The organism is Actinobaculum suis (genome assembly GCF_900102025.1).
Classification (GTDB): Bacteria; Actinomycetota; Actinomycetes; order Actinomycetales; family Actinomycetaceae; genus Actinobaculum; species Actinobaculum suis.
Genome location: NZ_FNAU01000001.1, coordinates 230686 through 288356, shown reverse-complemented (window position 1 = coordinate 288356; position 57671 = coordinate 230686). Strand labels below are relative to the sequence as shown.

Annotated in this window: 39 protein-coding genes and 5 tRNA genes (2 of these 44 only partly in view); 28 read left to right on the top strand and 16 right to left on the bottom strand. The window is 57.0% G+C overall.

The window, feature by feature from the left end:
- Positions 1-158: the beginning of a threonine/serine exporter family protein gene (locus BLT47_RS01130; protein WP_074660811.1), read on the bottom strand. The gene continues 1360 nt to the left of window position 1, outside the view; only the first 158 of its 1518 coding nucleotides appear in the window; it begins with the start codon at positions 156-158; its stop codon lies off the left edge, out of view.
- 358 nt (positions 159-516) lie between these two features.
- Between BLT47_RS01130 and BLT47_RS01125 the strand changes: the two genes are divergently transcribed.
- From BLT47_RS01125 to BLT47_RS01110, 4 genes are all read left to right on the top strand, one after another.
- On the top strand, positions 517-2343 hold the full coding sequence (locus BLT47_RS01125) for an acetolactate synthase large subunit (protein ID WP_074660808.1): 1827 nt from the start codon (positions 517-519) through the stop codon (positions 2341-2343).
- A gap of 14 nt (positions 2344-2357) precedes the next feature.
- Entirely contained in the window at positions 2358-2885 is a 528-nt protein-coding gene (ilvN, locus tag BLT47_RS01120) for an acetolactate synthase small subunit (RefSeq protein ID WP_049619867.1), read from the top strand.
- Between the two features lie 142 nt (positions 2886-3027).
- On the top strand, positions 3028-4059 hold the full coding sequence (gene ilvC, locus BLT47_RS01115) for a ketol-acid reductoisomerase (protein WP_074660805.1): 1032 nt from the start codon (positions 3028-3030) through the stop codon (positions 4057-4059).
- A gap of 227 nt (positions 4060-4286) precedes the next feature.
- Positions 4287-5126, top strand: a complete 840-nt coding sequence (locus BLT47_RS01110) for a DsbA family protein (protein WP_074660803.1) — start codon at positions 4287-4289, stop codon at positions 5124-5126.
- A 145-nt stretch (positions 5127-5271) separates the two neighbouring features.
- Here BLT47_RS01110 and BLT47_RS01105 read toward each other — a convergent pair whose 3' ends face one another.
- Positions 5272-6456 (bottom strand): thiolase family protein, encoded by a 1185-nt coding sequence (locus tag BLT47_RS01105; protein WP_074660801.1) that lies wholly within the window; start codon positions 6454-6456, stop codon positions 5272-5274.
- Between the two features lie 146 nt (positions 6457-6602).
- On the opposite strand from BLT47_RS01105, the gene BLT47_RS01100 reads away from it, so the two are divergent.
- Positions 6603-7673, top strand: a complete 1071-nt coding sequence (locus BLT47_RS01100; RefSeq protein WP_074660798.1) for a 3-isopropylmalate dehydrogenase — start codon at positions 6603-6605, stop codon at positions 7671-7673.
- A 131-nt stretch (positions 7674-7804) separates the two neighbouring features.
- Entirely contained in the window at positions 7805-8944 is a 1140-nt protein-coding gene (locus tag BLT47_RS01095) for a branched-chain amino acid aminotransferase (protein ID WP_074660796.1), read from the top strand.
- A 361-nt stretch (positions 8945-9305) separates the two neighbouring features.
- Here BLT47_RS01095 and BLT47_RS09400 read toward each other — a convergent pair whose 3' ends face one another.
- The 3 genes from BLT47_RS09400 to BLT47_RS01080 form a co-directional block, all read right to left on the bottom strand.
- Positions 9306-10187 (bottom strand): NINE protein, encoded by an 882-nt coding sequence (locus BLT47_RS09400; RefSeq protein WP_074660793.1) that lies wholly within the window; start codon positions 10185-10187, stop codon positions 9306-9308.
- Positions 10188-10369: 182 nt separating this feature from the next.
- Positions 10370-11266: a YggS family pyridoxal phosphate-dependent enzyme gene (locus tag BLT47_RS01085; protein ID WP_083329963.1), complete on the bottom strand. Its 897-nt coding sequence runs from the start codon at positions 11264-11266 to the stop codon at positions 10370-10372.
- A 65-nt stretch (positions 11267-11331) separates the two neighbouring features.
- Complete coding sequence (locus BLT47_RS01080) at positions 11332-14007, bottom strand: DEAD/DEAH box helicase (RefSeq protein ID WP_074660791.1); 2676 nt, start codon at positions 14005-14007, stop codon at positions 11332-11334.
- Between the two features lie 178 nt (positions 14008-14185).
- Between BLT47_RS01080 and BLT47_RS01075 the strand changes: the two genes are divergently transcribed.
- The 3 genes from BLT47_RS01075 (at position 14186) to BLT47_RS01065 (ending at position 16457) form a co-directional block, all read left to right on the top strand.
- Positions 14186-14257, top strand: a tRNA-Lys gene (locus BLT47_RS01075).
- A gap of 411 nt (positions 14258-14668) precedes the next feature.
- Positions 14669-15685 (top strand): FMN-binding negative transcriptional regulator, encoded by a 1017-nt coding sequence (locus BLT47_RS01070; protein ID WP_176764464.1) that lies wholly within the window; start codon positions 14669-14671, stop codon positions 15683-15685.
- 349 nt (positions 15686-16034) lie between these two features.
- Complete coding sequence (locus BLT47_RS01065) at positions 16035-16457, top strand: Hsp20/alpha crystallin family protein (protein WP_049619878.1); 423 nt, start codon at positions 16035-16037, stop codon at positions 16455-16457.
- Positions 16458-16591: 134 nt separating this feature from the next.
- Here the strand turns inward: BLT47_RS01065 and BLT47_RS01060 are convergent, their stop codons facing one another.
- Positions 16592-18160, bottom strand: a complete 1569-nt coding sequence (locus tag BLT47_RS01060) for an aspartate:alanine exchanger family transporter (RefSeq protein ID WP_074660785.1) — start codon at positions 18158-18160, stop codon at positions 16592-16594.
- A 292-nt stretch (positions 18161-18452) separates the two neighbouring features.
- Between BLT47_RS01060 and BLT47_RS01055 the strand changes: the two genes are divergently transcribed.
- From BLT47_RS01055 to BLT47_RS01020, 8 genes are all read left to right on the top strand, one after another.
- The gene (locus BLT47_RS01055; protein WP_065414863.1) at positions 18453-19376 is read left to right on the top strand and encodes an ATP-grasp domain-containing protein; all 924 of its coding nucleotides are present in this window, start codon (positions 18453-18455) and stop codon (positions 19374-19376) included.
- Between the two features lie 97 nt (positions 19377-19473).
- A tRNA-His gene (locus BLT47_RS01050) sits at positions 19474-19549 on the top strand.
- A 563-nt stretch (positions 19550-20112) separates the two neighbouring features.
- A complete protein-coding gene (gene mvk / locus BLT47_RS01045; protein WP_083078590.1) occupies positions 20113-21096 on the top strand; it encodes a mevalonate kinase in 984 nt (327 codons plus the stop codon).
- On the top strand, positions 21093-22103 hold the full coding sequence (mvaD, locus tag BLT47_RS01040) for a diphosphomevalonate decarboxylase (protein ID WP_074660783.1): 1011 nt from the start codon (positions 21093-21095) through the stop codon (positions 22101-22103). Before mvk ends, mvaD begins: the two co-directional genes overlap by 4 nt.
- A complete protein-coding gene (locus BLT47_RS01035; protein WP_074660780.1) occupies positions 22096-23166 on the top strand; it encodes a phosphomevalonate kinase in 1071 nt (356 codons plus the stop codon). Before mvaD ends, BLT47_RS01035 begins: the two co-directional genes overlap by 8 nt.
- 15 nt (positions 23167-23181) lie before the next feature.
- On the top strand, positions 23182-24318 hold the full coding sequence (fni, locus tag BLT47_RS01030) for a type 2 isopentenyl-diphosphate Delta-isomerase (protein WP_256332489.1): 1137 nt from the start codon (positions 23182-23184) through the stop codon (positions 24316-24318).
- 330 nt (positions 24319-24648) lie between these two features.
- Positions 24649-25755, top strand: coding sequence for a hydroxymethylglutaryl-CoA reductase (locus BLT47_RS01025; RefSeq protein ID WP_065414865.1), 1107 nt, complete (start codon positions 24649-24651; stop codon positions 25753-25755).
- 373 nt (positions 25756-26128) lie between these two features.
- The gene (locus tag BLT47_RS01020) at positions 26129-27442 is read left to right on the top strand and encodes a hydroxymethylglutaryl-CoA synthase family protein (protein ID WP_256332488.1); all 1314 of its coding nucleotides are present in this window, start codon (positions 26129-26131) and stop codon (positions 27440-27442) included.
- Positions 27443-27789: 347 nt separating this feature from the next.
- Here BLT47_RS01020 and orn read toward each other — a convergent pair whose 3' ends face one another.
- Positions 27790-28545: an oligoribonuclease gene (gene orn / locus BLT47_RS01015; RefSeq protein ID WP_143021730.1), complete on the bottom strand. Its 756-nt coding sequence runs from the start codon at positions 28543-28545 to the stop codon at positions 27790-27792.
- 35 nt (positions 28546-28580) lie between these two features.
- A tRNA-Arg gene (locus tag BLT47_RS01010) sits at positions 28581-28656 on the bottom strand.
- Between the two features lie 387 nt (positions 28657-29043).
- Between BLT47_RS01010 and BLT47_RS01005 the strand changes: the two genes are divergently transcribed.
- The 4 genes from BLT47_RS01005 (at position 29044) to ettA (ending at position 35686) form a co-directional block, all read left to right on the top strand.
- Positions 29044-30588, top strand: a complete 1545-nt coding sequence (locus BLT47_RS01005; RefSeq protein WP_176764463.1) for a GTPase — start codon at positions 29044-29046, stop codon at positions 30586-30588.
- 312 nt (positions 30589-30900) lie between these two features.
- Positions 30901-32361 carry a GTPase gene (locus tag BLT47_RS01000; RefSeq protein ID WP_074660770.1) on the top strand — a complete coding sequence of 487 codons (1461 nt, stop codon included), beginning with the start codon at positions 30901-30903 and terminating at the stop codon, positions 32359-32361.
- A gap of 668 nt (positions 32362-33029) precedes the next feature.
- Entirely contained in the window at positions 33030-33614 is a 585-nt protein-coding gene (locus BLT47_RS00995; protein WP_074660768.1) for a single-stranded DNA-binding protein, read from the top strand.
- A 392-nt stretch (positions 33615-34006) separates the two neighbouring features.
- The gene (gene ettA, locus BLT47_RS00990; protein WP_049619889.1) at positions 34007-35686 is read left to right on the top strand and encodes an energy-dependent translational throttle protein EttA; all 1680 of its coding nucleotides are present in this window, start codon (positions 34007-34009) and stop codon (positions 35684-35686) included.
- 597 nt (positions 35687-36283) lie between these two features.
- Here the strand turns inward: ettA and BLT47_RS00985 are convergent.
- Positions 36284-37219, bottom strand: a complete 936-nt coding sequence (locus tag BLT47_RS00985; RefSeq protein WP_074660765.1) for an acyl-CoA thioesterase — start codon at positions 37217-37219, stop codon at positions 36284-36286.
- A 493-nt stretch (positions 37220-37712) separates the two neighbouring features.
- On the opposite strand from BLT47_RS00985, the gene malQ reads away from it, so the two are divergent.
- A complete protein-coding gene (gene malQ / locus BLT47_RS00980) occupies positions 37713-39860 on the top strand; it encodes a 4-alpha-glucanotransferase (RefSeq protein ID WP_074660762.1) in 2148 nt (715 codons plus the stop codon).
- Between the two features lie 359 nt (positions 39861-40219).
- On the opposite strand, the gene pepN is transcribed toward malQ, so the two are convergent.
- Positions 40220-42781: an aminopeptidase N gene (gene pepN, locus BLT47_RS00975; protein ID WP_074660760.1), complete on the bottom strand. Its 2562-nt coding sequence runs from the start codon at positions 42779-42781 to the stop codon at positions 40220-40222.
- Positions 42782-43165: 384 nt separating this feature from the next.
- Between pepN and BLT47_RS00970 the strand changes: the two genes are divergently transcribed.
- Entirely contained in the window at positions 43166-43765 is a 600-nt protein-coding gene (locus tag BLT47_RS00970) for a mycothiol-dependent nitroreductase Rv2466c family protein (protein WP_049619893.1), read from the top strand.
- Positions 43766-44007: 242 nt separating this feature from the next.
- Here the strand turns inward: BLT47_RS00970 and BLT47_RS00965 are convergent, their stop codons facing one another.
- Entirely contained in the window at positions 44008-45996 is a 1989-nt protein-coding gene (locus BLT47_RS00965) for a M13 family metallopeptidase (RefSeq protein WP_074660757.1), read from the bottom strand.
- Positions 45997-46323: 327 nt separating this feature from the next.
- Positions 46324-47556, bottom strand: a complete 1233-nt coding sequence (locus BLT47_RS00955; RefSeq protein WP_143021729.1) for a type IV toxin-antitoxin system AbiEi family antitoxin domain-containing protein — start codon at positions 47554-47556, stop codon at positions 46324-46326.
- 445 nt (positions 47557-48001) lie between these two features.
- Here BLT47_RS00955 and BLT47_RS00945 point away from each other — a divergent pair, with 445 nt between their 5' ends.
- Positions 48002-48454 carry a ribose-5-phosphate isomerase gene (locus BLT47_RS00945; protein WP_074660747.1) on the top strand — a complete coding sequence of 151 codons (453 nt, stop codon included), beginning with the start codon at positions 48002-48004 and terminating at the stop codon, positions 48452-48454.
- 768 nt (positions 48455-49222) lie between these two features.
- Here the strand turns inward: BLT47_RS00945 and epsC are convergent.
- From epsC to BLT47_RS00930, 3 genes are all read right to left on the bottom strand, one after another.
- Positions 49223-49777, bottom strand: coding sequence for a serine O-acetyltransferase EpsC (gene epsC / locus BLT47_RS00940; protein ID WP_074660872.1), 555 nt, complete (start codon positions 49775-49777; stop codon positions 49223-49225).
- A 362-nt stretch (positions 49778-50139) separates the two neighbouring features.
- The gene (gene cysK, locus BLT47_RS00935; protein ID WP_074660744.1) at positions 50140-51075 is read right to left on the bottom strand and encodes a cysteine synthase A; all 936 of its coding nucleotides are present in this window, start codon (positions 51073-51075) and stop codon (positions 50140-50142) included.
- Between the two features lie 695 nt (positions 51076-51770).
- The gene (locus tag BLT47_RS00930) at positions 51771-52415 is read right to left on the bottom strand and encodes an IMPACT family protein (RefSeq protein WP_074660741.1); all 645 of its coding nucleotides are present in this window, start codon (positions 52413-52415) and stop codon (positions 51771-51773) included.
- A 353-nt stretch (positions 52416-52768) separates the two neighbouring features.
- Here BLT47_RS00930 and rpmF point away from each other — a divergent pair, with 353 nt between their 5' ends.
- On the top strand, positions 52769-52933 hold the full coding sequence (gene rpmF / locus BLT47_RS00925) for a 50S ribosomal protein L32 (protein ID WP_074660738.1): 165 nt from the start codon (positions 52769-52771) through the stop codon (positions 52931-52933).
- 355 nt (positions 52934-53288) lie between these two features.
- Here the strand turns inward: rpmF and BLT47_RS00920 are convergent.
- Positions 53289-53362 (bottom strand) — tRNA-Pro (locus BLT47_RS00920).
- Positions 53363-53851: 489 nt separating this feature from the next.
- Between BLT47_RS00920 and BLT47_RS00915 the strand changes: the two genes are divergently transcribed.
- The 3 genes from BLT47_RS00915 to BLT47_RS00905 form a co-directional block, all read left to right on the top strand.
- Positions 53852-53925: transfer RNA gene (locus BLT47_RS00915), tRNA-Gly, on the top strand.
- A gap of 2004 nt (positions 53926-55929) precedes the next feature.
- Positions 55930-56814, top strand: a complete 885-nt coding sequence (locus tag BLT47_RS00910) for a LysR family transcriptional regulator (RefSeq protein ID WP_074660735.1) — start codon at positions 55930-55932, stop codon at positions 56812-56814.
- Positions 56815-57321: 507 nt separating this feature from the next.
- A protein-coding gene (locus tag BLT47_RS00905) for a GNAT family N-acetyltransferase (RefSeq protein WP_049618793.1) crosses the window boundary here: on the top strand, positions 57322-57671 show its 5' portion. 292 nt of this gene lie beyond the right edge of the window; only the first 350 of its 642 coding nucleotides appear in the window; it begins with the start codon at positions 57322-57324; the stop codon falls past the right edge of the window.

The window sequence follows — 57671 nt, the reverse complement described above, 5'->3', positions numbered from 1 at the left end:
TGCTGCATCGCGTGCTTCACCCGATAAGCAGAAGCCCCGGCCGCCAAAAGCAACATGCCAAGCCGTAAAACCGCCCGGGACTGATGAGCCAGCCGGGCGCTACGGACCACATGATGGGCGGTAGGGTAGCTCCCATTCGTATTTTCAGGTTCCGGCATTGTTTCCACGCTAACCATGGTAGACCTGCCAGCACGGCGGATGGAGCAGTCAAATAAGCCCGTGGTCAATTCCGCGCGGCCCAGCCGTGGCCAAATAGTGAGACGAAAACGCATTTTGGTTGCGCGGGCGGGCCCCTGAGGTATTCTCAAGCCATGGCGAATATTTTCGTACTCGTAATTAGCTAGCGCGTAGGCACCGTTTCCGGCACCCTGCGCGCTCCCCTCACATGTGAGGGGATTTTTTGTGTAACGGGAACCGGAATATTCGAAACGGCGGCCGCCTAGCGTTAGGAGCGCGTGCGAATAGAGGATGACGCTACGGCGTCGCACCTCATAACCAAGCTCTGAAGGAGGAGGAATGGCCAAACACACCCCGGCCGATGCCGCGCACGCAACGGCACGCGAGAAAAGCAGTGAGAATGCGCGCGAAAAAATGACGGGAGCGCAGGCGATCGTACGCTCGCTCGAAAAACTCGATGTGGATGTCATTTTTGGTCTTCCCGGTGGCGCAATCTTGCCCACCTACGACCCCCTATATGACACCAAAAAAATGCGGCACATCCTAGTGCGGCACGAACAAGGAGGCGGGCACGCAGCCGAAGGATACGCCCTCGCCACTGGAAGAGTCGGAGTGGTAATGGCCACTTCCGGGCCCGGTGCTACAAACCTAGTAACCACGCTCCTGGACGCCATGCTCGATTCGGTACCCCTCGTGGCGATTACCGGGCAGGTAGGAGCCGGCGCAATCGGCACCGATGCCTTCCAGGAAGCCGATATCGTTGGGGCTTCCATGCCGATGGTCAAACACTCCTACTTGATCACGGATGCCAATGATATTCCCCGGGCGCTCGCGGAAGCCTTCTACATTGCTTCCACCGGCCGGCCCGGCCCGGTGCTCGTAGACGTCACCAAGTCTGCACAAACCCAAGAAATTGAATTCGAATGGCCACCCACTTTCGATCTTCCCGGCTACCGCCCGGTTACCACGCCGAATGCGCGGCAGGTTCGCGCCGCTGCCAAACTCATGACGGAAGCTACCAAGCCCGTGCTTTATGTGGGCGGGGGAACGATCCGTGCCGATGTTTCTGACGACGTCGTCGAACTTTCGGAACTACTTAACGCACCTGTGGTTACCACGCTTCCAGCCCGCGGCGCAGTACCCGATTCGCACCCGAATAACCTGGGGATGCCGGGTATGCACGGCACCGTGCCAGCGGTAGCAGCCATGCAAAAAGCGGATCTGCTCATTACCCTGGGCGCCCGTTTTGATGATCGCGTTACCGGCGCGCTGGACGGTTTTGCTCCGGAAGCGAAGATTATTCATGTAGATATAGATCCGGCAGAGATCTCTAAGAACCGTTTCGCGGACGTGCCGATCGTGGGCAGTTTGGAAGAAACCGTGCCCGCCCTCGTGGCCGAATGCAAGAAGGAAATTGCGAAGCACGGGCAGGCAGACCGCGCCGAATGGTGGCAGTATCTCAACAAGATTCGCGAAACCTATCCCACCGGTTACGAAAAGACTGCGGACGGGTTGATCAACCCGCAGTACGTAATCGAACGGCTGGGGCAGGTTGTGGGTAGCGATGACGTTATCTGGGTAACCGGCGTGGGCCAGCACCAAATGTGGGCCGCGCAATTCCTGCAGTTTGAGCATCCCCACCAGTGGCTCTCTTCGTGCGGGGCCGGCACTATGGGATACGGCATTCCGGCGGGAATGGGCGCGAAGGTTGGCCAACCCGAAAAAACTGTGTGGGTGATCGACGGCGATGGTTCCTTCCAAATGACCAATCAAGAGCTGGCCACCTGCCGGCTGGAAGGGATCAATATCAAGGTCGCGCTGATCAACAATTCTTCGCTCGGTATGGTGCGCCAGTGGCAAACCCTCTTCTACGAGGAACGCTATTCGCACACCGACCTACACACCGGAGACGGCACCGTCCACATCCCCGATTTCGTGAAACTCTCCGAGGCCTATGATTGCGCCAGCTGGCGAGTAGAAAAGGCCGAAGACGTAGACGCCGCGATTACCAAGGCCATGGAAATCAACGACCGCCCGGTGGTGATCGATTTCGTGACCTCTCCGGATGCCCAAGTGTGGCCGATGGTCGCAGCCGGGGTTTCCAATGACGAGATTATGTACGCACATGATCTGCGCCCGCAGCTCGATGAAGATACGCAAGCCTGAAAGGAGCGAAAATAATGTCATCTCGCCATACTCTTTCAGTCCTCGTGGAAAATAAGCCTGGTGTGCTCACCCGCGTGAGCGGGCTCTTTTCCCGCCGGGGCTTCAATATTGCATCGCTTGCGGTAGGAGTGACGGAAAACCCCGCCATTTCCCGCATTACACTGGTTGTGGACGGGGATGAAGCCCCCCTCGAACAACTCACCAAACAGCTCAACAAGCTGATCAACGTGATCAAAATTGTGGAACTCGAATCGGAAACCTCGGTAGAGCGCAAACTCATGCTCGTCAAGGTGGCCGCTACCGACGCCAACCGCACCAACGTGTTGCAGGTAGTCGAACTCTTCCGGGTGCATGTGGTGGATATGGTGCCCGACGCCGTTACCATCGAGGCCACCGGATCAGATTCGAAACTCGAAGCTCTACTCATTGCTCTCGAGCCCTACGGGATCAAAGAAATTGTGCAGTCGGGCACGGTAGGCCTACAACGCGGAGCCCGTTCGCTTTCCGAACGCGTGACTCACGAACTGCAACTGGGTAAATAAAAAGGAACTCGGCCCGTGCCAGCGCTCGCGCCGCGGGCCGAGCAGATAACAATATGCGCTGGTTCATTCGGTGAACAACTATCTTGTGTCGAAGCAAAACCGCGTAATCTTAGAGACGTAGCCGAACGTAGTAAAGGAGACTATTGTGGCAGAAATTTTTCATGACGACGATGCTAACCTCGCGCTCATCCAGGGCAAGAAGGTAGCGATCATTGGGTACGGCTCCCAGGGGCACGCCCATGCGCTCAACCTGCGCGATTCCGGGGTTGAAGTAGTAGTAGGCCTGCGCGATGGTTCCAAGTCCATTGCCCGTGCTACCGAGCAGGGTCTCACCGTAAAGCCGGTAGGCGAGGCGGTAAAGGATGCCGACGTCGTGATGATTCTGACCCCGGACCAGTCACAACGCAAGGTCTGGGCAGAAGAAATCGAGCCGAATATTAAGAGCGATGCTGCAGTCTTCTTCGCGCACGGCTTCAATATCCACTACGGGTATATCAAACCGGATGCCCAGCACGACATCATCATGGTGGCTCCGAAGGGCCCGGGCCACACCGTGCGCCGCGAATACGAAGCGGGCCGGGGCGTACCGGTACTCGTCTGCGTAGAACAAGATGCTTCCGGCCAGGCGTGGGATCTCGGCCTTTCCTACGCGAAGGCGATTGGTGGTACCCGTGCAGGTGCGATCAAGACCAGCTTCCGGGAAGAAACCGAAACCGATCTCTTCGGTGAACAGGCCGTACTGTGCGGCGGTTTGACCGCCCTGATTTCGGCCGGTTTCAAGACCCTCGTGGAAGCTGGCTACCAGCCGGAAATGGCCTACTTTGAGGTTTGCCACGAAATGAAGCTCATCGTGGATCTGATCTACGAAGGCGGGCTGTCGAAGATGCGCTGGTCTATTTCGGACACCGCCGAATACGGCGATTACGTTTCCGGGCCGCGCGTAATCGGCGCGGAAGCCGAAGCGGGCATGAAGGCGATCCTCGAAGATATCCAGAACGGTGCTTTCGCCAAGCGCTTCATTGATGACCAAGATGCGGGCGCACCGGAATTCAAGGAAATGCGTGCCGAGCACGAACAAGCGCCGATTGAAAAGACCGGCCAGCAAATCCGTTCTCTCTTCGCCTGGAACACCCAGGTAGATGAGGACTACCAGGAAGGCCATGTAGGCCGCTAAAACTGGTAGCCGGCAGGTCTGCGCTGCCAAACAGGCGCGCACGCAGCCGGGGCGCTAGCTGGAGGGTTACCAACCGCGCAAGTGGCAATTTGCGGCCGGGAAGGTAACACTAAAACCGAGCGGGGCAATGCGGACACCAACCGCATTGCCCCGCTTCGCACTCCTTTTCAGCTTTTCCCGCTATGATCCCGGTGAGAAATGCCGATTGGCGAAAAGAGGATAAGCTCGTGAGAAAGACTAAGATCACCGCTTTGGCGACTATTGCAGGCCTAAGTTTGAGCCTCACCGGATGCGCGGATACCACGCGTGCCGGCCTGCAAGAAGCAAGCCCGGCCGCTAGTGCCACGGCCGCGGCAACGCCGGCGGCTGGAGAAACACAAACGCCTGCCAGTACCGAACCGGTGCTCATACCGAAAGAAAGAACGGCTTTGGCCGGCGTCGAAATGCCTGCCAATATGGACGAATACGGGGGCATTTCCTTCGGTAAAGATCTGGTGGCGGGCACCAAGAATGAAGGCAAGCCGGTAGTAACCATTTATTCGGATCCGTGGTGCCCGTACTGCGTACTCCTGCTCGACAAGTACGGGGAACGGCTCACGGAAATGACGAAGGCCGAGCAAATCACCCTGGTGGTGCAGCCAAATCTGCGTTTTGCCGAATACCAGTTCTCGCCGGTGGCAGAGCAAGCCGAACTGTGGATGGCCGCCAATCAGCCCGATAAGTATTTCGATTACCACACCCGTTTGTACCACGACGTAAGCATGCCGTTCGCGGTGCACGATGGCGAACCAATTCCGCGCGATAAGCGCGACGAACCGGCGGTATCCCGCGTCTACGAACTGGCCAGCACGGTAGGGGTAAGCGATGCGGATATAGAAAAAATGAAGTCCGACCTAGCTTCCAATCCGTACCGCTCGCTCCTCGAACAGTTGCGGCAACGTTTCCTCGACGACGGTTTCAAATACGTGCCGACCATCCTCGTGGACGGCCTGCACCTCGAAAACTATAAGGACGGAAAGTTCGATACCGTACTCGATGAAATTGCCGCCGGCACCTGGAAGAAATAGTCTCCAGCAGAGACAGTGGATAGCTAAGTGCCTGGTAGCGCGGCTCGGTAGCGCGGCCGCCACCGAACGCGTGCCCCGGCGCGGGAGAAAAAAACCCGCGCCGGGGCACGCGCCGCGTAGAAAATTTCGCGCCACGCAGCAGGTGTTAGAGCGCGCGGAAGATGGCGGCCACGGCTTGGCCGCCGCCAATGCACAAAGTGACGAGCGAATGTTCGATCCCGCGTTCCTGCTGATTTTTTAGAGCGCGCAGGGAAATGATCGCGCCGGATGCTCCTACCGGGTGACCGAGCGAAATCGCCCCGCCCAGCGGGTTAGTCAGTTCGGGGTCCAGGCCGGCGTCGCGAATCACGGCCACTGCCTGGGCCGCGAAAGCCTCATTGAGCTCAATCCAGCCAATTTCGGCCAGCGTGAGCCCAGCGCGCCGCAACACCTTTTCGATCGCATAGCGCGGCGCGTAACCCATAAGTTCAGGGGAGTTCCCCACGGCACTAAAGGCCACGAGTTCACCCAGCGGGTGCAGGCCGCGCGCCCGCGCTTCGGAAGCTCGCATCAGAACGAGCATGGCCGCGCCGTCGTTAATTCCGGAAGAATTCCCGGCCGTCACCGTCCCGTTTTCTTGAAAAACCGGGCGCAGCTTCGCAAGTTTTTCAACAGTAACGCCGGCGCGCGGTTGTTCTTCGGTCCGCAAAGTTTCGGTGCCGTGGCGAGTTTCCTTCGTGAAGGGCACACGTTCCTTATCAAAAGCACCCGCGGCCAGGGCGGCCTGCGTACGCGTCTGGGACTGGCACGCGAATTCATCTTGCGCGGCGCGGCTAATGCCATACTTTTCGGCCACGCGTTCGGCGGTCACGCCCATCGCTTGCCCGCTAAACGGGTCGCTAATCAGCGCTTGCGTACCATTGACTAGCCGCCGATCAGCAAGGGAACGGGCGGTCGCGCCCCCAAAGTCCATATACGGTTGCCGGGTCATATTTTCAGAACCACCGGCGACTACGACGTCCGCCTGGCCGAGCCGGATTTCGGCCGCGGCCGTCCAAATGGCCTGCAGGCCCGAACCGCACACCCGATTGACGGTCTGCGCCGTCGTCGTTACCGGGGCACCGGCACCCAAAGCGATAGCGCGGGAAATGTAAGCATCCGGGCCGGTCTGGCCCACGCATCCGACCACGAACTCGTCCACATCCGTGGCGCTCACGCCCGCGCGCCGTAAAGCCTCCCGCGCGGCAGCTGCGCCCATCTCGCTATTGGGGACATCTGCATAAAAGCCCCCAAAAGTTCCAGTGGGCACACGTGCCCCATCCACAATGACCACGCGGGAATCTTCGGCCATCCTCACTCCTTTGCAAACTAAGCGCTCATTCTAAACCTGCCCTCAGCCGCGCGGGGTGCCCTGACTCATAAACCGCGGAACTGGCGAATGGTCACATGCTGAGAGTCCGCGGGACCGATGGGCGGTTATGGCATAAAGTCAGAAATATGCGTACGTCGATTGATCTTGCGGTTATTCACGGTGATGGAATCGGGCCGGAAATTGTGCCGGAGGGGATAAAGGCTTTGCGGGCGGTGCTCGCGGGGTCGAATATTTCCTTGCAGACCACGCCTTATGAGCTCGGTGCGGATCATTACCGGAAAACCGGCCAAACTTTGGAACCAGAAACTTTAGCGCGGTTGCGGGATCATGATGCGATTTTGCTGGGGGCGATCGGGGATCCAGCGGTGCCCTCCGGAGTTTTGGAACGCGGAATTTTACTCAAACTCCGTTTCGCTTTCGACCATTATGTGAACTTGCGGCCCAACCGGTACTACCCGGGAGTGGAAACCCCGCTCGCTAATCCCGGAAATATTGATTTCTTGGTGGTGCGGGAAGGCACGGAAGGCCTGTACTCAGGTAATGGCGGGATTACGCATAAGGATTCTCCGTTGGAGGTGGCCACCGAAGTTTCGGTGAATACCGGGCAGGGCACAGAACGGCTAGTACGCTACGCTTTCGAGTTGGCGAACCAGCGCCCGCGCAAGCATCTCACCTGGGTGCATAAAGAGAATGTGCTTGTACATGCCGGCAATTTGTGGCGGCGCAAAGTTGAGCTCGTAGCCCCCGAATATCCCGAGGTCACCACGGAATATATGCATGCCGATGCGGCGACGATTTATTTGGTGAGCGATCCGGCACGTTTTGATGTGCTCGCTACTGATAATCTATTTGGCGATATTTTGACCGATGAAGCCGGTGCCGTAACCGGCGGAGTTGGCCTTGCCGCCTCAGGAAACATCAATCCTGAAGGCCAATACCCTTCGATGTTTGAGCCGATCCATGGTTCTGCACCGGATATTGCGGGGAAACAATTGGCTGATCCGACCGCCACCATCGCGTCGGTTTCCCTCTTGCTCCAGCATCTGGGGCTCAGCCAGTACGCGCAGCAAGTCGACGCCGCTATCGAGGCAGATATGGCCGCGCGCGCACAAGCAGTAACCGCCGGCACTCCACTGCGCCGGAGCACCGCCGAGATTGGGGATGCGATAGCGGAGCGGATTCTCGCCGCCGCCTAACAATGCGCGACGGCGCCGCAGCCCGCGAAGCGTTCCGCAGCGCTGCCACATGCGGCCGTGGCTACCTGTGGCTCGGGAACTGCGTAAAATTTTGACTTATTGGGAAAACGAACGAAGAAGTGAACATGAGTATGCCAACTAATCCGGAAGAATTGGAGCTAGCGGGAAGCGCTCCACAGCCGAGCGCTGATGCGGTAGCAGGACGATTTGCCCTGCACCCCAATCCGCAGGCGGCGAGCACGGCAGAAGTAAAAGAAATTCTTTCAAATCCCGGGTTCGGCGTACACTTCACCGATCACATGGCACGGGCTACATGGACTCAGGAAAAGGGATGGCACGATAAGCAGATCGTGCCTTACGGCCCGCTGTCTTTGGATCCGGCTGGTGCCGTACTCCACTACGGTCAAGAAGTTTTCGAAGGTTTGAAGGCCTATAAGCACGCTGATGGTTCGCTGTGGTCTTTCCGCCCGGCTTATAACGGTGCCCGTTTGAATTTCTCTAGCCACCGCTTGGCAATCCCGGCCTTACCGATGGAAGATTTCCTGGGTTCGGTAGTGGATTTGGTGCGGGAAGATGCCCGGTGGGTGCCTGAAGAAGAAGGTGCTTCGCTGTATTTGCGGCCCTATATTTTCGCTTCGGAAGCGTTCTTGGGGGTGCGGGCCGCTACCCGCTATGAGTACTTGTGTATTGCCAGCCCGGCCGGCCCCTACTTCGAGCATGGTTTCCAGCCCATCAACGTGTGGGTGGAACAGAAATATCATCGCGCTGGCCCGGGTGGCATGGGCGAGGTGAAGACCGGTGGTAACTATGCGGCCTCGCTATTGCCGAAGATGCATGCGGCGGAAGAGAACTATGACGAAGTGCTGTTCCTGGACGCGGCCACGAATAAGAATCTGGATGAGTTTGGCGGGATGAACGTGTTTGTTGTGTATGCCGATGGGCGCGTGCGCACGCCGCGGCTCACAGGCAATATTTTGCCTGGTAATACACGTTCTAGCATTATCCAGTTGTTGCAGCGCGACGGCGTTGACGTGGCAGAGGCAACTCTGCCTTTGGCTGATATTTTGGCTGGTATTGAATCCGGGGAGGTCACGGAAATGTTCGCCTGTGGGACGGCCGCGGTAGTTACCGCGGTGGGTTCGCTTACGGGCGAGGATTTCCAGGCGAAGTTACCCAGCCACGAAGTGGCGCAAAGTATCTACGATGAGCTAACCGGGATCCAGGCTGGAACTGCGGAAGATACTTTCGGATGGATGTACCGGATCGCCTAGCAACATAGCTTCTAGCGCCATAGCTTAAATATATGCAGGCCGCTGGGGAAGAACCTCAAAACCTTAGGTTCTTCCCCAGCGGCCTGCGGCGTCGTTAGTTGGGAACACGCGGGCACGGACTGTGATGCGCAGGTGTTAGCTGGAATGCTTGCCAAAACGGCTAGCCGTGCGATTGGCCAACCTTGCGGTTTCCGGGCCTGTGCAGTTGGCCAGCCTTCGCGCTTAGCTGGCTGGCCTGATTGGCTAGCTGGGGTTACTAGCTAGCTGGCCGGTGTGCTTGGCTGGTTGGGGTTACTAGCTAGCTGGCCGGAGTGCTTGACTGGTTACTTCCGGTGTGCGCATTAGCTGGCTGCCTTGTGGCTTACCTGAATTGGCCCGGGAAGGGGCCGAAGTTGCCCGGATTGCCATATCCAAAGGACTGGTTGAGTTTTGCTTGCATTTCTTCGTTGAGCTTGCGGCACCAGGAGGGGATGAGGAAGGCACTAACGATTAGCACGAGCCAGGCGACGATATACACCCAGATAGAAATAAGCGGGAGCACGCCGAAGTTACCGCTGCTACCTAGCTCGATATAGGTCGGTAAATCAAGTATGAGACCCGACTGGGCATATTTCGCAAACGTAAAGAATAGACAAACAAAGTAGAACACGCTCGAAAAGACATGGAAAATGCCAAGGCTTTTCCGGCGCAGGTAGAAGGCGTGACCACCCACTCCGCCCAGGAAGAACCACAACAGGTAGGAAACCGTCAAAGATTTCGGCCTGTAATTAGCCATGGCCTCTACCTGCTGTGCAGCTTGATACTGAGCTTGCCGGACGCGTTCCTCGTAGCTCGGTTCATAGGGTGTGGCATAGGCCTGCGGGCCGGATCCTGCGCCATAAGCGCTAGCATCATAGCCCGGCGTGCCGTAGTCCGGTGTGCCGTAGCCCGGTGTGCCGTGGGCGGACGTGCCGTGGCCGTAACCGGATGCGCTGTAACCGGGCGTGCTGTAATTAGACGCTCCGTAACCGGACGCGGCCGTTCCCGCATCCGCAGGTGCACCTGCACCGGAGGCAGTAGCTCCGGAGGCGGAAGCCGCAGTGTGGTCAGCCGTTTCGCTGGGAGGTGTGGCTCCTGAGTTGGCGGAGCCAGCGGTCGCGTCAGAAACCTGGTTCGTATCGAAAACAGAACCCGAATACGAGGTTTCGCCGCTTTCGGTACTTTTATCGCGACGATCGTCTTGGCCGCTAGGATTGGTAGTCATCTTTTCTCCGATTTGTTGTGTCGAATTGGCAGTGGGCTCAGCATATCCCGGGGCAGAAAACACTGGGACCCTAATCGCGAATTATTATCCCGCCCGATGTAAAAAAGCAGCCTTGGCGAACGTTTTATGCTACGCCGGGGCTCTAATTAGCGGGAATTAGCAGAAATTAGCGGGCCGCGTATTTATGGCCGCGGGCGCGGTCCGAAAACCGCGGTTCCCACGCGTACAATCGTCGAGCCTTCTTTTACGGCAATTTCCATGTCATGGGTCATCCCCATGGATAGTTCGGTGCAGGTGGGAATTTCGCTTTGCAGTTCATCGCGCAGTTCTCGTGTGCGGGCGAAGGAGGCAGCCACTTCGCCCACATCATCAGTGTGTGCCCCAATGGTCATCAGCCCACCCAGACGTAAATTAGGTAGTTCGCTAACGATGCCTGCCAGTTCGGCTACTTTTTCCGGAGCCACTCCGTACTGGGATTCGGAACCGGCCGAGTTCACCTGGATATATACCTCGAAAGGCTCCGTGGCTTCCCCGTTGGAAATTCGGGTTCCTTGCAACCGATCCAGGCGTCGGGCCAAGCGTTCCGAATCAAGAGATTCAATACAGTTCGCAAATTCGAGCGCTTTGCCGGCTTTATTCGACTGCACATGGCCAATTACGTGCGTCCAATGCGGTTGCACATCAGTAATCTGCGTTTCCACGGCTTCTAATTGCTGGATGAGGTTTTGCCCCAAGAAACGGCAACCATGTTCGAGGGCGGCACGGATTTTCTCAATCGGTTGGTATTTGACGGCCAACTGCAAACGAGTTTCGCCCATAGACCGGCCGGCCTGAACTTCGGCTTCGCGTAGCCGGTGCACCACCTGGTCGATCCGGCTCGGAATTTGCGCCAATTCCGTGGGTGCCGTTGGCGTGGCTGCCGTTGGCGTGGGTGCCGTTGACGTGTGCCCGGACCGGGCAGGTGCCGGCCTGCCAGGTGCCGGCGGGGCCGGTGCCGAGGCAGCACCTGTGGTATCTGCTGTTGCGGCTGGTGAACCCGCGGTAGTAGGTTCTGTAGATTCTTTGTTTTCCTTGCGCATTCGCAAGAAACCTCCCCTAAGTTCAAATGTATTGTTTGCGGCCCTGCTGTTGCTTTGGAATTGTCCTAGAGTTCGCCGACGCTGATAACGCGGAGCATAGCAGTGTTTTCTTTGTCAGATTCTGCGAGGTCAATTAGAGCCCAGAAGCCCCAGGCGTTGTCGTCTGCGCCGTCGTCGAAAGTTTGGCGGGCAAGCCACCAGTCACCGTTATCGAAACGTGCGGTTTCGGATTCCGGGACTCCCGCGGCTACCAGGGCAGCGGCGTCGGGAGCTTCATTTATGCTCACGAAACGGGAAGAGCGCGCATCCGCGCCGATGAGTATTTCTTCGTATTCATCGAAGAAGGGATCGGTCGCGTCCATCCACTCATCGCCTCCCCAGAACACTCCGCCTTCCCACAGTGGGGCGCGCCCGGTTTCGTCCAGCGCGTCCAGATCTTCGCGGGCTACTGCTTCCACGATGTGGAAAAGCGCGTTGCGAATCGACTTGCGGAAAGCATGTTTTGAGCGCGAAAGCCGTACGGTGCCATCGGCATCGGCGCCGTAGGCAAGTTCGCGGGCTCCGCCTTCCGGATCGCTTTCGATGCGCGTGAGCTCTGCCGAAGTAAGAGTGCCGTCTCGCAAAGCTTCCCATTCGTCCAAAAGTGAGGAATCAACCGAGCGGACCAGTTGGCCCAGCCAGTTAATCATTGATTCCAATTCTTCGGTACGTGCCTCCAAAGGCACACTTTGCCGCAAAGCTTTGTAGGTGTCTGTTAGATAGCGCAGCAGCACGCCTTCCGAACGTTCCGCATCGTAGCGGGAAACAAATTCGGAGAACGTTTGCGCGTTTTCGATCATTTCCCGCACGATCGACTTCGGCACGAGTTCGTAGTCTGCTACCCAAGGGTTAGTTTGCGCGTAGATATCCAGAGCAGCACGCAGTTCTTCGGCGAGGGGCTGCGGCCAAGTAATTTTATCGGCCTCCGCCATGCGTTCCTCATACGGGACGCCGGCCAGCTTCATGCGGTTGATCGCCTGGCCGCGAGCCACTTTCTCCTGTGCGTACAGAATCTGGCGCGGGCTTTCCTGTACCGCTTCGATTACCGAGATCACGTCTAGCGGATAATCCGCAGAGTCTGGATCGAGCAGGTCGAGAGCAGCAAGCGCGAAGGGGGCCAGCGGCGAATTCAAAGCGAAATCTTCCGGTACTTCCCGGGCGAAGCTTACCGCGGATTCTCCCGGGTGCTCGGCTTGCCACTGCGGGCTGCGATGCACTAGCACGCCAGCTCGATGCAAGGTTTGGTACACGCTAAGGGCTTGGCGCAAAAGCGGATTGGAAGCCTGTTGCGGTTCATGCGTGTGCGAAAGCGTGTAGCAAATCTGCGCCACCGCATCCCCGGAGCGTTGCAACATATTGAGAATGAAAGAGTGATTCACTCGCATTTGCGACTGCAGTTGTTCCGGACTTGCCGACTGCAGATAGTCGAAAGTGTTCTCCGACCACAAAACTGCGCCTTCCGGGGGCCGTTTCTTCTGGATCCGTTTGATCTTTTGCGGATCATCCCCGGCATTAGCTAAGGCCCGCGCGTTCTCGATCTCAAATTCGGGGGCTTGCGCGATCACATCGCCTTGCGTATCAAAACCGGCGCGGCCGGCCCGGCCCGCAATTTGGTGGAATTCTCGCGCGGAAAGACGCCGTTCCCGGCGTCCGTCGTACTTCACCAGACCCGTCATGAGTACGGTACGTATCGGCACATTAATGCCGACGCCGAGCGTATCCGTTCCGGAGATCACCGGCAGTAGCCCAGCTTGGGCGAGCCTTTCTACTAGCCGGCGATAGCGGGGGAGCAGACCGGCATGATGTACGCCAATACCTTGCCGTAGCAGACGAGAAAGGATTTTTCCGAACCCCGCGGAGAACTTGAAATCTCCGATGGCTTCCCGGATCTTTTCTTTCTGGGCCGGTGTCACTAACGATATGGACTGGAAACCGGTGGCCGTCTCAATTGCCTGGCGTTGGGAGAAATGCACGATATAGACCGGCGCTTGGCCTTTGGCGATCAGATCCTGCACTAGTTCATTGGTAGGCGTGTAGCTGTAGTGGAAATCGAGCGGGACCGGACGTTCTGCACCCGTAATAAGCGCCACGCGCCGCCCCGTGCGTTTTTCTAAGTCTTCTTCGATCCGGCTCGTATCGCCCAGCGTGGCCGAAAGCAGGATTTGCCGGGTTTGCGGCAGTTCGAGAAGCGGGACCTGCCATGCCCAACCTCGCTGCGGATCGCCGTAATAGTGGAATTCGTCCTGCACGAGCACGTCAATATCGGCGTCTTTACCTTCGCGTAGTGCAATATTGGCTACGATTTCCGCCGTCGCACAGATAATCGGGGCTTCCCGGTTAATCGTGGAATCGCCCGTCATCATGCCCACATTGTCTGCCCCAAAGGCGTCAATCAGTTCGAAGAATTTCTCTGATACCAGAGCTTTTAGGGGAGCGGTGTAGAAAGCTGTTTGCCCGTGTGCCAGGGCATTGAAGATAGCAATGAGCGCCACCATGGATTTACCGGAGCCGGTGGGCGTAGAAACAATGAGGTGGCTGCCTTCTAAGCAACCCAGCAAAGCTTCTTCCTGGTGTGGATAAAGCGGCCGCCCCGTTCCTTCCGCCCACTGCGTGAAGGCATCGTAGAGCGCATCATCGGGTGGATTTAGCCCGTACTCATCTTCAAGGCGGTCAAGCGCCACATTCAACTGCGGTAATGCCATGCTTCTAGGGTAGCCGCACCTTCCGACACAATTGGTGGTGCGCCAGAAATAGCTCGAAAACTGCGGTGTGCCGGGTATTACAAAAATTCAACTTGCGGCGATGGGTTGGTGGTACTAAGCTTATTTCTCGTCGCAAGGGAGTTGAAAGATTCCATCGGCTACATATATAATAATAGAAGCACCGCTAGCTCAATGGTAGAGCAACTGACTCTTAATCAGTGGGTTGTGGGTTCGAGTCCCTCGCGGTGTACGGCATGAAACGGTCTGGGAATTGCAGCAAATTCCGGGCCGTTTCACTGTTTTCGGACCTGGCGAGGCACGCCGCCACGCTGGCCCGGGGTGCACAGCAAACCTGTATAAGGCGCCGCAAAGATCTGCAAAACCGCGGCCGCGCCCAGCATTTGCGTAAGCTAGATCATCTTTTGCTCTAAGCGTAGAGCCACTGTGTGGGCGTAGCTGCTAGAGCCGTGTGGGCGTAGCTACTCAAGGCAGTTGCCATACCTAGACGTTCTGCGCCCACGGAATCCCTTCGGCGTTTGTTGTGAACGTGCGCTACCGCTTTACTGTCGCTAAATCAGCTTGCTGTTGCTGAACCGGCTTGCCGTCGCTAAGGCACCTTTCGGCCATGTTTTCCGCGCAGTTTCTTGATTACGCTGGTGTCATGTATATTGCGTCGAGATTTTGGGTGGAACCTGAGGAGGCACTGCGCCAGGCCGCGCGGATCGGCGTCGGCAACCTAATAACACACGGAGAACGTGGGCTTGACGCCACTTTGCTTCCCTTCAACCTCGCCACCGCGGCGGACGGCACCCCCGTTTTACACGCGCATTGCGGGAAAGTGAACCCGCAGTGGCAAGACGAAGGGGAGTGCCTCATGGTGGTTACCGGGCCAAACGCGTATATTTCCACGGCGGATATGCCTCCCGCTGCGCTCCACTCGCGGCTCGCGCGCGTACCCACATGGAATTACGTGACTGTCCACTTGCGCGGGCAACTTATTGCGCATCACGACGCCGAATGGAAACTTCGTACCTTGGGAGAGCTCCTCGCCGCCCACGAACCAAACTGGGAACCGGGCCGGGAGCTAATTCCGGGAGTGAACCTCGGGACGGTTCTGGAAGCAAGCCAGGAGCCGGGCAGGGAACAGAGTCAGGGGCCGAGCCGGGAAAAACTCCCGCCTATGTTGCGTGCGCTCGTCGGCCTGGAAATCCGAATTACCAGTGTGGAAGGTAAAGCCAAGCTTTCGCAGAATCTTGGCGCGGCGGAGATTCGCCACACCGCGCAGTCCCTGCGAGCGCGTAGCGCAGAAGGCGGGAAAGATGCGCCGAGTGCACCGAGTACACCGAGTGCGCCGAGTGCCGATAATGAACCGAGTACATCGAGTGCCGGTAGCGCACCGGGCGTGCCGGAAGACGCGGAAACAGTGCCCGGCCACGGTGACTATTATCCGGCCTACAGCGATCCGTGGGCGCGAGCCCAAGCCGGTTACGTGGCGGACTTGATGGAAAGAATCGCGGTACCGTGGGCAGAAAACCGGGAAGGGCGCGTGGAAGATGCCACGCAGAAGCACGCGGAACGCATGGCCGCGTGGCGGGAAAGTACCCCGTACGGGGGCGAAGATGGGCTTACGGCAAGGGACATTGCCGAGGCAATCCAGGCAGATTACGAACGCGAGTGAGGCGCTGAAAGCACCTTAAAGCTGCCAATGTCAGGCTCAATAAAACTTGAGTCATTGCAACTCAATGCGAGGTGATTTTATTCCCGTGTTACCGCGGTTTAGCCGAAAAGTTTACTGACCGAGAAAAATCGCAAATTCGCGGAACAAAAACCGGGATTTTAGCGCTGACTATAGCGAACGGGGAAACCGGAAGGCCGGATTCGAAAGTCTGAAACCTCGGGACTTCGAAACTCCGAGACCTCGGGACTATGAACCGGGAAAACGGGAGTTTCGAAGGGAGCTTCGAAGTCTGTGCGGTGAAGGTTTCTTCCAGTAGTTTGATCACAGGTTTAAGGAAGAGGTAGTTGTTATGGCTAATGATGTTGAGCGCACATTCTCGCGGATGTTGGATCCCTTTGAAGGTTTCTTTGCCGTGCCTACCCGCATTATGCGTCAGGGTACGGGCGATGCAGTTAGTTTCGGGGAACAGTATCGTTCCGTGCTGAAGAAGAATGAGGATGGGTACGAAGTAGTATTCGATGTGCCGGGCTTTGCGGAAGATGAGCTCGATCTGTCCGTCTATCCGGATCGCATCACTTTGCGGGCCGAACAAGAGGTAGAGACCGACGGCGGTAAGACCACGCGCAAGCTCACCCGTGATCTGGGCTTTGACAGCCCGGTAGATACTTCCACGGTCAAGGCAGAGTTGCAGAACGGCGTCCTGACTGTAACTGCGAAGACTTCGGAAGCTTCGCAAGGCCGCAAGATCCAGATCGGCGGCGCGGCTAACTAAGTCTTGAAGCGCGGTAGCGGTCGTGCTAACTAAGGAATTTGCATAAACGAAGGATTTGCATAAACGAAGGCGGCGTGCCGCGTACAAAACCCGCGGGCCTGGTACAAGAACTTTGTGCCAGGCCCGCGGCGTTTTTAAACCATAAGTACCACGGGGACGAGCGCAATTTTGATAATGATCGCGAAGGCAAAGAGGGCCGCATATGCGGCGTCGATCCGTTCGTCAGAGACCTTAGAAACCGCGGCCTCCAAGATCGCTGCCTGCCCGAGGAACCCGGCCATCGCCCCGGCGCTACGCGGCGCGGAAAGATTGAGCCAGTAGCGGCACAGTAACAAAATCGCGATGCAGCCAACTATGGTCACGATGATTGCGGTGAGCGCTGCCTTCCAGGCGAGGGGAGAAGTGAGGACGGTAGCGAAAGAAGGCCCGGCCGTGAGCCCCAAACCGGCCAAGAACAAAAGGAGGCCGAATTGCCGCAAGGTGAGATTAGCGGCGTCGGGCAACTGCCACACGAACGGCCCGGTACGCCGTAACGCCCCTAAAATCATGCCGGCGATAAGCGGACCGGCCGCGGTACCCAAAGAAAACGTGATCCCACCAGGTAAAGGTACCGCAACCAATCCCACCACGATTCCGATGGTGAGGCCGAGCGCCAAAGTAAGCGCATCAACTTCCGAAACCTTACGCTCTGAGTTACCAAAAATCGCTTCCACTTCTGCGTAATACTTTTCCGGGACGACCACGGCTACCCGATCTCCCGGCTGCAGCACCGAATTACCGTCGGCTAACATTTCGAGATCTCCGCGTTGCACTCGCGTGACCGTGGCCCCATAACGTGCCGGCAAAGAAAGTTCGGCAATCTTGCGGGAAAAAATATCCGGATTGGAAACCACAAAGCGCTCAAATTCCACATCGGAACGGTCATCTGCTAAATGGGTAGAGGCGAGCTGGCCGAGCTGCTTGGTCACCGCCGCAATCGGCTCCGGTAAGCCCACTGCGACCACGCGATCGCCACGTAACAAATCCTCGCCGGGCAGCACAACCCGCGTCTTTCCATCCCGCTGCAGATAAGAAAACTGGACTTTCCTTTCCCGCCACTGCGGAATATCACGCAGATTTACAGAGTTTTCCACCATGATCGTTACGGGGGTGAGGTGCGCGTCAGCAAGAGAAGGGGTGTCCTTCTTTCCCGGCCACTTTTTAGCGACGACGCCGGACACAATCACGATCCCAATAACTACGGCCAGAGGATACCCAAAGGCATAACCCACCGAAGGTTCGGCGCTACCGGAAATCGAATTAGCGGCAGCCATGGCCGGCGCGGAAGTCATCGCGCCCGTAAATAGACCGGCAAATAAATCATGCGGAATATCGAAGAGTTTGCCGCATAAGATCGAGACCACCGCGGCAATACCGGTAGCAATTATAGAAGCGCCCATTAGCCCCAGATTGGACCGGAGCTGCGAGAAAAACCCGGCGCCAGCAGCAATTCCGATCGTATACACGAAAAGTGCCAGACCCAAAGCCTGCACGAGTTCCATTCCTTCCCCTACCGAAGGTTCGATCGCGGAAAGCACCAACCCCACAAAGAGGGCTCCGGCCGCGCCGAAACGGATTTTTCCGAACGGAATCGCGCCAATAATAGAGCCGGCGGCAATAACCACAAATAAGGTAAGCAGGGGACTCGACGCCAAAAGATGCATGGAACGCCTCCTAAATTCTCAAGCGTTGGGCCGGCACAGCGGGGTGGGCCCGCAGTTTTGCCGGCATGTGCCGCAAGTTTGTGGCAGCGGATTTGCCGGGCTGCACTCCGGCAGGCGGTGCTGGCTATGACCGGGGATAGCCGTGCGCGGGCCTAACGGATTGCGTTTTCCCTTGGGGTACCTGTAAATTCTACCGGGGGAATAGAGCAAATAATTGGCCCGTAAGGCGCTACCTGTTACGTTTGTGAGATGGCAGGTTTTTCTTCGGCGCTCGCCGAGTAGGGTGGATAATGTGTCAAAACCGGTAGTATTTCTTGCAACTTCGGCAGACTTGCCGAATCTTTCAGCTGACGAACAAGGGCTACCTGATGCCCTGCGGGAAAAGGGGATCGAGCCGCGCATCGCGGTATGGTCCGATCCTAATGTAGACTGGGAGGCCGCCGATTTGGTGGTTGTGCGGTCCGTGCGCGATTACGCGAAGAATCGTGACAGTTTCATTTCCTGGGCACGCACCGTCCCGCGTCTGCTAAATACTCCAGACCTGCTTTCCTGGAATTCCGATAAGCACTATTTGCAGGATTTGGCCGCCGTCGGCCTCCCCACCATCGAGACCACGTGGTTGGAACCGGAAGAAAACCTGACGAAACACCAGGTGCACACGCGTTTCCCCGCCAGTGGGGATTTCGTGGTCAAGCCTGCCATTTCTTCGGCCGGGCGTGGAACAGGGCGGTACACGGCTAATAATGCGCCTTCGCGCGCGGAAGCCATCCTCCATGCGCAACATGAGCTGGCGCGCGGCCGCTCGGTCATGGTGCAAAGATATTTGGAAAATATTGATAAAACGGGTGAGATCTCGCTCGTCTTCCTCAACGGCATGCCGAGCTACCGGGTGGAAAAGGAACCAATGCTCCACCCGCGTTTCCGCAGTGGCGATTCTCCGATGGAAGAAGTGGTGCGTTCGGCTCCGGCCCATGCCCAAGAATGGCGGTGGGGCGATACCGTGCGTCAAGGCTTGCACAAAGTGCTACGGCAAAAGTTTGGCCGCGACCACCTCTTGCTATTCAACCGGGTGGATCTGGTGCCCGCCCCGGAAGATGATCCGAACGAGTTTTACATTATGGAAGTCTCGCTCATCGACGGTTCCCTATACCTTTCCGCCGATGAATCGCATCTGGAACAATTCGCTAGTGCGATTGCGGTGCGAGCCACTTGGTAGGACGCGACGCCGGCGCCGTGTTGGTTCTCACCTCGGGGGAGATGGTGAAACTCTACCGAGGTAGGCTATAGTCTTTATTCGGCGCTAGCGCGCAATGGTGGCCATAGCTCAGTTGGCAGAGCGCCTGGTTGTGGTCCAGGAGGTCGCGGGTTCAAGCCCCGTTGGCCACCCCATTGCCCGGCCTTCACTTTTCCCGCTACGGGAAGACATCTTCCGCAGTATCGAAGAACGTGAAGGCCGGGTTTTCTTATCTCTAAATCTCCAACTGCACTCGGTGCCAGGTCCCTCACCGCACCGGGGATTTGGCAGGGGCAGGGTTTATTGCCCGCAGTTTTGGGCAAGAATTCGGGCTACGGCCGTGCAATACTTTGGACGGCGCTGCACCGTAACAAGAGCAACTTTCAGCTGAGCGCTATGCTGCTGTCTTTCGAACTACGTTGCCGAGCATCATTACCAAGATAGGATGAGACGAAGAAAGTTTCGCCTGGGGAAAGTTTCGCCCGCGGAGATGTAACGGAGATGTAAAAATTCGCGCCTAGCTGAGTTGGGCCTACTTTGGCCCGGCAAAGCCAAGCAGGAACACGAAAAGTGGTCCTCGTTATTGAAATGGGCACAAAGTTTACAGCATGACTACCATGGAGAAACACATACAGGAAGTGGTCAGCGGCAGCGACATGTGTCCGGTACCGGTGGCCCCTGGTGTGACGTGAAGAGAAATTTGTTGTGAGGAGCCGATTTGAATCAATCGCCGCAGCTTGGCGCGTTTGATACACAAACACGCTTGCCGCGCCTGGGCAATGGAGTTGGCCGCGCGCACGGCAAAGTCATCTTGTTCGGAGAACACGCGGTGGTTTACGGGGCCCCAGCAATTTCTTTCCCAGTTGGCGTGCTTCCCGTGATCGCGAACGCATCGTTGGTAGTGGGAGAATCGACACTCGAGTCAGAGTTATACCGCGGCCCGGTGGCACAAGCTCCGGCCCGGCTCGCTCCCGTGCTAGCCGCGATCGACGCCGCACTCGACGCCGCCGCACCTGGCCTGGGGGCCAAGGTTGCCATATATTCCGATATTCCTTACGAGCGCGGCCTAGGATCCTCGGCCGCTATTTCTTCTGCGGTCATCGAAGCAATTTGCCGGGCCGCGGGGCACCATTTAAGCCGCGAAGAACGTTTCGATCTCACCCAAACCGCAGAACGAGTGGCCCATGGCCACCCCTCTGGCATGGATGCCCATGCCGTTACCGCCAATAGCGTCATTAAATTCGAAAAACCGGTGGTTACCCCGGTTGCGGTCGGAGCACCTTTCTATTTCGTAATCGCCGATTCCGGATTGAAAGGCTCTACCCGGCAAGCCGTTAACGAAGTGCGAATGCTCCGGGAAACCTCACCCCATTACGCTATTCCGCGAATTACCGAACTTGGAAATATTGCCGAAAGAGCAGAAAGCTATTTCCGCAACGGGCGAGCCGTAACCATGGGCCTTGCCATGTGGCGCGCCCACAGCTTATTGAAAGACATAGGCGTCAGCTCCCAAAGTCTGGACACTCTGGTAGCTGCCGCTCACCAGGCCGGCGCCCTGGGCGCTAAACTTACCGGCGGCGGGATTGGCGGATGCGTAGTAGCGCTTGCCGGATCGCGCGCCGAAGCAGATAGGGTACGCACAGGATTGCTTAACGCCGGGGCGAAAAACGCCTGGGTAACCACATTGGAGCCAACGAAGTGACAACAACAGCCCGTGCCTACCCCAATATTGCGCTGATCAAATATTGGGGTAAAGCCGATGAAGAGCTTATGCTGCCAGCCGCCGGATCACTGTCGATGACCCTAGACATCTACCCGACGGTTACCTCTGTGCGGCGCAACAATAACGACGCCGACACCATGATTTTCAATGGGCGGCCCGCCACTGACCGCGAACTTGCACGCGCGGTGCGGCTACTAGACGTACTCCGCGAAATTGCCACCGAGCGTGGCCTACCCCAAGCTGGCACCTGGCACGTAGATATCGCGACCCGCAACGCCGCCCCCACCGGGGCGGGAATGGCCTCCTCGGCTTCCGGGTTCGCCGCGCTCGCGGTGGCCGCTGCGGCCGAATTTGGGTTGGAGCTTTCTCCGGCTGAGCTTTCTCGTCTCGCGCGTCGAGGTTCCGGATCTGCGGCGCGGTCCATCGTGGGCGGGGTTGCGCTCTGGCACGCGGGAACGGATGCACAATCCTATGCCGAACCGGTAAGCGCACCCGAAATGCGGATGATATCCGTCGTCGTCTCCCGTAAACACAAGAAAATAACCAGCCGGGAAGCCATGCGGATTACGGCAGCTACCTCCCCCTATTACGCGGGTTGGGTGGAAACGACGCAAGAAATGTTGCCCGCGGCTGTACAGGCCTGCGCGGATGGAGACTTCACGCGGTTGGGGGAATTAGCCGAAATGTCGGCTTTGCGGATGCACGCAGCGATCATGACCTGCGAACCGCCAATTCATTACTTAGAGCCCGTGAGTTGGGAAATTATTGCTCTAGCGGGCGAGTTGCGCGAAAACGGCATACCGGTATACGCCACCGCGGATGCCGGCCCCAATGTGGTGCTCATAACCACGCCCACTTATGCGGAGGAAGTGGCCCAGGCGGCGCAAAATTTGGGGACGGTCTCGATTTCGGGGCCCGGCCCGGCCGCACAAGTACTTCCCGCATCTGCTTCTTTGTTTGGCGGGGAAGGGGAAAAGCATGAGTGAGGCTATAACGGTGCAGGCGCCGGGCAAGCTCTACATTGCCGGAGAGTACGCCGTCGTCGAATCAGGGCAACCGGCCGTGCTTATTGCCGTCGACCGGTTTATGACGGTAAAACTTGCGCCTGCCGAAAACTATGGGCTCGTACGTTCCCACGGTGCTGCCTTCGATACGGTGTACTGGCGGCACGAAAACGGTACCCCCGTATTTGACGATTTTGGGCAAGACTACGCGGCTAACGCGATTCGCATTATTGAAAAGCTACGGGAGGAGCGTGGCCTGCCAGCGCGCCACTACACGATAGATATTACGTCTGGCTTGGTAGAAAAAGACGGGCGAAAATATGGGCTGGGCAGTTCGGCAGCCGTCACCGTGGCGATTGTGGATGCGCTCGGCAAGTTTTATGGCCTCGAGCTTTCCGATCTGGAACGGTTTAAACTCGCCTTGATCGCGGTTTTGGAACGCGCGCCGCGAGCGAGTGGCGGAGACGTGGCGGCCTCAACCTATGGGGGCTGGCTGTTTTACACTTCGCCGGACCGGGCCGGCATCGTGGAGAAAGCGACGCGGGGGACCGTAGAGGAAACTTTGGCGTGCGCGGCCTGGGATTCGTGCCGAATTGAAAAACTGCCGGCCCCGGCCCAGGAAACTTTGCAGGTAGGGTGGACGCGTTCACCGGCTTCTACCGAACATTTGGTTTCCGGCGTGCAAGCGCGGAGCAAAGGCTCATATTTCCCGGGCTTTTTGGAAAAATCCGCGGCACGGGTAGCGGGCATCGTAGCGGCCTTACGTAGTGCTTCGCCCATCGGACCGTTTGTTTCGCAGGCGCGAGAACTTTTGCGCAAATTGGGAGATACTTCCGGGATTTGTATAGAAACACCGCTGCTTACGGCGCTTTGCGATATTGCGGAGAAGCACGGCGCGTACGCCAAATCTTCCGGCGCCGGCGGTGGGGACTGCGGTATTGCTTTGGTGCCGGCCGAAATCGGCGCCAAGATTGCAGATATTCACCAGGAATGGCAGGAAGCCGGAGTATTTCCGCTACCTTTACGGGTCTGGCAAAAGCAGTAGACGGGCGGAATAAATATGGGACGTATGGGCTACGGCGTCGGAAACTCGGAAACTGGCCGCGAGAGCGCGGCGAATCGGGAGCAGCGGCGCGGCCGCAAGGATGAGCACGTGGATCTTGCGGTCGCCCAACAACCGCACGGCAATGATTTTGACGCTATCGATTTTGTGCATGACGCTTTGGCCGCGGTTGATGTGGCTGAGGTGGACCTGCGTGCGAAGATAGGGCCCGTGACGTGGCCGGTGCCGTTTTATATCAACGGCATGACGGGCGGGACGGAAAAAACCGGGCAGATCAACCGAGTGCTAGCGATAGGCGCGGCCGCGGTAGGAATACCAATGGCTACCGGTTCGGTCTCCGTGGCCCTGGACAATCCGGCTACGGCGGCCAGTTTCCGGGTAATTCGAGAAGAAAACCCGCACGGTTTTGTGATGGCGAATATTGGTGCGGGGCGTGGCGCGGAGGATGCACAGCGGGCAGTGGACTTGGTGGAAGCCGACGCCCTGCAAGTGCACATCAACGCGGTGCAAGAAATTGTGATGCCGGAAGGCGACCGCGAGTTCGCGCATTGGCAAAGAAATATTGCGGCGATCGTGCGGGCCGTGGAAGTGCCGGTTATCGTCAAAGAGGTCGGTTTCGGGCTTTCCCGGCGCACGGTGGAGACTTTGCGCGAGTTGGGCGTGGCCATTGCGGACGTGGGTGGTACCGGCGGAACTGATTTTGCAGCGATTGAAAATGCGCGGCGGAAGGGGCGTGAATACGCGTACTTGGCAGGTTACGGCCTCTCTACCCCAGCCTGCCTGCTCGACGCCGGATGCGGGAACAGTGCTCGCGCGGTAGGTGCGGACGGTTTCCCGATTTTGGCCTCCGGTGGGATTCGCACCCCGTTTGATGCAGTAAAAGCCCTAGCTCTCGGGGCGCGAGCCGCGGGGGTGGCCGCCCAATTTTTGCGGTTAGCCCTGGCAGGCGAAGATACCTTGGTGGCCGGATTAAACTCCTGGAAAAAACAGATCCGCGCCCTCTTGGCGTTGCTGGGCGCGAAAAACCCGGTGGCGGCTACCGAAACGGACGTGATTATTCGCGCCGGCTTGCGCGAATGGTGTGAAGCGCGGGGGATTGATATTCACCCCTACGCCCACCGCCGCCCTTCCTAGTACTAATTCCGCGATTTCTGCACGGTGCCGAAACGGGGTGCTTGCAGGTAACCGAAACCGCGGAATTGGTGTTTAACAGGAACCGCGGAATTGGTGCCTGACTAATTCCGCGATTTCTGCACGGTGCCAAAACGGGGCGCTAACGGTTTGCCGAAACCACGGAATTGGTGATTAACAGAAACCGCGGAATCGGTATCTGACTAATTCCGCGATTTCTGCGCGGTGCTAAAACGTCGCGCTAGCAGGTAACCGAAACCGCGGAATTAGTAATTTGGGGTGATGTTACGCAGTCGATTTCTTTGCGCGCCCGATTACACCTAAGCTAGGCGCATGGCAGATGCTTCGAAGAAAACCGCGCCAGCGGGCCGCGCCGAGCCGGATTCCGTAACCCCGATCCCCACTAAATGGATCGGACCGATTCATATCGAAGGCCCGGTGTTATCCGGGGAATTCGAAGTCCCGCTCGCCACCTACGAATCCCCGCTCTGGCCCAGCTGCAATCGCGGTGCCGATGTATCGCGTATGAGCCCAGGCGGAATACACGTGGAAATTGCGGATGAGCGCATGTCACGTTCCGTGCTGTTCATCGCTGCCGACGCCGCGGGCAGCCTTGCCGCTGCCGCACAGATCTCGGCGCGGCAAGCAGAACTCGCGGAAGTCGTGGCCGGGCAGTCGCGTTTTGCCCGTCTGCTTGATATCCATTCGGAAGCGGTTGGAAATCTGCTATACACCAGGTTTGAATTTGCAACCGGCGATGCTTCCGGGCACAACATGGCCACCCAAGCCTCCGAAGCACTTATGGACCGAATCCTTAGTTGGGGATTGCCGCTTAGTTACGGCTCCATTTCTGGGAACTATTGCATCGATAAAAAAGCTGCGGCTATAAATGGTATTCGGGGCCGGGGTAAACGCGTTATCGCCGACATCCTGATCCCGCACGGCGTCGTCGCCAAACGCCTCCACACCACCGCGCAAGCAATCGACCAACTCAACTACCGGAAAAACTGGGTGGGTTCGAACCTGGCGGGCGCGCTCCGCTCCGCCAATGCACACTACGCGAATATGCTCCTCGCTTTTTATCTGGCAACCGGACAGGATGCGGCAAATATTGTGGAAGGTTCCCAAGGTTTTACACATACCGAACAGCGCGAAGAAGGCCTATATTTCTCGGTCACCTTGCCGAACCTAATCGTCGGTACCGTAGGAAACGGGAAAGACCTGCCTTTCATCGGGGAAACTATGGCCCGCATGGGCCTGGACGCACAACGCGAACCGGGAGAAAATTCGCGCGCCTTGGCCGGGTTAATTGCAGCCACGGTGCTGTGCGGAGAACTCTCCCTGTTGGCAGCGCAAACTCGGCCCGGCGAACTCATGGATGCACACCGTAAATTCGAGCGGGGAGGGGCGCAAAAACCGCGCCCGGATGCGGAAAAATAAGCGTGCTACGACCAGGAGTTGAGCCACACCGGAAAGCTAGTAACAGTGAGAGGCAAGCTACCCTGGGGAAGCAAGCCGCATGGCGAAGCAAGCCGCCCTGGCGAAGCAAGCCGCATGGCGAAGCAAGCTGCATGGCGAAGCCAGTAACGCTGCGAAGCAAGTTACACCGGAAAGCTAGCCACACTACGAAACTTCAGTAGCACCCGGAAGTAAACCGGCAGGAAAGTTTCCCGCACAGAAAACCAAATATTTCCGAAAAAACAGTAGGCCGAAACCGGGTGCGACGAGTAACGTGGGATCAGCAAAGTACGAATCGGTTGCGTGCGAATCGCTCGCACCCAAACCGAAAAATAGCGTCAATAAGGGGCGAAATATGGCGAAAGTGCCGGTTGGAATTGATGCGATCGCATTGTCAACCACACATTACGAACTTCCATTACGCGAACTCGCGCAGGCCACGGACGTGCCTGTAGGTAAGTACCACGTGGGTTTGGGCCAGGTCCATATGTCCGTTCCCGCCCTGGATGAAGATGCGGTGACGCTCGGTGCGGAAGCTTTGGCTAAACTGCTCGGCGACCGCACGGCGGACGCGGCGGAAGCAAGTGCGGACACTGCAGAAGCCGGTGTGAGCGCTGAGCCGGGTGAGCCCGCAACGAAGCCGGCTACCGAGGCTACCGATACGCCAGAAGGGACGGCGCCGTCTCTCCCCGGCTTACCGGAAAACGTGCGGTCTTTGTTCTTTGCCACGGAGTCGTCGGTTGATCAGTCAAAGGCGGGCGGGGTGTTTATGCACAGCCTGCTTGGTTTGCCGCGGAACATGCGGACGGTGGAGTTTAAGCAAGCTTGCTATGGCGGGACTGCAGCCCTCCAGGCGGCCCTGGCCTTAGTTGCCCGCAACCCGGAGGAAAAGGTACTGGTGGTGGCGGCCGACGTCGCCCGTTATGCGGCAGATTCTTCTGGGGAACCAACACAGGGTGCCGGCGCGGTGGCCATGCTGATCTCCGCTCATCCGCGGCTGCTCGAAATCGACCCGGCCACCGGTGTTTATACCCTGGATATTAATGATTTTTGGCGGCCTAATGATAGTTCGACGCCGTACGTGCTCGGCCACCTTTCTATGGATGCCTATATGGATGCGTGCCTGGGGGCGTGGGATGATTTGACCGCGCGTACCGGGCTGAAAACGCAGGATTTGGCCCGTTTCGTTCACCATCAGCCGTTCGGGAAGATGTCGCGCAAGGCGCACGCACGCCTCATGGAACACACCGGGGATTCCCGCGGGGATGAAGTAATCGAATCCGGACTTATTTACGGACGTGATATCGGAAACACGTACACGGCTGCGCTTTATATTGGCTTGGCCTCGCTCCTTGCCAATGACACCGAGGATTTGACGGGGCAGCGTATCGGCCTGTTTTCCTATGGGTCCGGCGCGGTCTCGGAGTTCTTTACCGGGACGCCGGTGGCCGGCTACCGCGAAGAGCTGAAGCGGACGGGCGCCGATCGGCTTGCGGTTGAAACGATGCTCGCCACGCGGGAAGAAGTTTCCTTCGCTACGTACCGCGCTCTGCATGGGGCGCTACGCACCGATTCCGCGGATTATGAGACACCGCGGGATACCAACGGGCCTTTCCGCTTTGCGGGCGTACAAGACCATGCTCGGCGCTACGAGCGTACCGGCGCCTAGCGCGCGGACGCGTACAACTGGCGTAACGCGGGGCTGGCGCTGGCGACGTCGTCGTTGACAGCAGCACCGGCCCCGAAACATGCCTCGCAAATAACCGTAAGCAACTCCGTAAGGCGCGGACTGGTTTATTTTATAAAGCGCGGAACGATGCTGGCGACCGGACGGACTGGCCATCCTGGTTCGGAATGGCCCTGGGTCCGGACTAGCTATCCTGGTGCGGAACGGCGCTTGCTATCAAGCCGGCCTTGTTACCCGCTTCGGCCCTGTTACCAAGCCGGCTTCCGCCACCCGGCCACGCCGGAGCTCCTAGTTCACGCCGAAATTGCCAGTTAGCTGCAACGGCGAAGTTACTCTCTATCCCTATCCGCGGCGGCAGAATCAGCCTCGGTACCAGTGGCAACATTGGCAGAATCAGCCTCGGTAGCAGCCACAGTTTCGGCAGGATCGGCCTCCGCACTAGCCGCCGAAGCGGCATTCGCAGAGAGCAATTGCTGCGTGCGGCCGGCTACTTGACTGGCAACTTCCTGCGCCGCTGCGGTGCTTGGCCCATCTCCTTCCGGGAACAACGTAGCGCGATAGTAACGAAGCTCGTCAATCGAATCATAAATATCGCCCAAAGCCCGGTGATTGCCAAACTTTTCCGGCGAAGCAAAGTACACGCGCGGGAACCAACGTTTTGCCAGTTCCTTGATGGAAGATACGTCAATAATCCGGTAATGCAGGTAGTTAACCAGATTTGGCATCTGCTTTTCGAGGAAAGTCTTATCGGTTCCCACCGAATTGCCTCCGAGCGGGGCCTTGCCCTTCTCCACGCGCGGCTCTAGGTAGGCAAGCACCTGCTTTTCCGCTTCCGTGATGGAAACTCCCGCATCCCATTCGTTAATCAATCCCGAATTGGTGTGCATCTCCCGCACGAAATCATTCATGGATTCCAAAGCATCAGCACTGGGCTTAATCACAATATCGATGCCTTCATCTACCGGATTCAAATCGGAATCCGTCACCACCACCGAAATTTCTACAATTTCGTCGCGGCTAAGGTCCAAACCCGTCATCTCGCAATCGATCCAAACGATCGGCGTACTCATCTCGTGGTAACTCACGCCCCCATTGTAGGCGTGTTTACCGAGCTTAGCGGTGGTGCCCCCGACTGGATTCGAACCAGCGACCAACGGATTAGAAGTCCGGTGCTCTATCCACTGAGCTACGGAGGCCTATTTGAAATCGGTACTCAGGCCGGCGTCGCGCGCGAAGCACACGTCCGCGCGAAGTGCAGGCCGCCAACCCAACCCTCAGTAATCTACCCAAGGCGAGCCGCGGAACGAAATCTTCACACTCGTGGTCATCGCGACACCCGAGCCGCGTAGCCGCGCCGCCTTCCGCCAGGTTTTGTTTCGCGTGCGCTGTTGCGCCGTCGCCGCGCCCCCGGCGAACCTCCGCCCAGCCCCGCGCCCTAAGTTCTCCGTTCCTTTCGTCTCGTGGCCAAGTGCAGGCTAGCTGGTGTTAAGCTGGGATGTGTGCCCCGGGCGTCTTAGACTGTGCAGGAATCGCGGAATTGGTGGCTCACGCTTCACGCGTCAATGATCAGGGACAATGGAGGAATGATGTATCGCCGAGATTTTGCGAAGCTCGTGGAACGAACCATGACCGCCTTGGAAGGTGCTCGGTTGCCGCTCTCCATGCCGGGATCCGAAGAAGTGGGGGAAGCCCGGATTCAATTGCTCACCCGCTTGGGGTCACGCGTGCTTCCCAAACTTCGCCAGTCAGATACGCCGGCAGTCATCGTTTTTGGTGGCTCTTCCGGGGCGGGTAAGTCCACGCTTTTCAACTCCCTCCTTGGCGCCGAATATTCGCAAGCTTCGGTGCTGCGCCCCACTACTCGCACGCCCGTGATTGCCGTTCATCCCGAAAACGTGGAGGCCATGCAAGATCATGCCGTCACCAAAACCGGAAACTTGGTGGTTACGGAAGGGGCGGTGCCCGGTGCGGTTTTGGTTGACGCGCCGGATCTCGATTCGGTTGATGCGGATAACCGGGAGCTTTCCCGCCGCTTGCTGGACGCCGCTGACCTGTGGATTTTCGTCACCACCGCCTCTCGTTATGGAGATTTAGTTTCCTGGGATATTCTCACGGAAGCGCATGCGCGAGGTACCACCATCGCCGTCGTGCTCAATCGGGTGCGGGAGGAAGCTTTGCGGGACGTGCGCAGAGACCTGGTGGCACGGCTCAACTCTGCCGGTTTAGGTAATGCGCCTTTGCTCACGGTGCCCGACGCCGGCCCGCACGAAGGTCTTCTCCCAGAAGAAATCGTGACGGAACTGCGCGCATTTTTCGAATCCATTGGGGCAGCCGGGTATAGCGAAGCCCTGGTGGAACGGTCGAATGCGCTCATGTTGCCGCAAACGGCAGACACCTTGGAGCGGATCGCCGCCGCGGTGGAAGCACAGGCGCAGATGATTGAAGCGTTGCAGCAACGCGCTCAGGACGCCACTGCTTCCATTTGCGAAGAACTCGCCAGCTTGGCTTCTCACGGTCGTTTCGGACAGGGCGCCCCGACCACAACGTGGCTCACCCATGCCTCTGCCGGCGGCGCGCTCGCCGGAGTGAATCCGAATAATCGGCCCAATCTTTTACAACGACGCCGGAGCGGGGAACGTGACCAGGCAGTTACGGAAGTGTTCGACGGCGTCGTACGTTCCCTCCGCACCACTTTGAGCCGCGCGCTCACCTCCGCAGAAGGCGCTGTGCAGGCCGCTTGGGGGCAAGGAATCGCGGATACCACGCAGATTCTGGCGCAGGCACAAGCACAATCCGATCGGCCCGCGGTGATCGCAAAAGCGATCTACGAATGGATGGGCGACTTGAAGAATCTCATTACCACGCAGAACAGTAAAGGATGGTTTGGCGCGGCTGGTACCGCATCCTTGCTGGGCGCGGCCGCTGGTGGCGTGCATGGTGCCACGGCTTTAGCCCGTTCCCTGCTCGGTCCGGAAGTAGTGCGTAGCGGGCGCGAGAGCCTCACCGCTGCCTTGGACCGGGCGGTGGATAATACGCTCCAGCCATTTATGGACGCGCTGGGTACGGTAGACGTTGGCAATGGGCGCGAACTACGACTCCGCGCCGCCGAATTCCGGACGCGTTTCTAGAGAGTTTTAACGCTAAATGGGTGGGGAGTGCGCTTCTGGCGAGTTTTAACGCTAAGTGGGCGGGGAGTGCGCTTCTGGCGAGTTTTCGCCGCGAAATGGATAGGGAGCGATACCGGCAGCAAGTTTTACCGCGAAGCTTCTAGGGAAGCGATACCGGCAGCAAGTTTTCATCGGGAAGCGTCTGAGGAGCAACACCGCGAAGCATCTAGGGAACAACACTGTAATCGGAAACCGAACCGTTCCCAGAAGCCTGCGCAATGTAGCAAAATACGTAAGTAGAGCAAAATTAAAACGAAGGGGTGCACGGTTCTCGTGGCAGAGCTGGAGAAAACGCCGGAAAACGGCACGAAACGGAATCTTACGGGAGCGGCCGCTGAGCTAGCGGAAGAATTGCAGCGTTTGCGCGCGGCCATGGACTTGGCGGGCGAGCGGGCCGATCCGTTTTTAGTAGACCGGGCACGGCGCGAAATTGAGAGCATTCAAGAACGCGTTAATGCTGGTATGGGGATCACTGTGGCGGCCTTGGCGGGCGGCACCGGGTCGGGTAAATCAACGCTGTTTAATGCGCTAACCGGCCTGCACTTTGCGGATCCGGGGGATATCCGGCCGACGACGATGGATATTTCGGCGTGTACGTGGAGCGCGGATGCTCCCGAGCTCCTGGACATTCTAGGGGTCGATCCGCGGCGGACCATCGCCTACGATTCGATTCTTGCCCCGGACGATCATGGGATTTCGTCCCTGATTTTGCTTGATTTGCCGGATCATGATTCGGTGGCGGCGAGCAATACGGCAAAGGTGGACCGGGTGCTACCCATGGTCGATCTGCTCATTTGGGTGCTCGATCCGCAAAAATATGCCGATAATCTGATCCATGACGCGTATATTTCGGCGATGAAGAACCGGCGGGAACGCATGATTGTGCTCCTCAACCAGGCCGATACGATTCCGCAAGGGCGGGTTGCGGACGTAGTGGAAGACGTGCGGCGTTTACTGGCCGCTGAAGGCATGGAAGAAGTACCCGTCTACGCCACTTCCGGTAAAGAACGTATCGGCTTGGAACCGGTGTGGGAGGAATTGCGCACCGCTTCCCAATCTACGGATTCCGCTTTGGAAACGGCCCGAGCCGAACTTGACGCGGTGCGGGCGCGCCTGGCACAAGGTTACGAGACTCCGGCGGTCAACCCGCGCGGCCAGGAAATTGAAGAACTCACCGACGATCTTTATTCCTCTTCGGGAATTTCAGCGGTGACCGCGGCCCTGGCAGATCCGTCCAGCCGCGCCATTCCCCGGCCGGAACAGCCCTCTTTGGCATCCATGACCGCAGCCCGAGAATCATGGCTGGCATTCGTGCGTTCTGGTTTGCCGGGTCGGTGGGCGAACGCGCTCGATGAAGAAATTCCCGAACCGGAACATATTCGCCGGGCTTTGGGTGTGGCCGTGCGCGCTGTACCCGCGCGCCGCCGCGGAAGTACCGGGGCCTGGGTGTGCGGCATATTGGGTCTCCTGATCCTCGTTTTGGGAATTTTGCTGCCCCTGGTCGGAGCGGTTGCGTTCCCGCTGTGGGCGGGAATTACCGTCGGCGTGCTCGGCGCGGGGGTGAGTATCGCGTGTGCCTGGTTACTGAAACGAAAAGCCGCGCGCGGCGCTGCCCGCACGTACGACGCCGCTATGCGCGAATCCATCTCTCAAGCCGTAGAGAAGGAATTCATCCTGCCCGCAGCAAAAGTTCTGGACGACTACACACAAACCCGCCAGCTGCTAACTGACTGATATGACAGTTGGCAGGTGATATAGCGGTTAGCGGGTGATATGGCGGTTTGCGGACCGGACGCGGTAAGCGGACTAGATGGTAGCGGACTGGTCGATAGCGGACTGGGATGGTAGCGGACTGGATGGTAGCGCACTTGTCGGTAGCGGACTGGTCTGCACCTGGGACACTCAGTGCGTGGGATAGTGGGCTGAGTAATTCGCGCGCGGTGTTGAGACATGTGCGTGTTCGAAAATATACAGATGCCTGCGGTTTCCACAGGCGGCCAGGCGCGAGCTTCATCCACAGCTGAGGTGCGGCGTCGAACCTAAAAGTATTCTCCCCGGCAAGCTAGGTGTAGGGACTGCGGAGAGGCCGCGGTCCGTATAAAACCCAGCCCCGTAAGCGATGCACAGCGAACTAGAAGCAAGCATGCAAAACGCGGCAAACGTGCGTGCGCGCGAAGCAAGTGAGACGTAAGCCTACAAGCTGAGTGCAACAAACATGCGGCCGTTGTTCGGTAAGCGTCAGGCGGGCGCGAAGCGCGGCAAGTGTGACGCGTGCGAGCAAAGCGTGGCGAGTGTGACGCGTGCGAGCAAAGCGTGGCGAGTGTGACGCGTGCGAGCAAAGCACGGGAAACGAAAACGGGGCCGGCGCACGTGGCTGGGTGCAAAGATGCTGAGGAGAAAGAATGGCAAACGAAACATACGTAACCATTAGGGGTTATGCCGGTGCAGATCCGGTAATTTTTAAGAACGACGACGCACCTGACGTAGCACAGGTATCGGTGGGCGTGACGCCAAGCTATTTCCACCGCGGGGAACAGCAATATCGGGAAGGGCCAACTGTTTGGTATGAGGTGCGGGCGCGCGGGGCATTGGGCCATAATCTTGCCGCCTCATGCCGAACTGGAACACCGCTCTTAATTCGTGGCCGTCTCGGCACTCGCGAATGGTCACCGGCCAATGAAAACGGCGAAAAATCTGGTGCCCGGACGCGTTTGGTAATCGTGGCGGATGCGGTCGGCGTCGAACTTGCCCACGGAACGGCCAGTTATGTAAAAGTTCGCCGCGATGGAAGCGAATACAACGGCGGTAACTATAACGGTACGGCAGGCGATGAACCGGGCGCGGCCGGCGGCGAGGCGCTGGCTGGCGGGTCGGGAACTGGGGTGCCCGGCAACCCGGTGATTGTGACGCAAGGGCCAAATCCGGAACCCGATGAATGGGAAATCCAGGAAGCTGATCCAGCCGGGAACCTGCAACAAGTGATGTAGCGGGGAGGCGTGAAACTATGCTTATGCGGGTAGGTGAGTGGTGACGTTACGGCGCACTTCTGCCTTGCGGCGAGCTGTTGCCTTTGACAGTGGGCTAATGCGGTTGCAGCGAGCTGTGACGAGCCGGCCGGGATGAGCCGGCTGTGACGATATGGTGGTTGGAAACTGCAGAGCCGTCGGATTGGAACCAGACCGAGCAAACCATCACCCTGCCGGGAACAGAATGAGTGTTGGACAGGAGCGGCAATTCCGGGCATATCTGTGAATTGCCGCTCCTGGAGAAAAAGCCTGGGCACAGGTGCTGAGAACCCCTGTATGCTGAGTCGGGGCCGATGCGCCTTGCGGCGAGAAATCGGCAGATAATTGACTAGCAACCGAATGGCAGAGGTAGCGTGGCTGAATTTATTTACCAAATGATCCATGCGTCTAAGCGCGTGGGGGATAAGGTGATCCTCGATGACGTCACGATGGCGTTCTTCCCTGGCGCAAAGATTGGCATGGTCGGCCCAAATGGTGCCGGGAAGTCCACTATTTTGAAGATTATGGCGGGGCTCGATGAGCCTTCGAATGGCGAAGCCCGTCTCACTCCTGGATATAGTGTGGGCATTCTCCTGCAGGAACCGCCGCTGGAGGAGGATAAGACCGTCCTTGAAAACGTCCAGATGGGCCGCAAGGACATTATTGACAAATTGCGCCGCTTCAATGAGATCAGCGAAGAGATGGCCAATCCGGATGCGGACTATGATTCCCTGCTGACGGAAATGGGCAAACTACAAACCGAGATCGACGCTGCTAACGCGTGGGATCTAGATTCGCAGCTCGAACAAGCGATGGCCGCTTTGCGGTGCCCGCCCGGAGACACCCCGGTCAATGTGCTTTCCGGTGGAGAACGGCGCCGTGTTGCGCTCTGCCGGTTGCTCTTGGAAGAACCGGATTTGCTGCTCCTGGACGAACCAACGAACCACTTGGATGCCGAATCCGTGGACTGGCTGGAAAAGCATTTGCGTACCTACCCGGGTGCGGTAATTGCCGTAACCCACGACCGGTACTTCCTCGATAACCTTTCGCAGTGGATCGCGGAAGTGGATCGCGGGCGTCTCTATCCGTATGAAGGTAATTACTCGACGTACCTGGAAAAGAAACAGGAACGTTTGGAAGTACAAGGGAAGAAGGACGCCAAGCTGCAAAAGCGGCTCAAGGACGAACTCGAATGGGTTCGTTCTTCAGCTAAGGGACGGCAGGCAAAATCGCGTGCCCGCCTAGAACGCTACGAAGAAATGGCCGCGGAGGCAGAACGCACCCGCAAGCTGGACTTTGAAGAGATTCAGATTCCGCCAGGGCCGCGGTTGGGTACCTTGGTGCTCGAAGCTAAGAATTTGCAGAAGGGCTTTGGAGATCGCACCCTAATTGACGGACTCTCCTTCACCTTGCCGCGTAACGGTATCGTTGGGATTATCGGGCCGAACGGCGTCGGTAAAACTACTTTGTTCAAGACAATCGTAGGGCTCGAGCCACTCGATGGAGGCGAACTGAAGATCGGCGAAACCGTCAAGATTTCCTACGTGGATCAGAGCCGGGCCGGTATCGACCCAGAAAAGACCTTGTGGGAAGTAGTTTCGGGCGGTCTCGACTACATCCAGGTCGGAAACGTGGAAATGCCTTCGCGTGCATACGTATCGGCTTTCGGATTCAAGGGACCAGACCAGCAGAAGAAAGCGGGCGTGCTTTCCGGTGGGGAACGTAACCGGCTGAACCTCGCGCTGACATTGAAACAGGGCGGAAACTTGCTCCTGCTGGACGAACCGACGAATGACCTCGATGTGGAAACCCTGAGCTCCCTGGAAAATGCGCTTTTGCAGTTCCCGGGCTGTGCCGTGGTTATTACCCACGACCGTTGGTTCCTAGACCGCGTGGCAACGCACATTTTGGCATGGGAAGGCACCGAAGAGAACCCTGCTAACTGGTACTGGTACGAAGGTAACTTCGCTGGCTACGAGAAGAACAAGGTAGAACGGCTGGGCGAAGCTGCACTCGCACCTTCGGCGGGCACACATCGCCGGCTCACGCGCTAGACGGACGTGCGCCATCGCTCGAGCTCTCGCAAGGGCAAGGGGCGGGCGTTTGCAGGGCTCTGGTGTTTTGCGAGGGCTCAGGCGTTTGCAAGGGCTCAGGCATTTGCAAGGGCTCAGGCATTTGCAAGGGTAGTGGCGCGTTGACTTGCGTCCCTGGAAAGGGTCCTGGAAGAAAGTGGCCCGGGGAGAAGGCTTCCCAGGAGTAAAGGGACTTGGAAGAAAAGTAGGCGCCAGCTGGTTCGGCAAGTTTGGGAACTGGCTGGTGCTGATAGGTGGGGCCCGCGGCGTCGGGCGAAAGCTACCAAGTAGGGGCGTGCGACGTCGGACGAAAGCGAACAATGGAAGGTGCCCAAAAGTTCTGAAAAGATCCGCCGGGGCGTGAAGTAACACTTACTGCAGCACTGGAAGGTGCCCAGTAGAAACACGCCGCGGAACTGGCCTGTAGAGGCATGCTACGGAACTGGCCTGTAGAGGCATGCTACGGGACTGCCTGTAGAACTAGCCTGCAGAACTAAAAATGAAGCCTCGGCACTGGAGGAATTCTTCCCGGTGCCGAGGCTTCATTTATGCAACTAACTTGGTGCGTGCTCCCGTTTTTTATTCGTGCACTTGTTCGTGTTCGGTGCTAGAGGGGCGTACGCGTACCATGCCTTCTTGCATCATCGTGGCAATATGCTTGCCGTCTTGGAAGAAACGGGCCTGGATGAGGGCGCGACCGTTTTGTGCGGAGAGGCATTCCATATCGGCGAGGATCCAATTGGAGATATCGAAGTTGCGATGCCACCAGATGGAATGGTCCAAGGTGGCGATCGAAGAGATCGGGGACATCCAAGACAGTCCCAGCGCCTGCAATGCCGGCTCGAGCATGAACTGGTCGGCCGAATAGCCGAGGAGTGCTCGTTGCACAGTCCGGGAAGTACCTTCCGGTAGCGGTGAACGAGTGCGCAGCCAGATGCGCTCATGCGGGGATCGTGTGGGCGCCGGCGACGTGTAAATCATGCCGTCAACATGGCGCAGATCCAGCGCGTTTGTGGTACTCATAATGTGGCCGTAGTCGCTATCAATGGCGGCGAAGAAATCTACGGAAGAATCAATCGATTCCGGATCCGGAACGTCAGTCGGCTGCGGTTCGCCAAACGAAGGACCTTTTTGACGAAGCTGGAAAGAAACGCGGGCCGAGAAAATGATTTCGTCATCTTGGGTGGCCATTACATTTCTAGTGGAAAAAGACCGTCCGTCATTCAAATCAAGGACACGGAAATAGATAGGCTTATGCAAGTCACCCGGACGCAAGAAAGCACCCGTAATCGAGTGCGCCAACCGCACATCGGGCCCAATTCCGAGAGTTTGGTTAACGTGATCGGCCGCGGCGATAGTCGCCTGCCCAAACACCTGGCCACCGTATATTCGCCCGGTAACCTGGATTAGGCTATCGCCGCGATAAGTTTTCTCGTCGATACGCTCGAGCGTCAGATTGTTGAGAACGCTTGCTAGTGGCTCCACATCTGTTTTCGGAATGTCGACCCGGTTCACAGGTTGCCTCTCTTTGTGTCGTGTAATGAGACCCGGAAATCTGTTAGGACCGGATCTCGGCTATTCTCCCCATAGTATCCCTCCCAGAATTTCTTTCGTAGGATACTGAATGTATGCTCGGAGCGTGATTGCCACTTAAATGCTTATGTCACACCAGTTCCGCGGTTTCCTATGTTTGCTGCCTGAAAGATAACCAGAGAAAGAAGCAGAAGCCAGAAAAAAGGCGTAATAATTTCAGGGGCGCGCGGAGGTTGTAGGAAGGCAAACCGCGGAATTAGCCATTCACTGGCACCAATTCCGCGATTGTTGTTACTACTACAAATATCGCGGAATTAGGCGGGAAAGTAGGGGAGGCGGGAAGCGGGAGAGCGGCGTCGGCGTGAAAACGACTGAAAACACTGAAAAATCACTTCGCGATATGGCTACCGACCTTATAGGGTTATATCGAACTTTCCGGAGTTGAAAGAAACGCGTCATTTCCAAAGGAGGGCACATGGCAGAGCAGCCAACGCGGGACCTTCTCGAGCGGTTGGCCGAGGCATACCAAGTATCATCGGCTTACTGGAGTTTCGGGGGCGAACATATCACGGTAGATGATGAGACGCTGATCCGCGTGCTCGCCGCTATGGGTATCAATGCGTCAAGCCAAGAAGCCGCACAAGTCGCATTAGAAGACGCGGAATTGCGGCCATGGCGGCAAGTTATACAAGACACCACGGTGGTTCGCGAAGGAGCCGGAACGACGGTTCAAGTACACGTCCCACATGGCGCTGCCGTGACCATGACGCTGGAACTGGAAAATGGTGGCGCTCGCGAAGTCGAACAGACCGAAGATCTAACTTTGCCGCGGCCCGTCGATGGGCGCATGATCGGGCAAGCTTCCTTCGTGATCCCCAGTGATTTACCCCTCGGATACCACACGATTCATGCCGAAGTAACAGCACCTGGAGAAGAAAGCGCCTCCGCCCACACGGGTATGCTTATTGTGGTTCCGCAACGTTTGCGCTCACCGGCCGAATGTGGCGTGAGTGGCTGGGGAATCATGGCGCAGCTCTATTCGGTGCGTTCCCGCGAATCTTGGGGTATCGGCGACCTCGCCGACCTAGCAGAATTAGGATCACTGTTCGCCGCTTTCGGCGCACAGTTCGTACAGGTCAATCCCTTGCACGCGGCCGAACCAGAACCCCCTCTCGAACCTTCGCCCTACCTACCCGTATCGCGGCGATTCTTCAATCCGATCTATATTCGTCCGGAAGATATTCGGGAAGTGGCGTATATGGACGCAGGACGGCGCTCCCTCGTCGCCTGGGCAGGCGAACCGGTCAAGGAAAAATCACAAAAGAATACCCATATCGACCGGGATGCCTCTTGGGAAGCGAAGAAACGAGCCCTGCGGGTTATCTACGAAGAACCGCGGAGCCCCGCGCGCGAACGCGCCTTCGCCCGCTATCGCGAACGGGAAGGCCAAGGACTGGAAAACTTCGCTTTGTGGTGTGCTCTCTACGAAAAGTACGGGGAAGACTTCCCACCCGGCCTGGAAAGCCCGCACACCCCAGGGGCCCGTTTGCAACACGAAACCCTCGCGGACGACGTCGACTTCTTCGCCTGGTGCCAGTGGATTTTGGACGAACAATTGCGAGCCGCACAGGAACGTTCTCGGCGTGACGGTATGGGAATAGGAATCGTGCACGACCTAGCGGTTGGAGTGAAGGCAAAGGGTGCGGACGTGTGGACGACGCCGCAGGCCTTCGCTCGCGGCGTAACGGTCGGTGCACCGCCAGACATGTATAACCAGCTGGGCCAAAACTGGAGTCAGCCACCGTTCAACCCGGCAGAACTTCCGAAGCTGCACTACGCACCATTGCGCAACATGGCACGCACAGTACTCCGCCACGCTGGCGGTTTACGAGTCGACCACGTGATGGGATTCTTCCGACTGTGGTGGATTCCCGAAGGTGCGAAACCGCTTGATGGAACGTATGTGTATTACGACCATGAGGCGATGATCGGTGTGCTCATGCTGGAGGCCTACCGGGCCGGGGCTTTCCTAATTGGGGAAGACCTGGGCAATGTGGAACCGCGAGTGCGTAGCTTCCTAGCCGAACGAGGAATTTTTGGGACCTCAGTGGTCCTCTTCGAAAAGAACGGGGACGAATTCCGCCGGCCGGCCGAATACCGCTCGAATACTTTGGTTACCGTTGACACCCACGACTTGCCGCCGCTGGCCGGCTACCTGGCAGGAGAACACGTGGAACTGCGCGACCAGCTAGGAATCCTTACGGAGCCGGTTGAAAAGACGCGCAACGATTGGATGCACGAAGTCGCCAAGCTCATTGAAGTTTTGCGTGCGGAAGGCCTGGTGGCTACCGATACGGATCCCACCGAGCGGCAAGTTATCGAAGCTTTGCACGCGTTTATGGCACGAACGGCTGGCGAATTACAGTCGATCGCCTTGGTAGATGCCGTGGGAGAGCGGCGAATTCAAAACCAGCCGGGAACACATCAGGAATATCCGAACTGGAAGATCCCACTGGCCGACGGAACCGAAAACGTGGTACTCGTAGAAGACCTCGCGCTCAATCCGCGGCTACGCTCCCTCGTGGATGTGTATACGCAGGAATACGCGAAATACCACGGCTAAATACGCGGTCGGAGGGTACTAGACGCGCGGGACGTGCCGGGTGTGCTAGAAGTACCAGGCGCGCTAGGAGTGCCTGGCGCGCAAAGAGAATCTGGTGTGCGATAAGTATCTAGAAAATAAAATAAACGAAGGTGTGCCCCGGATTCTCAGAATCCGGGGCACACTAATTCCGCGAAAACAACGCCGCTATAGGTAACGAGAACCGCGGAATTAGTACGAATCTATATGCAACAAGAACCGCGGAATTGGTGAGAAATGAGAAAACGGAAGGGGCACCAATTCCGCGGTTTCTGTTGCACATATTGGAACAATTATCGCGGAATTAGTGCCCCTCGTCGCGCAAGTAGCGGCACTAGGTCCTAGCCTTGGTGGCGAGCGGCGTCGATCTGCTGGTTACGCACCGCGCGTTGCGTTTGCGAAACCACTTCGGAAACAAGCCGCTTGGCTGCGGGGGCAGCGGTCGTGTTTGCCAGCCACTCCTCTCCAGCTGCCAGCAGGTCTACGCCCAGATCCGTGCGTCCCGAAAGGGACAGCGGGTAGGCATATTCAAGCATATTGCTCGCAATTTCCACGGAATTGGCTTCCCACATGCGGGCAGCCTCGGCAAAATACTTCTCCACGTAGGGAACTAAAAGTTCCGGTTTAGTGGAACTGAAGCCCAAAGCAAGATTACGCTGGCGCGTATTGGAAGTTGGGTGCAGAATCTCGTCCCAAACCCGGGCCGTCTCCGCCGCATCGGCCAAAGCACCTTCCGCTCGGGCGAGCCCAATCTGGCCATAAGAAGACTGGTCGCCAGCAAATTCGGCTTCGAGATCAGCGCGCGTGGCCCGGCCCACAGCGGCCAACGCCGCCAGAATCTGCCAGCGGACAGCTTGGTCGACGTCGTACCCGGCAGGGACCTGCGTGCCACCCAACCAGGCCTCCAAAGCATCCAGCTGGGGCGCGGACTGCGCGAGCGGGATAAAGCTATCGAGAATTTGTTTCTGCTCATCCGAACCAGCAGCAACAGCAAGACCCGCTTCCAGCAAACCTTGTGCCACCTCTGTGCGCAGCTCCGTACGTGTAGCCGGATCCGAATACAGATTCACCGCGGTAGCCAGCGTGGAGATCACATAGCGAAGCACCGTACCATTTGATTCATCCGCCAGAGTTTGCAACGCAATCGCGGAATAAGTGTGAACATCCAGTTCGCCATCGCGGACCATATCCCAGGCGGAGAAAACGAACAGGGCACGTTCCAAACCGGTAGAGAAAGCATCCAAATTCTCCGTCGCCATGCGGAAGGAGCGTTCGTCGAAACGCAATTTGGCATAAGTCCAATCGCCGTCGTTCAACAAAATGAAATCGGGATCGGTACCCACAAATTCCGGCACCTCAGTCCGTTCGCCCTCCACGTCTACTTCGGCGCTCACAATCGGCTTGAAAGTAGAATCGTCAAGCTGGTAACCGGTAACCGTAAGGCGGTGGGGGCGCAAAGAAGAATTCTCATCATTACTCTGCACGATCGCGAAGCTAGAAACCTCAGAATCTTCATAGGTGACGTCTGCGGTAAGCGTGTTCACCCCAGCTTCTTGCAGCCACAGCTTCGTCCACTCGGAAAGATCACGCCCGGAAGCCACTTCAAGTTCGCTCAGCAGATCCTGCAAAGTAGCATTGCCCCACTTGTGCTTGGCAATATAGGCACGCACCCCGGCCAAAAACTCTTCCAACCCAACATAATTCACCAGCTGTTTGAGCACCGAAGCACCCTTGCCGTACGTAATCCCATCGAAATTGACGAGCACGTCTTCGATATCGCGAATATTAGCTGCAATAGGGTGGGTGGAAGGGAGCTGGTCTTGCTGGATTGCCCACGTCTTTTCGGAAGCGAGGAAAGTAGTCCACGCATCCTTCCAACGTGTGTTCTCGGCGGCCGCCAAATGGCTCATAAACTCAGCGAAGGACTCATTAAGCCACAGGTCGTCCCACCACTTCATGGTCACCAAATCGCCAAACCACATGTGTGCCAGTTCGTGCAAGATCGTGATAGCACGCCGGTCCACAATCGCCGCCGTCGGCTTCGTGCGCCACACATAAGTCTCGACGATCGTCACCAAGCCCGCGTTTTCCATGGCGCCCGCATTGTACTCCGGCGCGAAAACCTGGTCATACTTAGTGAACGGATACGGATGACCATAGTTACTTTCGAAATACTCGAAGCCCTGCTTGGTGATGGTGAAAATCTCTTCCGCATCGAGATACGGCGCCAAAGACTTGCGAGCATACACGCCCATCGGAATTTCGCGTCCATCCGAAGAAACATAAGGCTTGCCCTCCACGCCCTCATAAGGACCGGCAACCAGGGCCGTCAAATACGTAGAAATCGGGTCGGTAGCGGGGAACTCCCAGCGCGCGATCCCGGGCCGATCCGCGCGCGGCTGCGCCACCGGGGTCTTCGCATTCGAAAGTACGCGCCACGCGGCCGGCGCATCAACTGTAAACTCAAAACGCGCCTTCAAATCAGGCTGTTCAAAATTCGCATACACGCGCCGCGCGTCCGCTACCTCAAACTGCGAGTAGAGATAAACCTCGCCGTCCGCCGGATCTACATACCGGTGCAAACCTTCGCCGGTCCGCGAATACAACTGCGTGGATTCGATCCGCACCGTGTTATGCTCCGCCAAATTCTCCAGCGGAAAACGCGAATCTTGGTAAAGAGCAGGATCCAGATCCACACCGTTGAGCGTAGCCTTTTCCACCGAAGCAGCAATCAGATCCAGGAAAGTCGCGGCGCCGGGGGTAGCGTCAAAATCGATTTCCGTGACGGCCTTGAAAGTTTCCGGTGAATCACCCGAAAGATCAAGATAGATCCGATACGTTTTGGTGCTGACAAGCTGCGCGCGTTGCGCCGCTTCCGCACGAGTCAGGTTTGTACCCGGCATATAAATAACGCTCCTTCCGATCTCGGGCGCCTGGCCCGAGTTTTCCTATACTCTTTTCCGTTTTCCGCCGCGAAATCTCCCGCGGGCGATTTCGCGGAATTAGTCGCTTCGTGCAAACCAGCTGCCACCAATTCCGCGGTTTGTGCGGGCACTATTACGGATATTGATCAGCACCAATTCCGCGATTCACGCGAAGGCGAGCAATCCCTACCCGGATAGCCGCAGGGCCTCCACGAGACTAACCCACGCATCTTTCCTGCAGATGACCGTAAAGATACCTATACCAAGAGATTCCTACACAGCCAGCCGCGGGAGACACCTTTACAAATAATGAGTGTACGCGGCTTGGGTCTCATACAGGTCGCGGTGTGGAAGACTTAGATCATGAGCACAAGAGTCGAGTTTTGGTTTGACACGGCATGTCCGTGGACCTGGATTACTTCACGATGGTTGCAGGAAGTGGCGCAGTTGCGCGGCTTTGAGGTGCGATGGCGGCCGTTTTCCTTAGACATTCTTAACGAAGGCAACAAGGAATGGCAAGAATCGCATCTGGGCACGGGAACCTTACGGGAAATTGCCCAGCTCACCATGAAACTTGCGGAATGCGAGGGCAATGCGCGGCTCGATGAGTTCTACACGAACTTCGGGAGAGCCGTATACAACGACGGCCGAGTATTCGGCTGGGAAGTAGCCGCAGAAGTACTCGATGCCATGGGGATTCCCACGAATTATGGCAATGACGCCCAGCGCTGGGATAACGCCTTGCGGGAATCCACGCAAGAAGCACTTGCCAGGGTGGGGCATGAAGTTGGCGTGCCCGTTATTGCCTTCGACGAGGTAGCTTTCTTTGGCCCGGTTATTTCTCCGGCTCCGCATGGGCAGGAGGCACTCGATCTATGGGACGGATGTGTTGCCCTGGCAAAGACGCCTGGATTCTTCGAGTTGAAGCGCTCGCGTGGCGAGGCAGGGCCTATTTTTGACTAGGTTGAAATCGCGGAATTGGTAGCCGGTAGGTTGGGTACTAATTCCGCGATTCCGGTTCGAAATAACCCCACTAAGCAGACGAGTGAAATTACATAAAAGTAGCGTGGTCCTTGTGTGTTTCCTAAAACATACAAGGACCACGCTATTTTAGTTACCTGCAGTTAACGTTGGCCGTTTTTATCCTGGAGGCAGCGCAGGTGAGGCTGGGTCGTGACCGGCAGCGCTACCAGAAAACTACAGCGCTACCAGATACGGACGCGTTCTGCCGGATCCAGATACAAGGCATCGCTTTCTTGAACGTTGAAGGCCTGCACAAAGGCGTCCACGTTCTTGACCACGCCGTTGCAACGGAATTCTCCGGGCGAGTGCGGGTCGGTGGCGATCTGCCGTTCTAAGAATTCGGTACGCACCTTTTCTTGCCAGATTCGCGCATAAGAGAGGAACACTCGCTGGGCGGCTGTGAAACCATCGATCACCGGGGCCGTATCTAAAGTTAAGCCTTTCCGCTCCAAATGAATCAGGTAAGCCTTAAAAGCAATAGACAAACCGCCCAAATCTCCGATGTTTTCACCCAAGGTGAGCTCGCCATTCACGTAGAATTTCGAATTTGCCTCGAACTGTTCGGGCTTATACGCGTTGTACTGAGCTACGAGAGCGTGCGTACGCTTTTCGAACTCGGTGCGATCCTTATCGGTCCACCAATTCTCCAACGCTCCAGTTTCGTCATATTTCGATCCTTGATCGTCAAACCCGTGCCCGATTTCATGACCTATCACAGCGCCGATGCCGCCGTAGTTTAAGGCGTCGTCGCGATCGGGATCGAAGAAGGGGAACTGCAAGATTGCGGCAGGGAAAACGATTTCGTTCCACTGCGGATTGTAATAAGCGTTGACTTCCTGCGGGTTCATAAACCATTCAGATTTATCTACAGGTTTGCCAAGCTTTTCGATCGAGCGTTGGAATTCGTATTCGTGCAGGGCCGCTACATTAGCTACCAAGTCGTCGCCCACACTAACCGCGGAATAGTCCTTCCACTGCTGCGGGTACCCGATCTTCGGGGTGAAGGTATCGATCTTAGCCAACGCACGTTGCTTGGTCTCCTCGCTCATCCAGTCCAAATCGCGGATTGAGCGGCGGTATGCTTCCAAAAGGTCCTCCACGAGGCCCTGCATCTTCGCTTTCGCTTCCGGCGGGAAATACTTCGCCACATAAAGTTTGCCCGCACCTTCACCGATCATGGCGTTAACTAGGCCGACGCCGCGCTTCCACCGGTCGCGTTGCTCGGAAGCACCGGAGAGCACCGTGCCGTAGAAGCTGAAATACATATTGTCTATTTCTTCACTCAAGAAAGTGGCGTACGCCCGCAAAATCTGCCACGACGTATAGATCTTGAGATCCTTTAGCGGAGCGCTTTCCCAAGCAGCTGCAGCGCCGGCTAAAGCATCCGGCGTCAACACTGTAATAGTTCCGAGATTCTTGACATCATAGCCCGCCGCGGTAAGCGCACCCGCCCAGTCAAAACCGGGGGCGCGAGCAGTGAACTGATCGAAAGTCATCGGATTGTTCAGCAGGTCAACATTGCGTGAATCAACAATGTTCAGGTGGTGAGCTGCAATTTTCCGTTCGAAGCGAATAACGGCATTCGCATAGCGGGAAGCCTGTGCGGATTCGATGCCAAGGCCGAGCGCAAAAAGCTCCGGCATGAAATCCAGATAGTCCTCGAATACCGGGGCGAACTGAGCCTCCCGGTAGTAAGCCTCATCGGGAAGACCAAGGCCGGACTGCCACATATGCACAACATTCAGATCGGGATCAGCGAAGCTCGAATCCACACCAATTCCGAAGAATGTGCCAACACCACCACGCATAAGCTTGCCGATACAAGTTGCAAGTGCGCGCTTATCCGGGGCAGCAGCAACCATGTTGAGGTAACTGAGAATCGGCCGATTTCCCTTCTCATTCGCGGAATTAGTATCCATCCAAGAAGAGTAGAGATTCTTCACCTTCGAAGCTTCGGCTTCAGGATCACTCGCATCAATTTCCTCGATGATTTCGCGCACGTGTTCTTCTGCCTCATCACGCAATTTCATAAAGGAACCGATACGGACCTCATCGGCGGGAATTTCCTCTGTATCTAGCCATTTGCCATTAACCGCGCGGAACAGGTCGTCCTGGAAACGCACCTGCGAATCGCGACCACTGAGTACTTGCTCCATTTGTTTCTGGGTCATAGGAGAACCATAGTTGAGGCTACGCCCAGATGCGATTTTCTTATTTTGCGGCGAAGATCGCAAAACCGTCAGGCCGGTAGGGGTGCGCGAAGAACCAACTTGGTTGCTGGGTGGGCTGTGGGGTGGGCTGTGGGGTGGCTGTGGGGTGGGCTGTGGCCGAACGATCGGAGCGAGCGAAAAGTAAACTCTGGCTGCGGGAAAGCTGCGAGGTGAACTGCTGGGTCAGCTGCTGGGTGAGGTGCGAGGAGCGCTGCGAGGTGAGCTGCGGCTGAAGGACAGAGAACGGGTGCGGGGCCGTCTTACTAAAAATGCCGCGGTTTCCGGCTTTCAAGTGGGAGAATCTCCTCGTCCGGCGGGGCAGTTTCCCTCAGTCATGGGCGCCGCGACCGGGCTGGGATGCCGACGTCGTACCGAATCTAAATCAAAACCACGTGCAGCAAGAGCTAAACCTACCCGACGCGTCAATTCACAGTGGTCCCACGGTAAATGCGGCAGATTCAGTTCCGCTTTGCCGCGCGGGTCGCTGCAACGGATGCCGTCTTGCCGTTCGATCTGGTTGATGCGCCATTCCTCGATATCTTTGCGCCAATGGTGAAACGGGGTTGGTGCAAAAGCTGTTTCGGTTTCGGGATAACGCGGACGTAAATCATCCGCGGTAAAGATTTCCTCGCGCCAATGCACTGCAGTTCGTTCCGCTCGCCGCACGAAATCACTCTGGCGTTGTTCCGGGAGGCGGTGGTGTGCGCCGTCGTACTCGAGAGCGAGGCGGTGGCGATCGTACTGCAAATCCGGGGTTCGTTTACTTTCAGGTAGATCTCGGATTGGCGCATTGACGCGAGGCTCAGGAAAACCCGCTGCCATTAAAGTAAGACGGCATCGAGTCTCCTGTGCCGAATCCGCGCCCCGCCGGCTCAAAGACACAGCGAGACGGGCAACTCTAATTCCGCGTTTTCGGCGATGTGCGCGAACTGCTTTCATCAGCCTTACGCCGGAGGAGAAAGGGCGACGCCGTTTTTCATAGCGCGGCCGCGGTTGGCGGACCAAATAATCCGCAATTTCGGTGGCTTCATGTACGGTAAGGCTTTTACAAATGTCGATGAAAGCGCGTTCACGTGCCATGATACGGATCGGAGTACGGGTGCGCGGGTGCTTGATAACGACGACGTCGCGCTTGGGCACCTTGCCGTAACTCCAGCGCACACCGTTGGTGATTTTGCGACGTTTTTTGGTGGTGACGCGGAGACAAATATGGACTCCCTCTTCCCAGGGTTTGATCCGGCGGGGAAGCGGAAAACCCCAAAAGCGGGCGGCACTTGCGTGACATACCACGGCTTGCGGAAAACGCCGGGCGAAAGCGGCGAGGAGGTCGAGCTCGGTGACCGTGGTGGCGGCGAGAGCATAGAACCCGCGACTGACACGTTTGATGAGTGGGCTGCGTAGCATTCTCGGGGAAACACCGTGTTTGAAAGCCTCCGCGATACTAAAAACGCCAAGGCGGGTAAGTGCGGCAGAACGAACCTGCGCCGAACGCCGACTTTGCGAAGGAAGAATGGTTTCCATACCGCCAGGATGCGGAAAAACCGTCTGGCTAGCCGGCCAAGCATGCGGGCCGGTGGATACTAGTGCCGCCAACCGGGCTGTGGAAACCTCGCTCCGCTTTCATGTTTTGGCACCAATTCCGCGAAAACTGCTAATGCAGACTTCGGCCACCAATTCCGCGATAGTTGCGCTTATCTACCAGCTGCCCCCAAACCAAACGGAAGTAGGGGTTGGATGGCTTGTGGGAACGTGCGGTTGAAACCGCGATGTAAAACGCGGAAAAGGTACAGTTCAGTGTCTAGTTCCGAGGAAAGTTATAACGCCCGATTACTAATTCCGCGGAAAGCGTTAGCCCTGCATCTAATATCGCGGAATTGGTGAGCAAGGAGGGCGAGTATGCTCATGCTCTTTGCATAAGCAAGGCGAAAGGCCACAAAATCACCGTTTCACGAAATAGAATTGGGCCATGCGAGTACACATTGGAACCGACCATGCGGGTTTTGAACTTAAAGAATATATTGTGGCTAAACTGGGGAAAGCCGGGTACGACGTCGTCGATCATGGCGCGAAAGTCTATGACGCACTCGACGACTATCCGGAACCATGCATTGCCGCGGCAGAGGCCGTTGCGGCTGATCCGGGATCACTGGGCATTGTGCTCGGAGGCTCGGGCAACGGCGAGCAGATTTCGGCTAATAAAGTGAAGGGGATTCGCGCTATTCTCGCGTGGAACGAGGATACAGCGAAGCTAGGCCGGGAGCATAATAACGCTAATGTTATTTCAATTGGCGCTCGCCAGCATACGCAGGAGGAAGCCCTGCAACTAGTCACCTGGTTCCTGGAGACCCCGTTCTCGGGCGATGAGCGGCACGTGCGTCGCATCAATAAGATCGCTAAATATGAGGAAACGCGCGGTTAGAACCACCGATAGGTTAGAACCGCGGATAGGTTGTAAACACGGACGAGTCGTAACAACGGGCAGGCTAGAACCACATGCAGGCTAGGACTGTGCGCAGGCTAGAACCACATGCAGGCTAGGGGTACCATGCTGATGCTCGTATTGCGCGTTCTGCGCGCGGGCTCACGCTGATTTCCTGGTCACATGCGAGGTGCGCGGATTTAGGCAATCCTTAATGACAGCTGTCCGGATACCTGTCCATCCGGGCAGCTCTCCAACCGGAGACTTACCTATCTGGATACTTGCCTATTGGGACACCTATGTGCTCGTCCGAACAGACTGCGCGGCACTCGCAGGCGAGGCAGTTCGCGGTCGGAACGGTGCTATGGAACCACAAGGTTGAGAAGGTGGCACGGGTGTTGCATTCGTGCAAAACGCAATGAAGCGGAAATATGCACTAAATAAACATGTATTGAAGGGGCGCGACGAAACAGGAAACCCGGCGAAACACCCGGATAGGATCGGCGGGCAAAATCCTTGCGCCGGCTAATCACCGGGCCTGGGTGACCTGAGTGCGCTGGCGTGCGTGCAAGCCTTTTGGCTGGTAAGCGTGCGGCGGTGCAGACGTGCGACGGCTAAGTGCCGGGGCATACGGCGTCGTCCGTTGATGCCGGTACCCTGCGTGTTTATGTGTGTTTATGCGTGTTTTGGGTGCTTTCGGTGTTTTGGGCGTTTTTGGTCTTTTCGTGCCCCGCCGAGCCCCGGTTACGTTTTCGGAATCTGCGGCTGCTAGATGTAAATCGCCGGGTCGATGAACCATTCCTCGGCTGATGATGAGGTGTCGGTGCGGTTTTTCGCGGGTACGCCAACCGCGGTGGCGGCTTCCGGTACGTCTTTGACGACGACGGCGTTCGCACCGACTTGTGCATTATCGCCGATTGTGACTGGGCCGAGGACTTTGGCGCCCGCGCCAATAGTGACGTTATTGCCAATGGTCGGATGGCGTTTCACGGGTTCGGATGAGGTGCCGCCTAGGGTGACGCCGTGGTAGATCATGCAGTCATCGCCCACTTCGGCGGTTTCCCCAATGACAACTCCCATCCCATGGTCGATAAAGAACCGGTGACCAATTTTTGCTCCGGGGTGGATTTCGACACCGGTGAGCGCCCGCGTTAACTGGGATAAAAGACGTGCTGGGAGTCGGAGTTTTTTCGACCGGTTCCACATAGCGTGAGAGATTCGGTGGGCCCAAACTGCGTGTACACCCGAATATGCAAGTGCAACCTCGAGATTTGAACGGGCTGCGGGGTCATGATTGCGCGCCGCGCGTAGGTCCTCGCGCATTTCCACGAGGAACTGGGGTTTTCTAAGCGATTTTTTCACAGCAGGTCAATCTCCAAATCTGCAGTTCTACTGCAATGTCATACTAACGGGCGCTTTTGCCGCCGGCAGCTACGAAGACGGCAATGCGCAAACCGCGGAATTAGTACCCCACTCCAAATCTTCGAGACTAATTCCGCGAATTTGGTCGGTTCTAATCAGTGCGCAAAAATGCTGTCAACAAGAATCGCGGAATTGGTGGGTGGGGCGGGCCGAGTTGGCAGAGCCGAAGTTTGGCCCGCCCCAAGTCGTGCCTTATGTTCAGCGTGTACATTGCACACAGTCGGGCTGAGTCAAAGTACACGCACGGGCACTCTGATTATTACTTATTCTTTATAGCCGTCAAACAGGGCCGTAGAAACATACCGTTCACCAAAATCGGGAACGATTGCAATGATGTTTTTGCCCGCGGTTTCGGGCCTCTTCGCGATCTCGACGGCGGCATAGAGAGCAGCTCCGGCGGAAATACCAACGAGCAAACCTTCCTTGTGTGCCGCGTCACGCGCGAACTGGATTGCCGCATCACCCGGAACTGGGAATACCTCGTTGTAGATTTCGGTATCCAATACGTCTGGTACGAAGTTTGCACCAATTCCTTGGATCTTGTGAGAACCTGCCCGGCCTTCAGATAGAAGAGGAGACTCTGCTGGTTCGACTGCTACAAGTTTCACGTCTGGATTTTGTTGACGCAAATACCGGCCGATACCGGTGATTGTCCCGCCGGTACCGATTCCGGAAACTACATAATCGACCTTGCCGTCGGTGTCTTCCCAAATTTCCGGCCCGGTCGTCCTCTCATGGATAGCGGGGTTAGCCTCGTTGGAGAACTGGGATGCCAGGATCGCATTATCGGTACTTTCGGCAATGCTCCGAGCCCGGTCCACTGCGCCCTTCATACCATCCTTTGGGTCAGTAAGAACTAGGTCAGCTCCGAAAGCACGGAGCAGAGCCCGCCGTTCCACAGACATGGAGGAAGGCATCGTGAGAATAACGCGATAACCGCGCGCGGCTCCCACCCAGGCCAAACCAATTCCGGTGTTTCCGCTCGTCCCTTCTACAATCGTTCCGCCCGGCCGGAGTGCGCCGGCCTCTTCGGCCGCATCCACAATTGCCACGGCAATCCTGTCCTTAACTGAATTTGCCGGATTGTAAAACTCGAGTTTTGCTAGCACTTGGCCGGGATTGCCGGCATTGAGTTTATTGATGCGAACGAGGGGAGTATGCCCGACTATCTGGGTTGCGTCATCATAAATACGTGCCATTGTTATAAAAACCTTCCGTTGTCACTGTTTCATTTACAGACCAATTCCGCGATTTGCGTGTACGCGGGTACACGGATATGCCAAATCTGGTCTTTTCAAATGGATTTGCGCTGTTGCCGCGCTAGCGGCGTCGTCGTAGGAAACGCCAAAATAGAAAAATTGCTTGGAGTATGTTTGAAAAAGAGAATTTAAACCAAGCAAAAAAGAGCGCCGAGAGCACGCCACAGGGGCGCCAGTAATGCTCGGCGCTCTAAAGACACATACAGGTGACAACGGAAGCGGAAAGACTCAGCGCGGTACGCATATGCCCTCTCCTTTCGCTCCCGTTGACGAACAATACGTCCAATATAGCGGATGTGGCCGCGAAGTGCACAGGTTGTCTAAATATGCCCATGGAGAACGAAATCAGGAAAAGTTGCGTCCGCGCGCGATATGGAAGCTCAGCGCGCGATGTGAAGCGATAAACGCATGCGTCGCTCCGAGTACCGGAAATATAAGCCAAAAATTTGCCAAACGCGCGGTGCTGTGGGTTAGTCAAACGCGCGGTCAGGCAAGACTAGCCGGGAGTAGGTAAATATGAAGATAGGGGAGAAATCTTCGCAAGGGCTAGGGAGCGCTCTCCCGAGAAAAGGGTAGGGAACGCTCTCCCGGGAGAGTTTTCAGAGCGGAGCGTGCGTTTCGGATCGAAACGTCCGTTAGGGGATCGTCCCGGCGGGAACTTCCACGATTGTTTCCCCGGTTTGTCGGACGTCGGCAGCGCCACTGGTGAGAGATGCGACCAAACCGCGGAATTGGTCTTCCTGGTCTGTAGCGACGGTTACTTGGACGCCCGATACGAGATATTCCGGGGAAGTACGGAACCCTGCAGATTCAAGGGCCGCAATGTGCCGGCCCGCATCGGCATGCCGCAATTTCACTTGGTATTCGGGCACGACCTGGCGCTCAAAGATTTCGGCGCCGCGCAGAGTTTCGATAACCGAGTCAGAATAGGCAGAAACAAGGCCGCCGGTACCCAACAGTGTGCCCCCAAAATACCTGGTCACAATGGCGACCACGTCCAAAAGCTGCCGGCCGGTAAGTACGTCAAGCATGGGCCGGCCTGCCGTCCCCGAAGGTTCGCCGTCGTCGGAGGAATGCAAAATCGGGCTCGCGTGCGGAACTGAAATTGCGTAGGCGGTGCACCAGTGCCGGGCATCGGGGAAGCGATCTTTTTCGACGGCGATTGCGTCGCGGGCCTCTGCTTCGGAAGAAACACGGCGTACCACGGTAATAAAACGTGAACGCTTGCGTTCCAGCTCATGTTCTAAATGGGCCTGCGGGGCGAGGACATAAATGGGCATACCCTCATCGTAAACACCAATTCCGCGGTTTGTGTTGCTGGGGCTACTTTGTCACCCTGCCACCTTGTTACCTTGGAATGCGTTTATCGCGGTATTAGGCGTGGACGGGAACCGCGGAATTGGTAACCAGTGGAACTAAATCCGCGTTTTAGGCCACTTAGTTCCTCGTTACTGCAAGGTGCTCAAAGCGTGATTGAGGTGTGACCGAGTAGCAAGTACGGAAAACTGGCGTAAAGGTATGTGTCTCGCGTATCATGTACCGATGTGCGTGGCGCGCATGCGCTCTCGCGTTGTAACTATTTGAAAAGTGGCTGCACAAGAGCGGCCTCGATGAAGGAAGGAGCGGTAGACATATGGCAGTACCTAAGCGCAGGATGTCCCGCAGCAACACCCGCTCTCGTCGCTCGCAGTGGAAGGCGGCGCCGATCCGGCTCCAGACCGTCCGCGTGCGTGGCCGCGAAGTGCGTATTCCGCGCAGACTCGCAAAGGCTTACCAGAGCGGACTGCTCTCGGACTAAGAGTGTTACTCACACCGCAATCACATATTGCGGTGACGCTCAATGCCCCGGTTATCCGGGGCATTTTGCATTTAAGTCGTGTCGCGTGGAAACAACTTCTTGCCGGTTCTTCCTCCGCATGCACCAATTCCGCGGTTTCAGCGATATCACCCAGCACAATTTAGGCCCTTTCGGTGAGTTTCGTGTACGACGTCGTACAACCCGTTTCGTGTAGATCGCAACTGTGCGATGCGCTCTCGAGAAACTCGGTGTACAAGGTAACAGCAGTACGCACAAGCGAGCCAATCGCAGTTGGTAGTGCAAGGAAAAGTTAGGATCCCTCGGCATGCGGGAGATGTTGAGGGATCCTACAGAGTCGGGACGGCGGGATTTGAACCCACGACCCCCTGTACCCAAAACAGGTGCGCTACCAAGCTGCGCCACGTCCCGTCTGGCAAAAACACCAAACAACTGCTCCATTGTATGCGAAGATCGGCCGGCGCGGCGCGTTATTTTTCTCATGTAGAGCCGCAGGGTGGGTACCAATTCCGAGGTTTGTGTGAATTGCGGTTGCAAAAAGCTCCTTCACCCAACCGGTTGGCAAAACTTGGGAATACGTGAGGCTATGGGTACGCCCGGGGAGCAGGGAGCCTGGGGAGTAGAGATACGTGAGGCTGCGGATACGCCGGAGAAAGCGGGGATCGCTGAGGCGACTGAAATATCAGTCGAGGCCGGCTAGGAAGCAGAGAAAATGGCCGGTAGGGAAGCAACCTGCCATGGGCCAGAGGCTCCGCGCAAGGCAGGCTCCGCGCAAGGCAAGCTTTGCGCCGGGCAACCGTTGCTCGCACCTCAGTCAGTGTGATGTAAGATACGGCGCGCGCGAGGTGTTTTCCTGGTACAGTATCCAAGTCGCATTCAATATGTTCGAACTGCGATTACGCGAGTGTAGTTCAATGGTAGAACCTCAGCCTTCCAAGCTGATGATGCGGGTTCGATTCCCGTCACTCGCTCCATTTATTCCCCAGCGGAGCGGCCAAAAGTTTCCAGCAAGCTGGCCAAAGAAAACCCATAACGAACGATGGTGGTATAACGCCGCGCGTGAATCATGCATCTTCAACCCGCCAATCGCGGCAGTGGCGGGAGCTGTAACAGGTATAGAGCAACCGGTATAAGTCAACGTCTATAGGTCCGATGCGGCGGATGCTGGCGTACCAGGGTCGTGCTGTATCTCCGTGCGGAGAGCAAGAATTTGCTGTTGGGGCCTGCATCCTTTTAGTGCCGGGAGCCGGGTTAGTGCCCGAAGCCTGGTTAGTGCCGGAAGCCGGGGTTACTGCAGCAAGTTCGGGTTAGCACCGCAAGCTTGGCTAGTACAACAAGCCCAGGAGACGTGGCCAAATTCTCTTCGAACGCTGTACATGTTCTGTATAGACCCGTCCGGCACAAAACAGGGCTAGCGAGTATCTCGGGTTTTCAGTTCGGGCGTTTTGGGTTTCTCCTCAGAGACTAGTTAGATGCCACTCCAAAAGGTAATCGGGAAAAGACGCTCGCGGTGCAGGGCATCCCTATGTAAAACCGGCCGGCATCAGGCCTACCGGAGCCCGCAGATGCACACCATACTGGAGCGATCTCCGAGTGGCGGCTTTGCGACTAGCCCGTTGCTGTTCCCAACATTCCGCCAGCTGCTATCAGTGAATCGCCGGCTGCTATGAGCAAACCGCCAGCCGCTCTCAATAAACGAACGGCTGCTATAAGCAAACCGGTGACTGCATAAGCAACCGCGCTCCTGTCAGCGCTCCAGCAGCCGCTAAAACAATTCGGCAGCGGTTACCAAAACGATTGCCAAGTAACCCCGCGCTCCTTAGACCCGTAGGAGCGCTGTTATCCTGCGTACACGTTCACAAAGCTACTCCAGCTAAAAACCTCAGCTCACCCGCAAGCGCGTAGTGTTCAGCGCCGGCACTGCCAGAATAATCAGGTTTATCTTCACTTTGGAACGGGGCGACGCTGCACCTCGCGGTTGTGAGCTCTTAGGTTTTCGAGCGCATGGGATTCAAAAAACTGGTGGTCACGATGCTGTGCTGCTTGGGGTGCGGTGTGGCTGGGTTTACGGCAGCGCTTGATCGCGGTGCGTCTCGGGTTCTGGCGTTGCCTAGGTTGTGGTCGTGTGTGATTCCGGCTCTGTATGGCTCATGATGCTGCCGTTCACTGCGGTACTTGATTGCGATCCGGTCTGGGTTCTGGCGCTGCTTGGTTGGGGTGCTGCTTGCTTTGGTTATAGCCAGATTGGGCCCGGTACAGGCGCGCGCGTAGACGCGCCCTAGCTGTAGACGAAATGCGCTCTATCGAAGGAGGGTACAGGCGCGCGCGTAGACGCGCCAGAAGCGCACGAATGGCCCAAAAGCGCGGAAGAGCTTCAAAAACTACAATCAGGCATCTCGCGAAAAACTTGACGTGCTGCATTTTGAGGTTGAAGCTGAAGAAGTGCCTGTTCAGGCAGGTTGTTTTTGCCGAAGCATAATCAGCTTGGCGAACTATCCACAGAAAAATAGATTTTTAAAGCAAGCTGGGTGAACCCAGCTTCGCTCAAAAGTGGTCCACCGCACGCCAGGGTTAGCTCTTTCTAATGTTTGCCGAATTGTAAAAGGGGTTATCTTGCTCGCCTTACGGCCACCCTTAGCGGCACTGCTGAGAGCTTGCCGCACGCGCAAATTTTGGAAGGCGTAGAATTTGCCCCTTCCAGCTGTCATTAGAGTGGTATTTACAATCCGCAGGTCAATGAGCCTGTAGGGGCCGCGCGAGAGCTCTCATAAACGGCGATCCGCAAACCGTAACGGTGGGGCGTGCTAGCCGTGCGGCGTCGGCCTGGAGCAGATGGGCGAGCGGCGAAAAGTTCGAAATCGCGGAAATGGTTCGCAGAAGAAGCGAAAGACTGAAATGTGGCGGCGGTAACTGTACAAGCCTGTGGATAAATCCAAAACAGACGTGAAGTTGTAGATAGCGCCGGTTACTCTGTGGCTATGAGGCATGACCTTAGTCCTGACGCGATGCGATACGCAATTATGGTTTCCCGCACCGGCTCGTTCACATTGGCGGCCCAAGTGTTCGGGATGGCACAACCGACCCTGTCCCTCGCGGTCCGTAAGTTGGAAAAACAACTCGGCGCCGAAATGTTTACCCGAACGTCCTACGGCACCACGATGACGCCCTTTGGTGAGCGGGTGATTCCGCTGATGCAAAGAGCGCTTGACGCGCTTTCGGATGCGGCTACGGAGGGCAAGCGATGGCTGAATGAGCAAAAGCGGTTCCTACGCATCGGCGTTTCTGACCTCATTGGCGGCGACGTTATCGGGCGACTCTATGCGGCCATCCGCGAACTGCCAGAACGGCACGATCTGGCGATTATAGAGGGACCCATGGAGAGCCTGCGTAGCAGACTGCGCAAGTCAAATTTCGACCTAATAATCGGACCGGGGGCCGGAAGGTGCGGCGGGCTCGTGAGCCGGCGTGTGATTTCCGAGCCAATCGCAGTGGTTAAAATGCGGCCCGGCAGAAGAGAAATGATTGAGTTTAATGAAATCGCACAACGAAATTTTATTATGCCCAACCCTGATAATGGCCTCGGGGATTTTATTCAAACGTTCTTCCAAGAACGACTTTTTAAACTCAATACGTATTTTGATGAGGCTGACAGCCTACGCAGGATGGAGGAGTGGGCGCGCGAAGGGAAAGGCATCGCGCTCATCCCGCAATCCATGGTTAACCCGGAAGAATACAAGTGTCCGCTCTTGAAAGATAATGGCCGTCTGGTCGAAATCACCCACGAGGTGGCTTGGCGTCCCGATACCCGCCTAGCTCCGGTGCTTGAATATGTCGTTTCCCGGCTAATCGAGAGGCGACTCTAGGAGCCAGTTCTTCGGCACTTTTTGGGGTCTTTGGTCTCCTTTTGGGCGTCGTTCGGAGGTACCTGCTTGAAGTGGTTGCTTAAAGTTCCTGCTTGAAGTGCCTGCTTGAAGTGAATGCTTTGAGGCGTCTGGCTCGTGGTGTTTGCTTTGAGGCATTTGCTAAGGGGAGCCTAATTAAGGGTGTAGGTTCAGGAGGGTTCTTCGTTGGGCGTTTACGCGCGGCGAGTTTGCCCGGGTTTTAGAAAGATTTGCTCGGGGAACGTCTCCTGGGTGTAGCGGATACGTTGCGGTTTTTGGCTGGATGGTAAAGAACGACGACGGGTATCGGGCCGCGCGCTCCCCGCGCCGTAGTTTTCACGAAGAATGTTCTACCAAGGGCAGTTCGACTAATTTGTCTGCGAAACGGTATGTTGGTGTTACCGGCCCGGATCGACAAGGCACCGCGTACGGCGTCGGCCTATGTAGGCTGTTAATGCGAAAGCGGATGGCGCGTGCCAGAATACGGGTGTGGATGATGCTTTCAAGGTTGCGAATGATATTTTCGAGTTGCAAACGCGACACCTGGATTTGACGGGGTGGCGGCGCGGAGACGCGGAAAAATGGGCCGCTATTAATGAAGATAGCAAGGCTCGGGAATTCATCTCTGGTTCCTTTGATTCCAACCACGCTTTGGATGAGATCTCCATGTTCCAGGGTGATCTCATTAATCACGGTTTTGGGTTGTGGGCGGTGCGTGTGCGGTACGGTCTGCGTGACCATGGAGAAGTGGTTTTGCGGCCGGGGGATTTGATTGGTTTTGCGGGGGTGACGGCGGCACCGTTGCCGGAAGGGGAGACGTTGTTGTACGCCGGCAAACC

Coding starts and splice junctions, on each gene's coding strand:
- BLT47_RS01125 (WP_074660808.1), top strand. CDS start 517: ATGGCCAAACACACCCCGGCCGATGCCGCGCACGCAACGGCACGCGAG.
- ilvN (WP_049619867.1), top strand. CDS start 2,358: ATGTCATCTCGCCATACTCTTTCAGTCCTCGTGGAAAATAAGCCTGGT.
- BLT47_RS01105 (WP_074660801.1), bottom strand. CDS start 6,456: ATGGCCGAAGATTCCCGCGTGGTCATTGTGGATGGGGCACGTGTGCCC.
- BLT47_RS01100 (WP_074660798.1), top strand. CDS start 6,603: ATGCGTACGTCGATTGATCTTGCGGTTATTCACGGTGATGGAATCGGG.
- BLT47_RS01095 (WP_074660796.1), top strand. CDS start 7,805: ATGCCAACTAATCCGGAAGAATTGGAGCTAGCGGGAAGCGCTCCACAG.
- BLT47_RS09400 (WP_074660793.1), bottom strand. CDS start 10,187: ATGACTACCAATCCTAGCGGCCAAGACGATCGTCGCGATAAAAGTACC.
- BLT47_RS01085 (WP_083329963.1), bottom strand. CDS start 11,266: ATGCGCAAGGAAAACAAAGAATCTACAGAACCTACTACCGCGGGTTCA.
- BLT47_RS01080 (WP_074660791.1), bottom strand. CDS start 14,007: ATGGCATTACCGCAGTTGAATGTGGCGCTTGACCGCCTTGAAGATGAG.
- BLT47_RS01070 (WP_176764464.1), top strand. CDS start 14,669: ATGTATATTGCGTCGAGATTTTGGGTGGAACCTGAGGAGGCACTGCGC.
- BLT47_RS01065 (WP_049619878.1), top strand. CDS start 16,035: ATGGCTAATGATGTTGAGCGCACATTCTCGCGGATGTTGGATCCCTTT.
- BLT47_RS01060 (WP_074660785.1), bottom strand. CDS start 18,160: ATGCATCTTTTGGCGTCGAGTCCCCTGCTTACCTTATTTGTGGTTATT.
- BLT47_RS01035 (WP_074660780.1), top strand. CDS start 22,096: ATGAGTGAGGCTATAACGGTGCAGGCGCCGGGCAAGCTCTACATTGCC.
- fni (WP_256332489.1), top strand. CDS start 23,182: ATGGGACGTATGGGCTACGGCGTCGGAAACTCGGAAACTGGCCGCGAG.
- BLT47_RS01025 (WP_065414865.1), top strand. CDS start 24,649: ATGGCAGATGCTTCGAAGAAAACCGCGCCAGCGGGCCGCGCCGAGCCG.
- BLT47_RS01020 (WP_256332488.1), top strand. CDS start 26,129: ATGGCGAAAGTGCCGGTTGGAATTGATGCGATCGCATTGTCAACCACA.
- BLT47_RS01005 (WP_176764463.1), top strand. CDS start 29,044: ATGATGTATCGCCGAGATTTTGCGAAGCTCGTGGAACGAACCATGACC.
- BLT47_RS00995 (WP_074660768.1), top strand. CDS start 33,030: ATGGCAAACGAAACATACGTAACCATTAGGGGTTATGCCGGTGCAGAT.
- malQ (WP_074660762.1), top strand. CDS start 37,713: ATGGCAGAGCAGCCAACGCGGGACCTTCTCGAGCGGTTGGCCGAGGCA.
- pepN (WP_074660760.1), bottom strand. CDS start 42,781: ATGCCGGGTACAAACCTGACTCGTGCGGAAGCGGCGCAACGCGCGCAG.
- BLT47_RS00970 (WP_049619893.1), top strand. CDS start 43,166: ATGAGCACAAGAGTCGAGTTTTGGTTTGACACGGCATGTCCGTGGACC.
- BLT47_RS00965 (WP_074660757.1), bottom strand. CDS start 45,996: ATGACCCAGAAACAAATGGAGCAAGTACTCAGTGGTCGCGATTCGCAG.
- BLT47_RS00955 (WP_143021729.1), bottom strand. CDS start 47,556: ATGGAAACCATTCTTCCTTCGCAAAGTCGGCGTTCGGCGCAGGTTCGT.
- BLT47_RS00945 (WP_074660747.1), top strand. CDS start 48,002: ATGCGAGTACACATTGGAACCGACCATGCGGGTTTTGAACTTAAAGAA.
- epsC (WP_074660872.1), bottom strand. CDS start 49,777: ATGCGCGAGGACCTACGCGCGGCGCGCAATCATGACCCCGCAGCCCGT.
- cysK (WP_074660744.1), bottom strand. CDS start 51,075: ATGGCACGTATTTATGATGACGCAACCCAGATAGTCGGGCATACTCCC.
- BLT47_RS00930 (WP_074660741.1), bottom strand. CDS start 52,415: ATGCCCATTTATGTCCTCGCCCCGCAGGCCCATTTAGAACATGAGCTG.
- rpmF (WP_074660738.1), top strand. CDS start 52,769: ATGGCAGTACCTAAGCGCAGGATGTCCCGCAGCAACACCCGCTCTCGT.
- BLT47_RS00910 (WP_074660735.1), top strand. CDS start 55,930: ATGAGGCATGACCTTAGTCCTGACGCGATGCGATACGCAATTATGGTT.